Here is a 53,102-nt window from a genome sequence, read left to right as displayed (position 1 = left end):
TGCTCCAGCTCGTGCAAGAGCAGAAGACCGATCTGAAAAATCTCTCGCTGGCAATCGGGCGCAATGCCGCCTATCTGCACCAGTTCGTGTTTCGGGGAACGCCGAAGATCCTGGCCGAAGACGTCCGCCAAGCGCTGGCGGAACATTTGGCCGTCGAAGAGGACGAACTACGTCACTCGCAGATCCCGACGCGCAAGCCACGATCACCGAACCAGCGGGACGATGTGGGTCTGGCTCTCCCGGATGGGTTCCTGCCGGTTTCCGAGATTGATGTTCGTGCTTCAGCAGGGTACGGCGCCGTGCATGACGGCTTGGAAGAAACCAAGGCGACCTGGTTATTTCCCGATGCGGTGGTCCGCTATGAATTTCGCGCTCAGCCAAGTGACCTTCGCATGATCACCATCACCGGCGATTCCATGGAACCGCTCCTGTCCAGTGGGGATCGCATCCTCATTGACACTAGTCAGAAGGTGCCGGTTCCGCCGGGTATCTTTGTCATCTGGGACGGCATGGGGTTGGTGACCAAACGGATCGAGCACATCCCCCACTCAGATCCGCCGACCGTTGTCATCCGGTCAATCAACCCGGAGTACCAGACCTACGAGCGTACCGCCGACGAGGTCAACATCATTGGGCGCGTCATCTGGGCGGCGAAGCAGTTTTAAGCCAGCCAAATTTCAGGAGGGTCATGGTGCCAAGCGCAATCATCCGGGGAAGTAACAGATGCCGCCACGAGGTGGATTTTGGGGATGCCCCCGTTCGTGTCGAGATCCATTCCAGCGAGGAAACCGTCGATATCTTCGTCGAAGCCGATCATGAGACGAGACCTCAGGGCAAACGACACTTTGGGGAAATTGGATGAATAAGAACTATGGCAAGAATGCTATCACGAGCATCGTGGATAGCGTGGAGCATGCCATGGGCCGCCGTGCTGATATCGCGGTTACCGGGTTGCGGCGCGCGGGAAAAACGGTCTTTGTCGCATCTTTGATCCGTAACCTGTTGGCCAGAAGCCGAAACCCAGATGTGCTGCCAGGGTTTCGCCCGGAGATCATCGGGGTCAAAGAGGAACCGGCGGGTATCGCTGATTTGCCCCCATTTCAAACTGAAAAATACTTCCGGGATTTGCAGGCTGATCCGCCGCGCTGGCCGAAATCCACAGACTCGATCTCACGTACCGAGCTGAAAATTCGCTACAAGCGCGCGAGAAGCATTACAAACCCATTGGGCAAGGACGGCATCCTGACGCTAGGCATCATCGATTACCCAGGGGAATGGCTGAATGACGTCCAACTGCTCCACCTGAGTTTCGAGGAATGGTCGCGCCAAACGCTATCGCGGTTGCGGACCGGGGCAATTTCAATCGTCGCCACCGATTTCCTGGGCTTCCTGTCAACCGCCAACGGCAACAGTCGAGCCGACATTGACCTGATCTCCCGGCGAGGCCATGAGCTTTACAAGGACGCATTGTTCAAGATGCGCGATGAGCTCGGCTTGTCATTTCTGCAGCCGGGGCGGTTCATCATGCCCGACGGCGGAGGCGACAAGCCTCTCCTGTGGTTCTTTCCAATGGAGCCCCCGCCTGAGGCTGACAAATCCGGTAAGGACACGTTATGGGCCACCCTCGCGCAGCGCTACAAGGCTTACTGCGACAAGATTGTTACCGGCTTCCTTCGTGAAACCTTCGACCGATGCAATCAGCAGGTCGTTCTCGTCGATTTGCTGACCGCCCTCAACGGTGGCCAGGTTGTTTTTGACGATGCCTGCGAGGCCATTGGTACGGCCCTTGATGCGCTGGGGTTGGGAAGATCTCGGTGGTGGAAGTTGCTTCGCATGCAGCACCGCAAGTTCGATCGGGTGCTCTTCGCTGTCACGAAAGCGGATCATGTGCCGCAAAGTCAGCGCCATGCTCTTGAACGATTGCTTGAGAATATTATCGGTGACCGCATCTCACGCGATCTCACTGACGGTTCTCGCGTGCAATCGATGGCCTTGGCATCCGTATTGTGCACCAAGGATGACAAGGTGTTGGTGGATGTTGGTGAGGTTGATGTCGTGGTTGGAAAACCCATCGACAGCGACAAGGGCCTGAAAATCTATCCTGGCGTCATTCCCAGCGATCGTCCGCGTCCCGATTATTGGTCGCGCACTGCCATCCGTTATCCAATTTTTAGTCCACCTAGACTTGATGCAGGAGCCTTCGGCGGCATCCCCAACATTAATCTGGACCGGGCAATCGATTTCATCCTTAAGGACATCCTGAAATGACGGATCCGTTCGCCATTCCTACCGAATGCGAGCCACTTGCCCCTTCCTTGCAGCCTCGCGACGCTTTCACCGTAGAAGCGGAGGAGATGTCGCGGATTGTTATTGAAACCACACCACTCCCGGTTACGGAGGTCCTCTCGCCCTCTCAGCGTAAGGTGGGGATCGCTCTAGGCCTTTTTGCCCTCGGCTTGGTCGGATTGGCTGGCCTTTCGGTTGGCGAATGGCTGCTCGATCTCGCTGACCGGCATTGGGCGTTAGCTGCAGCCGGCGGGCTCTTCGTCGGCGCTACCGTGTTGGGCGCCTTGGTCTGGATCGGGCGTGAGATGGTTGCTCTGGGGCGCCTGCAAAATGTTGATGAACTTCGTGTTCGGGCCACAAGGATCAAGGATCCACGTGAGACGCTGAAATTGTTGAAGGACGTCACAGATGCGCTGGCGACGTCTAACGATCCAGCAAAGTGGCATGAGGCCTCAAAGAGTGGCGATGCAGTTGGCCTGATCACTCAGTTCAATCGACAGGTGCTTGAGCCGCTGGATCAGCAGGCATCCCTGCTTGTGAAGCGGGCCGCTGCCGATACAGCCATGCTGGTAGCCATGAGTCCGACCACACTCACAGATTCTGCAGTCTTTCTCGCTCGATCAGCGTCTCTGATCCGCGGAATTGCATCCGTCTACGGACATCGGCCAGGAAAGCTGACAACCATTGCCCTGATGCGCCGTCTGATGCGCGAAGTTGGCGTGGTTGCTGCCACAGATGTCTTGGGCGATGCTTTTACGACGGCGGCTGGCGAGATGGTCGGGAAGGCTCTGGGAAAGGTGACGGTCGCTGCTGGCGAGGGCATTATCGCTGGACAGCGAATGGCACGCATTGGATTCCTGGCCATGAGCGTATGCCGCCCCTTGCCATTTCCAGAAGGCCAGCGTCCTAAGCTGTCTGACCTTCTTCGCAGTTGATCCAGGGGCTCTCATGTTGAAAATATTCACTGCCCCCCTTCTTGTCCTCTTCCTAGAGCGGTTTCACGCCGAGCGGAATCGGTAGAGGATTCCCCCTGAGGTCATTTTGTGATTCAACATCTTCGGTAACAACGCTCCCGAGGATGATGCGATGACGTGGCGCTCAGGGCAGTCCTATTCTCAGGACTTGCGCGATAGAGTTTTGGCGGCTGTGGACAGCGGCATGAGCGCCTACGAGGTGGCGCCGCTGTTCCGGGTGAGCGTTTCGTACATCTACAAGGCCCAAGGCCGCCGCCGGGCCACCGGCGAGACGACGGTGAAGCCACGGCCTGGGCGGCCAGGACAGAAGCTGGCGGCTCACCTTGAGGCGTTGCAGGCGCAGATCAAGGTCGAGCCCGATGCCACGCTGGCTGAGTTGCGCGCCTGGGTTCTGGCCGAATTGGGCGTGTCGATCAGCGTCGGCGGCCTGTGGAACACGCTTGAGCGGCTCGACCTCAGTCTGAAAAAAAGAGTGCGCATGCTGCCGAGCAGGAACGTCCCGACGTAGCCGAAGGACGCATCGCCTGGCGAGCCGAGCAGCCGGCGCTGGACCCAACCCGCTTGGTCTTCCTTGATGAAACCGGGGCATCGACCAACATGACCCGGCGCTACGGACGGGCGCCGCGCGGTCAGCGGCTGCTGGCTGCGGTGCCGCACGGTCATTGGAAAATGACCACCTTCGTCGGGGCGCTCCGGCATGACGGAATCTCCGCCCCCTTCGTCATCGACAAGGCGATGAATGGCGCGATCTTCCTGGCCTATGTCGAGCAGGTCCTGGCTCCGACCTTGCGGCCCGGCGACATCGTCGTAATGGACAATCTGCCCGCCCACAAGGTGGCAGGGGTCAAGCAACTCATCGAAGCCCGAGGGGCCACCCTGCGGTATCTGCCGCCCTACTCCCCAGACCTCAATCCCATCGAGCTCGCCTTCGCCAAGCTCAAGAGCCTGCTGCGAAAGGCGCAAGCCCGCACCATCAACACCTTATGGGACGTGATCGGAAAACTCATCGACCTGTTTCCGCCCGAGGAATGCGCCAATTTCTTCGCCCACGACGGATATGGACGCTCGATGTGAAAATGCTCTAGCGTTCGGCACAGCTTATGCCAGCGATATTCGCGTATGCTTCACCCCCGGTGAGGATTGCACCGCCGTGATCGTGGATCAAATCGCCGCTGCCAAGCGGGAAGTCTTGGTTCAGGCGTACAGCTTCACCAATCCCGATATCGTCAAGGCGCTGGTTGCCGCTAAGAAGCGGGGCGTCGACGTCAGGGCCATCCTCGACAAATCGAATTTCTGCCGGGCTGAAAAGGCGGCATGTGAAAACAAGGGACAGATTGCGGCCGACACATTGGTCATTGCCAAGGTGCCTGTGACTGTCGATCGCGAACACGCCATCGCCCACAACAAGATCATGGTGATTGACCGGGAACGCGTCATCACCGGCAGTTTCAACTTCAGCCGTGCCGCCCAGGAAAAGAACGCGGAAAATCTGTTGGTGATCACTGACGCAGCCCAAGCGCAGCGGTATAGCCTGCTCGGCATGCCAAAGGTGAGGCAGCCCTGCGGACCTATGGCTCCGACACTGACGCCGATGCCGCCGAACTGTTCCGGCGGATGGTGTTCAACATCCTGGTGTCGAATGTCGATGACCATCTGCGTAATCACGGTTTTTTGTGGGCGGGCGAGAATGGCTGGCGGCTGTCACCGGCCTACGACCTGAATCCGGTTCCAGCCGACGTGAAGGCGCACATCCTGTCGACCAATATCAGCCTGGACGAAGGCACCTGCTCGATTGAGCTGGCGCGGGAGAGTGCCGGGTATTTCGGTTTGGCCCAGACCGACGCCGATGCCATCATCCGGGAAGTTGCCGCCGCGACAGCGCAGTGGAAAACGGTGGCGGCCTCCATGCACGTCAAGCCGTCGGAGATCGAGCGTATGGAGACGGCATTTGATCACGACGAACTGCGGCTGGCGCTGACTGTCGGCAGTGTTCGGCCAGCACCGTGATAGCGTGAGCTGGCCCGCCAGGAGATCCTGGTATCGGCATTTTCATTCACCAGCGGATCAATCACCCTGGCGCTGATCCAGGCGCGGCAGCGTAGGGTCTATGGCGGCAAGCCCCGTGTGGCGCCTTCTGCGCCCGGATCGATAATCCGTAGTTATCTTCCAGTTTGGACCAAAATGGATTGTACCAGCCTCGTGTCGTAGAGGAAGGAGGGTGAATCTGGGATTGGCGCTATGAACGGATCAAAGGGGCTTCCCGATTGACGGTACTGCTGCTGTCAATCCCCCGGCAGCTTTCCATCCCTCTGCTTCATGGTGGCCGCGTCCATTTCCATCCGGGCCACGGCTGCGTCGATCTGTGACCGCAAAGCGGGTTTGTCCTTGGCAGGGGCTTGCTTGAAGCGGCGCAGCAGGTCCTCGGCCTCAATCAGTGTGGCCGTCGCACCTGGGGATGGATTGGTTCCCAGGCGCAGGCGCATCACCTCCAGATCGACGGCGCGGTTGGATGCATAGACCGCATCCGGATTCGCTTCGGGCTTGTCCGCGGAAATGGCGTTCAGCGGTGACAGCAGGGTCAGGATGACCAGGGCCAAGGGCAGTTTTCTCATGACGATCTCCTCAATTCAGAAGCCCCATTCGCGGATCAGCACGGCGGCGGCGGATCGCAGGGCGCTGCCCATCAGGGATTGACGTTGTCCATCCATGTGGATTTGGCCGCGCATGGGGGCGGCGAAAGCGGTTGGGGTGTCGGTGGCCAGGCGGACGCGGTAAAGGGCGCCGTCGGGCACCAGGGTCTTGTCGGCGAAGCGGGCGGGGATGGTGCCGCCATAGGGGGCGGCCAGGGATGGTTCGGTGAGCGCCTTAACGGCGACACGGTCGATGGCGGCGATGGTGGCGTCCATAGCCGTGCCGCCGCCTTCGGGGATGAAGCGGGCCGAGTTGTTTTTTGCGATGCGGGGAAGGTCGGATTCGGCAACATAGGCTTCCAGCACGGTGCCGACGCGCAAGCCCAGGATGGGTTCGCGGCCATTGATCCACTGGCCGGGCTGTAAGTTGGGCGAAATGTCGGTGATGGTGGCGGCCATGGGGGCCACCAGGGTTAGCCTGTCGGTTTCCGCTTGGATGGCTGCGCGTTCGGCCACGGCGCCGGCCAGTTCCTGGGTGATGGATTGGGTGCGGTTGCGGAAGCTGTCCTCGAACCCTGTGGCGGAAAGCTCGTATTTCAGCACACCAATGCGCCGCTCGACCTGCTGGAGACGCAAGGCCAGATCGGGGTTGTCCAGGCGGGCCAGCACCGTTCCTACCTCCACCTTCTGACCCTCGGCCACCCGGATCTCCGCCAGGATAGAGGAGCTGGGGGCATACAGCGCCATGTGGCTTTCCGCCTTCAGAATGGCTGGGGCCGAGACGCGGCCCGACCACGGCACCAGCAGGATCAGCAACACGAACAGCAAACCGCCCAGAGGCCAGCGACTACGTCGGCTGGCGCGGATGGCAGGCAGACGTTTCCGCCACTCCGCCATCTCGGCCCAGAACGGCTTGATCACGAACCAGCCGATTTCCACCACGAACAGGACGATGCCGACTACCTTGATGAAGAAGTGGTAGACTAGAACGGCGATGCCCAGGAACAGCGCCAGCCGATAAATCCATACCGCCCAGGCGAAGACGATCATCCAGGCCCTTGTGGTGGAGGGTAGGTGTTCCGGCACCGGCTCGTTCAGACCGAACAGCACTTCTCTGAGGTGCCAGCGGGCCAGCGCGAAGCTGCGCGGGTGCAGATTGGGCTGATCCAGCGCGTCCATGGCCAGGAAATAGCCGTCGAAGCGCATGAACGGGCTGAGGTTGATGGCCAATGACGAGATCAGGGTGGTGACCGCCAGGGTGAAGGTCATGCCCTTGGCGGGGCCCTCGGGCAACAGCCCCCAGGCCAGTACTGCCCAGGCGGCGATGGTCATTTCGGCCAGAATGCCCGCCGCCCCCACCATCAGCCGCTGACGCCGGTCGGTCAGCTTCCAGGCATCGTTGACGTCGGTGTAGAGCATGGGCCACAGCACCAGGAAGGCCACGCCCATGGTGGGCACTCGGCAGCCATAGGATTTGGCGGTGAAGGCGTGGCCCAGTTCGTGGGCCATCTTGGCGAAGCCCAGCGCGATCCCGAAAGCGGCCAGCCCGCTCAGCGAGAAATGATCAACGAAGGTGGCGGCGAAGCGGTCCCATTGCCGCCCTACCATCAACAGTCCCAGCAGCAGCGCGGCCAGCGTGGCCAGCCGAAAGGGGCGTGAACCCATCCAGGCGACGAAGGGCAAAGTCCTGGTCAGCCAGGCATCGGGCCGGACCAGGGGGATGCGGAAGAACAGGTAATGGTGCAAGGCCCAGGTGAGCCAACTGGTCTTGGCCGCATCGTGGATGGCCAGCAGCCGGTCAACGTCCTTCGGGGTTTCGGCCTTCAGCAAGCCGCCACGGGCCAAGAACTCGACCACACTGGCTACATCCTGGTCATCCAGGTCCAGCGGGGTCTCGGCGCAAACGGATTTGGCCACGTCGGTTGGGCTGCCCAGATGCCAGCGTGACAGCACCTCGAAGGCCGGCCAGGACAGGCGGAAGAAGCGGTTGGACAGCGGGTCGTGCAGGGTCCAGGTGGGAGCGCCGTCATGAGCGGGCGGGCCGGGCAGCAGGGCCAGATCGTCGCGCAAGGATGGCAGGGCGACGGCGCCAAACATGGCTCAGACCCCCACGAACTGGCGGATGGTGGCCAGCGGACGGCGGAAGAACCACCACACCAGCGGCACGGTGTCGCCGTCGATGCGAGCCGTGCCTTTCAGGCCCAGGCGAGGCTTTTGGGGCGAGGTCAGGCTGGCGCGGACCCGGTGGGCGATGGTGGAATCGGGCCGGGCATTGGCTTCATAGGCGACGGAACGAACCTTGGCCTTCACCGGCGACAGCGGGTCGGTGTTGAGGAAAAAGGTCAGTGTGCCATCCACCCGCACCTCACCCACATCCACGACCGAGACCCAGGCTTCGATCTCGGTGTCCGTCTCGTCGGCCACCGCCATCACCTTTTCACCCACCACCACCGGACGGCCGATCCAGTCGGCGGCATCGTCAAACACGGCGATGCCGGGGCGCGGCGCCTTGGCCTCGATACGGGCCAACTGGTTTTCCAGCAGCCGGACCTCGGCGGCCTTTTCCTCGGCCTTGCCTGCCAGGATGGCCACCTGCGCCTTGGCCTTGGCGTCAAACACCATGGCCTGGGCGGCTTGGCGGTATTCGGCTTCCGCTGTGGCTTGGGTCTGGCGGGCCACGTCCAGCCGCCCGGAAATCGTGGTTGCATCCAGGGCGAACAGGATTTGGCCTTCGGTGACCGCATCGTTGGGACGCACCAGCACCTTGTCCACCACGCCGTCCAGGGGGGCACGCACCATTATGGGGTGGGCTGGCACGCTTTCAGCCGGAGCCAGCACCGAGCCGGTGACGGGGAAGAACAACGCGGCCAATCCAAGTGCAGCCAAGGCCCAGGCGCGGCGGCCCGTCGGCATCTTGAAGGCACGCTTGCGCGGCAACAGCGCGGCGCGGGTCATGCCAACCAGATCGGCCAGACGTTCGAGCAGGGCGACTTCACCTTCGGTAAAGGGCTCGTCACGGGCGAACAGCAGGGTGGCAGACCCACAAGGCAGGATCAGTCCATGGACGGGAAGCCACTCGCCCCATTGATCGCGCAACTCCGCAGGCAGGTCGTCGCCCCCCACCAGGGTGGCGTGGTCGGGATGCAGGTGGCGGATGGTCTTGTCCAGCCACAGCACGAAGGGCGCATTGGTCTCGACCGACGCCGCCCCCGACAGGGCGACTACCCCTGATCCCACAGCACGGCTTGACGATAGGACACCAGGGTATGGGCCAGATTAACGGCGGCGAACTCGGCCTCGACCGGGCGCTTGGCCTTCAGGATCCGGTGTTCGAGCTCAAGCCAGGCATGGATGATGTCCATCATGATTGCCCCTCAGGCGCCGGGCGCGTGCATCCGCACGCTTGGCTTGCGCTCACATTGGTTCGCGGGCGCTCAACGCGCCAGTCGCTGCGCTCCATCATGGGGGAGAGAGCAGCACTCTGCCCGACATGCCGGCCGACAATTCCGGGAAGTGGCCGCCGATGGCGCCGGTGATGCGCACCGACTGGCTGACCGGATCGATGCGGGCGCCAACGCGGGTCAGCTTCACCGGATAGGTCTTTCCGGTCTCGTCTATGGCCACCTGGAAGCCGTGGCCGGGCTTCAGCCACACCAGCCATTTGCTGGGCACGACGAAGTCCAGCTCCAATACCGAATCGTCCAGCACGTCCAGCAGGGCCTGACCGGGCTGGACATATTGCTGGGCGCGGACCTTCTGTTCCACCACCCTTCCGTCGAAGGGCGCCGGAACAGCGCATTTGGCGGTTACCGCTGCACCGGCGGCTTCACGGGCGCGGGCCTTGTCGCGTTCGGCCAGGGCGACATCGCTTTCCAGCTTGCCGATGGTCTGCAATTCCAGAAGCCTGGCATTGACCGCCACCGTCTTGTCGGCGGCCGATAGTGATGCCCTGGCCTCGGCCAGTTGCGCCCGCTGTATGGAACAATCGAAGGCGACCAGCGTGTCGCCCTTCTTGAAGCGCTCGCCTTCGCGGACGGCGATACGTTCCACCTTGGCCCCGATCTCGGCGGCCAAGGTGGTGAAATCACGGGGGCTGAGCTGGGCACGCAGTTCCTGTCCCAGCGCCGGCACACTTCCCAGCACCAAAAGGATGATGACGGGAAGGCCGGCCTTCATCGTGATGCGACCTGGTCTTCGCTTTCATCCTGGCCAAAAAAACGGCTGATGCCGTTCAACCAGCCACCTCCGTTCTGTTCAGGCAAGGCCGGTTGCGGAGGGGATGCAACCGGCTGGGACGCCAGGATCTGGGCCTCCGGCTTCGCCTTGTTCTCTACCGCACCCCAGGCCGCCAGCCGTTCGGCGATGGCCGCCGACAAGCCGGAAAGGTCGTGGCCGGCGACGCTGTCGGGCATCAGATCCTGACCCAGCGACGCCTGCATCTTGGCGTAGGATTGCTCGACCTGGGCATAGGTCTGGAAGCGCCTGAGCGCCGAGGCGATGGCCGAGGCGCGGCCGGCGACCCGTTCCAGCATGCCCTGGGCGTCGTTGGCGGTCTTGGCTTCCGACAATTGGAACAGCCGGGTATCGACCCGCCACAGCTTGTCGGATTGCTGGTACTGGCTGATGGAATTGCGGAACTGGCGCTCTGACACATGCACCTGGGCCAGCACCGCCATGCGCAGCGCCAGGCGCTTGGCCTTGGCCACATCCTCGGTGGTTTCGGCGTATTTGATGGCGTCAGGGCCGCTGACCAGATTCATCAGGTTCCACGACAGCTTGGCTCCCGCTTCGTACCAGTGGTTGGCCATCAGGAACGAGTTATGATCGTAATTGCGGCTGGCGGAAAAAGTGATGCCGGGGAACAGCCGGGCGATGGCCTTTCTGGTGTCATTGGCCGAGATGCGGGCCTGATAGCCCTGTTCGCGCAGATCGGGGTTATTGACGAAGGCCACTTCCTCCATCTTTTCCAGATCCAGATCCCAGGCGGGGACGGTCATGTCCTTGGGCACATCCAGCACCAGCTTGGTGCCGGGGGGCGCATTGATCAGCGCCGCCAGCTCGATCTCGGCGGTGCTGAGTTCCTGTTGAATGGCGGTCAGCTGGCGCAGCGTCTCCAGCAGGCTTTTCTGATAGCGCAACGCCTCGGCCGGGGCCTTCAGGTTTTCCTTTTCCACAATCTCGGCCCGATCCAGCGCCACCTTGGCTTCGGCCACCGCAGTATCCACCTCGACCTTCAGTTCCTGGTGGGCCGCCGCCCGCCAGAAGGCGAAGCGCACTTCCTGCACCAGATTGTGGACGGCCTTGCGCTTACGCTCGGTGGCGATCAGGGCACGGTCGGCGTTCTGCTTGGCGGTGAAGTAGCTAAGCCCGAAATCCAGCACGTTCCAGGAAAGCCCCAGATCGGCGGTGTAATTGTCGCGATCCGCCGAATAGGTGGGATTAGAGGTGCTGGTGGTCTGGGTATAAAGATCACGCGAGCGGGTGGCGTTGGGCTCGGAGCGCGAGGTGAAATTGCCGTTGGCCACCAGCTTGGGCAGCATGTCCCAGCGGTCGATGTCGGTCTGGCCCAGGGCGAGGGCTTCTTCCATCACCTTGGCACGGCGATCCAGATTGTGCTTCAAGGCCCGCGCAATAGCCTCGGACACCGTCAATGGGCCGGAAAGCGGTTCCCCCGACTTGAACATGTCGGCGCGGTCATCCTTTGAGCTTTGGGCAAGCTGCTCGGGGGTGAAGGGCTCGGGCGTCATGGCGCAGGCGGAAAGCAGCGCGACCAAAGACACGGATGCCAGCAGGCGCCGGGCACCAAAAGCAGAAATAACCATAACCATCCCCCTCAGTATATTTTCCCTCGCCGGGCGCTCATTCCATTCGCTTGGCCGCCGCCTCAATGGCGGCAGGGTGAAGCCAGGGCTTCACCAGACTTACGCGGCCTTACCGCCACGCTTAACGGCTTCAAACAACGCGATCTGACGGGCGACACCGCCCTTGAAACTGAATGCATGCAATTGCTCGGTCAGGCTGGGCCGCCCCACGGGCTTGGCGTTTGCCTGTTTGACTCCGTCCATGGGGCCTGAATCGCCGGTCTGGCCGGGGGCACCCTGGGGCTGGCCCTGGCCTTCGCCGCCTTGCGGCTGTCCTTGGCCTTCACCTTGTCCCTGGCCTTGCCCTTCACCACCGCGCTGGCCGGGAGCGATGTTGCCCTGGCCGGCAGTGCCGACCACGATCTTGAAGGTCTGCACCGCCTCGCGGCCATCCTGGTCGCGGGCGATGACGCGCACCACCACCTCACCCTTGAAGCCGGGCGGCGGCGTCCCCTCGAAGGTGCCGGTCTGCGGGTTGAAAGCCATCCAGGCGGGCAGCGCCGCGCCCGTGTCGCGGGTGGCGGTCAGGGTCACCGTGGCATCGGCCTTGGTATGGGCGAAGGCTTCCGACGGTACCGTCACGGCGATGCGGGTGCCCTCGGCGATCACCGAATCCCTCACCGGTGCATTGACCACCAGGGCGTCTCCGCCACCCGCCGCCCTGACGGCCACCGCCACCTGGAAGGCTTGCGCCGACGGCGCGGTCAGGGTCGCCGGAATGGTCTGCACCGTCTGAGCACCGGTGGGCGCCAAGGTCGGCGCGGCGGGGGCTTGGGTCTGGGTCACAACCGGAGCCGCTGGGGCCTGGAAGGTCGTCGGCGCGGGCGTGTTGTCGCGCACCACCGTCACCAGTGGCGCCACCGGGCCGCTATCCTTGGGCGGTGCGGGCTTGGGGGCCTCGACCACCGGCGGCGGCGGTGGCGGCGGCGGGGACGTAATGATCGGTGCGACGTCGGGATTGGCCACGGCAGCGGTGGCGCCGGAGGCCACGCTTTCCGCCGTGTTCTGGCCGTCGGTGTAGCTTGCCACCACGCGCACCTGGCGCCCCACCTGCGCCTGGGTCAGGGTGAAGGTGGATGCTGTGGCGCCGTTGATGGCGCTCCAGGTATTGCCGTCGGGCGAGGATTGCCACTGGTAGGATACAGCCCCCAGGCCATCCGCATCGGCCAGGGTATTGGACCCTGTCAGAGTCTGGCCCTGGGTGGCGGTGCCGCTGACCGACACGGCACCGGTGGGGGAATTGTTGACCACTACGAAATTGCCAGATAGGTCAAGGCGGCTGACGAACGCATTGGTGCCCGCTCCGCCGATCAGGTTGCGCGTACCCGCCCCGGGGTCGAAGTCGGCGGTTCCGGTAAAAGACCCGGTGGTGTAGACGTAACTCGAGCCCACCGCGAGGCCGGTGCCCGTGTCTGCGGCAGCCCCCCCCATCGCCCTGGCCCACACCAGGGCGCCGGTGGCGTCGAGCTTCTGGACGAAGGTGTCAGTGCCCCCCGCACTGGTCAGGTTGTAGGTTGTCCCCGCCCCGGGGTCGAAGTCGCCCGTTCCGGTGAAAGACCCGGTGGTGTAGACGTTGCCCGAGCCATCCACCGCGATGCCCTTGCCGACGTCAGCGCCCACCCCCCCCATCGCCCTGGCCCACACCAGGGCGCCGTTGGCGTCGAGTTTCTGGACGAAGGTGTCAGTGCCCCCCGCACTGGTCAGGTTGTAGGTTGTCCCCGCCCCGGGGTCGAAGTCGATTGTTCCGCTAAAATACCCGGTGGTGTAGACGTTGCCCGAGCCATCCACCGCGATACCGTTGCCTAATTCTGTACCACCGCCAGAGGTGAGCTTGCTCCACACCACGGCGCCGTTGGCGTTGCGTTTTTGGACGACATAGTCCGAGTTATTATAACCCCCCGTCCAGTAGACGTTGCCCGAGCCATCCACCGCGATGTCGGTGCCTGTGTCGGAGGTAGCCAACCCTATCCTGGCGGCCCACACCAGGGCGCCGTTGGCGTCGAGCTTCTGGACGAAGGTTTCAATGCCCCCCGCACTGGTCAGGTTGTTGGTTGTCCCCGTCGCGGGGTCGAAGTCGACTGTTCCGCTAAAATGCCCGGTGGTGTAGACGTTGCCCGAGCCATCCACCGCGATGCCCCTGCCGACGTCAGCGCCAGCCGCTCCCATTGTCACGGCCCACACCAGCGCGCCGGTGGCGTCGAGCTTCTGGACGAAGATGTCATTGCCCCCGGTACTGGTCAGGTTGTAGGTTGTCCCCCCCGCGGGGTCGAAGTCGACTGTTCCGCTAAAATACCCGGTGGTGTAGACGTTGCCCGAGCCATCCACCGCCATACTATTGCCTGTGGCTGCTCCGCCATTGCCCCAGCCGGCTGGAAAGGCCAGGGTATGGACGTACGCAGCCTGGGCCGCGTCGGAAAGCGCGGCCGTCGCTTCGATGGCACCGGTGCCATGCTCCAAAGTCCAATTCCCTGGCGTGCCGGTAGCGTCGACCGAGGATGCGATATCGGCACCGGTAATCAACCCCAGGCGGCCGACAAAGGCGCCGCCGATAGTTCCCTGTCCGACATCGCAGCCATACAGCAGGATGTCGCCATCCGCCGTCAGCGCTTGACCGATTTGGCGCAGATCCGCTCCGCGCGGATCAAGGTTCGACAGCGACAGCACGGTGGTGCCCAACTGCACCTGGCCTTCGGCACCGTGGCTGATGACGTGGATGGCATCGACATTGCTACGCCCCTGCAGCACCTCGGTCATCTGCTCCAGGCCGTCACGATCGACATCGAGCACATGAACCTCGACACCGTCACGCATCCCCTGCGCAAGAATATTCAAATCCTTCAGTCCGCCGTCGATGAACGCGATCTCATTGCGGACCGGCGGAGCCGGGGCCGCCGTCTGCGGGCTGTCAGCAACCGAGAGAGCATGGATCGCCGTATCCACCGCCGCGCCATCGAACATCAAGCGCGGCTCCAATGCCATGATCAGTGGCCGGGCCGTCCGCAAACGGCTCGGCGCCATTTTCCGTTCTTCCTTGATCCGGCCCGATCCCAACATTTTCTTCCCCCAGCCACTTTCGCGACGCCAGCATCGAGTCACCTAGCCTTGCCGTCGTGCGACACCGCATTGAACAGGGCTGTTTGCTCGGCGAGCACGCCCACCGGCCTCTTGACGCGGCCAATCAAAGACTGGCCAATTAACGGACATTTCCCATATGGGCGGTCCATCCGCCCCTGGTTGACGGCAGGGTACCCTAGTTCCGGTCCAACCGGAAGGCGAAATGGCGCGACGATAGCCGCATTGGACAGGTTGTAGGCCAGGGCATGAAGCTGGAGCCGGAGCCGGACGGCGTTGGCCTTCATGGTCCGGCACGACAGCCGGGTCCACTTCACCGCATTCTCGCCCTCCTTGATGTACTGCTCCGCCGTACCACGCTGGTTGTGGAAGGCGGCCACGCGGCCAGGGTCGCCGCCCTCATTCAGCCCAAAATTGCCGCACCTGGGCGATCAGACGTTCAAGGGCGCTTTCCTGAGGAGCGGGCTCGGCTGCGGTGGAAACCGCAAGGTCCGGGGCCGGGGCCGAGGCCGGCGCGTCCGCCAACGGCACCTGGTTCTCGCCGCGCTCCCACGCGACCAGACGCTCGGCGATGACCGCCGACAGGGACGGCAGATCGTGGCTGGCCACCGCGTCGGGCATCAGATCGTGGCCGATGCTGGCCTGCATCTTGGCATAGGCCTGTTCCACCTGAGCATAGGTCTGGAAGCGCCGCAATTGCGAGGCGATGGCCGAGGCGCGGCCCGCCACCCGTTCCAGCATGCCTTGGGCGTCGTTGGCGGCCCTGGCCTCGGACAGCTCGAACAGGCGGGCATCCACCTTCCACAGCTGGTCGGACTGGTCGAACTGGCTGGCCGCGTTGTGGAACTGGCGCTCCGAGACGTGCACCTGGGCCAGCACCGCCATGCGTTGGGCCAGCCGGCGGGCCTTGGTCACCTCCTCGTTGGTCTCGGCATAGGCGATGGCGTCGGGGCCCGAGACCAGGTTCATCAGGTTCCACGACAGCTTGGCGCCGGCCTCGTACCAGTGATTGTTCATCAGGAACGAGTTGTGGTCGTAATTGCGGCTGCCCGAGAAGGTGATGCCGGGGAACAGCCGGGCGATGGCCTTGCGGGTGTCGTTGACCGCCACCCGGGCCAGGTAGCCCTGCTCGCGCAGATCGGCGTTGCCGGCGAAGGCCAGTTCCTCCATGCGCTCGACGCCGAGATCCCAGGCCGGCACCTTCAGCTCTTTCGGCACCTCCAGCCCCAGCTTGGTCCCCGGCGGCGCGTTGATCAGCGCCGCCAGCTCGATCTCGGCGGTGGACAGCTCCTGCTGGATGGCGGTCAGCTGGCGCAGGGTCTCCAGCAGGCTCTTCTGATAGCGCAGTGCCTCGGCCGGCGCCTTAAGGTTCTCCCTTTCCACCGTCTTGGCGCGGTCCAGCGCCACCTTGGCCTCGGCCACCGCTCGATCGACTTCCTCGCGCAATTCCTGATGCGCGGCCGTGCGCCAGAAGGCGAAACGCACTTCCTGCACCAGATTGTGCACCGCCTTTCGCTTCCTTTCGGCGGCGATCAGGGCGCGGTCGGCGTTCTGCTTGGCGGTGAAATAGGACAGGCCGAAATCCAGCACGTTCCACGACAGCCCGAGATCGGCGGTGTAATTGTCGCGGTCGGTGGAATAGGTGGGGTTCGAGGTGCTGGTGGTCTGGGTATAAAGATCGCGCGAGCGGGTGGCGTTGGGCTCGGAGCGCGAGGTGAAATTACCGTTGGCTACCAGCTTGGGCAGCATGTCCCAGCGGTCGATGTCGGTCTGGCCCAGGGCGAGGGCTTCTTCCATCACCTTGGCGCGGCGATCCAGATTGTGCTTCAAGGCCCGCGCAATAGCCTCGGACACCGTCAATGGGCCGGAAAGCGGCTCGCCTGACTTGAACATGTCGGTGCGATCATCCTTCGAGCTTTGGGCAAGCTGCTCGGGGGTGAAAGGCTCGGGCGTCATGGCGCAGGCGGAAAGCAGCGCAACCAAAGACACGGATGCCAGCAGGCGCCGGGCACCAAAAGCAGAAATAACCATAACCATCCCCCTTGGACTTACGCGGCCTTACCGCCACGCTTAACGGCTTCAAACAACGCGATCTGACGAGCGACACCGCCCTTAAAACTCAATGCATGCAATTGCTCTGTCAGGCTGGGACGGCCAATCGGCTTGGCGTTTGCCTGTTTGACTCCGTCCATGGGGCCGGAATCGCCGGTCTGGCCGGGGACACCCTGTGGCTGGCCCTGGCCCTGGCCTTCGCCGCCTTGCGGCTGTCCTTGGCCTTCACCTTGTCCCTGGCCTTGCCCTTCACCACCGCGCTGGCCGGGAGCGATGTTGCCCTGGCCGGCGGTACCGACCACGATCTTGAAGGTCTGCACCGCCTCGCGGCCATCCTGGTCGCGGGCGACGACGCGCACCACCACCTCACCCTTGAAGCCGGGCGGCGGCGTCCCCTCGAAGGTGCCGGTCTGCGGGTTGAAAGCCATCCAGGCGGGCAGCGCCGCGCCCGTGTCGCGGGTGGCGGTCAGGGTCACCGTGGCGTCGGCCTTGGTGTGGGCGAAGGCTTCCGAAGGCACCGTCACGGCGATGCGGGTGCCTTCGGCGATTACGGCGTCACGCACTGGCGTGTTGATGACAAGGGCGTCGGGGGCCCCGGCAGGCTTGCTTGCCACCACCACCTGGAAGGCGTTGCCGGCTGGCCGCGTCAGCCCTTCCGCCACGCGCGGTGGCGGCGCCGGCGGGGCCTCGATCGGCGGCGGCGGTGGTGGTGGCGGCGGCGGTGGCGGCGGTGGTGGCGGAGGTGGCGGCGGAGCCGGCACCTGGTCGGTGAGGGTAAGGTTCAGGGGCATGCCAGCACTTGGCCGCCCTATATCCAGGAAAGCTTGGCCGCCGAAGAGGCGACCTTTCGCCGCCCGCCACCCTCTGCCGCCGCCATCACCCGCATGGACGAAGCCCTGCCGTGGCTACAGCAGCTTGATCAGGTCGACGCCAAGATCGTCTGGCAGCGGGCCGAGGGGAAGCCGTGGAAGGTGGTCTGCTGGAATGTCGGCCTGTCCCGCGCCGCCGCCCACCGGCACTGGATGTTCGCCCTGTGCCTGATCGCCTGGAAGCTCAACGGCAAGCGCATCCCCAAGAACATCTCCCTGCGGCAAGTGCTTGATGTTCGTAAGATGCAGTAAAGCGAAAAACGAGACACTTTCCTACGCGACCGGAGAGGGCGAATTGAGGTAATAGTTGGACATGCTCAAGAGGGGCGGCGAACACGATCACATGATGATCCGCCGCCCCGGTCGGGCGAAAGATTAGAACGAACCAGGGCGGGGTAGCGCGTATATCGCGGGTCCTCCCTGGCACATTTGCTATGCGGGGGGCAACAGCGCCGAACTTCGCTAGCGACAGCCGAAAAATCAAGGCTACCACCCCGTACCAGTTACCACCCCGAAAGGCGCGTTTGTCCAAGGACAGCGCGCCTTTCGAGCTTTCCGGCTGGGTGGTAGCCCCCCGGTAGCCGGGCTTGTGGCTACCACCCCTGTACCACCCGTACCACGGCGACAATCATGCAGCTTGCTCACACCGAGCCGGTATCCCCGGCGCTCGGCTCGATGCCGCACGCCCAGGGCTTGGTTTACGGCTCGGTGTGCAGCGGAATCGAGGCGGCGACGGCGGCGTGGGAGCCGTTGGGCTGGCGGGCGGCATTTTTCGCCGAGATCGAACCGTTCCCGTCCGCCATACTGGCCCAACGCTATCCGGCTATTCCCAACCTGGGCGACATGACCGCCATCGACGGTTCGGCATGGCGGGGGAAGATCGACGTGCTGGTGGGCGGGACGCCCTGCCAAGCCTTCTCGGTGGCGGGTCTGCGCAAGTCGCTGAACGATTCCCGCGGCAATCTTGCCCTCAAATTCGTGGAACTCGCCGATGCCATCGATCCAGCTTGGGTTGTTTGGGAAAACGTCCCAGGAGTCCTCTCCACCCGCGACAACGCCTTCGGATGCCTTCTGGGCGGACTGGCCGGAGAAGATGGTCCGGTTGTCCCGCCAGGGGGCAAATGGTCGGACGCTGGTATTGTGTTTGGACCCACGCGTACAGTCGCGTGGCGGGTGCTCGACGCCCAATATTTCGGCCTGGCCCAACGCCGCCGCCGTGTGTTCGTTATCGCAGGTGCTCGAGAGCGGGCCGATCCCGTCCAAGTACTTTTTGAGCGCGAAGGCGTGCGCCGGGATCATCCGCCGCGCCGAGAAGCGGAACAAGCAGTTGCCCCCACGCTTGATGCTCGCGCTGGCCGCAGCGGCGAAACGTCATTCGCCACCAGCGGCGGATTGATCGCCGAGGCGTTCGGCGGCAACAATACCTCCGGCCCCATCGACATCGCCACGGCGCTCAACGCCTGTGCCTCGGCCAGCGGGCGGATGGATTTCGAGACCGAGACTTTCGTCGCCACCACATTGCGGGCTCGCGACCTGTCCCGTGGCGTCGATAGCGACTGCACCGACACCCTGATCGCCCACACCCTGCGGGCCAAGGCGAACCTCGCTCACCGGCCCGACATCGACACCCTGGTCACCCATTCCCTGCGCGGCGAGGGCTTCGATGCTTCGGAAGATGGGACCGGGCGCGGCACGCCCTTGGTGCCGGTTGCGTTTCCCATTCTGGAAGCAGGTGCCCGCACGGGCATCAGCACCACGGATCCCCGTGCCGGAATCGGCATCGGTGGTGACGGCGATCCCATGTTCACGTTGCAGGCGGGCAAGCAGCACGCCGTGGCGTTCAACATGCACAAGAGCGGTAATACCCAATCGTCGCTCGGCATTGCCGTGGATCATACCGACTGCCTGCGGGCCTTTGAGAAATCGCCCTTTGCCGTCCATTCCCCCGGCATGGCGGTGCGCCGCCTGACGCCTCGGGAATGCGAGCGGCTCCAAGGTTTCCCTGACGATTACACCATGATCCCCTGGCGGCGGAAGGTGGCTGGAGACTGCCCCGACGGCCCGCGCTATCGGGCACTGGGCAATTCCATGGCCGTGCCGGTGATGACTTGGCTGGGCCGCCGCATCCAGAACGCTGGAAAACGACAATGAACCATCCGTTTCCCGACACGGTCGAGCCTTGGCCCATCGACCGGCTGATCCCCTATGGCCGCAATGCGCGGACCCATTCGGACGTCCAGGTGGCCCAGATCGCTGCCAGCATTGTCGAGTTCGGCTGGACCAATCCGGTGCTGGCCGACAGCCAGGGCAACGTCATCGCCGGGCATGGCCGACTGGCCGCCGCCAAATCCCTGGGGCTGGACACGGTGCCGGTGGTGATTCTCGATCATCTGACCGAAGCCCAACGCCGCGCCTACATCCTGGCCGACAACAAGCTGGCCCTGAATGCCGGGTGGGACGATGAAACCCTGTCGGCGGAACTGCACGCACTCAATGCCGAGGGTTATGACCTGGATCTGATCGGTTTCTCGGAAGAGGAACTGGACGCCCTGATGGCGCCCCTCGACGACGAAGGCGATGGGGATGGCGAGGCCGGTGAAGATGAAATCCCCGAGCCGCCCGCCGATCCGGTGACGCGGCCCGGCGATTTGTGGATATTGGGTCGCCACCGCCTGCTGTGCGGCGACAGCACCAGCGCCACCGACGTGGAGCGCCTGTTGGCCGGGGCAGTGCCGCATCTGATGACCACAGATCCACCTTACGGGGTGGAATACGATCCCACTTGGCGGAACGAGGCAGGGGTGTCGTCCACCACCCGCACCGGTAAGGTGGCCAACGATGACCGTGCCGACTGGAGCGAAGCCTGGGCGCTGTTCCCTGGCGAGGTCGCCTATGTCTGGCACGCGGCGATCTACGCCAAAGTGGTCGCCGACAGCCTGGAAGCCAACGACTTCAAAATCCGCGCCCAGATCATCTGGTCGAAGAACCGCTTCGTCCTGGGCCGTGGTGATTACCACTGGCAGCACGAGCCCTGCTGGTATGCCGTACGCAAGAACGGCACCGGCCATTGGCAGGGCGCTCGGGATCAGGCCACCGTTTGGGCCATCGGCAACAACGGCGACGAGGACGAAGCAACGGTTCACGGCACCCAGAAGCCGGTGGAATGCATGCGCCGCCCGATCCTCAACAACAGCGCCGAGGGCGACGGGGTGTACGAGCCGTTCGCGGGCAGCGGCACCACGGTGATCGCTGCCGAGACCACAGGGCGCATCTGCTTTGCCATGGAATTGAACCCGGCCTATGCCGACGTGATCGTCGGGCGCTGGCAGAAGCTGACCGGGCAGAAGGCCGTGCTGGACGGGGATGGCCGGAGTTTCGAGGAAGTCGCCGCCGGGAAGGCGATCAACGCCGGGTGATCCGGCGCAGCGAGGTCTGGTACTTGCAGTCGGTGGGCTTCCAGTTCACCGGCTTGCACCCCAAGCGCAGGTCGCGCTCCCAAAATTCCAGGATCTGCGGGTTGGAATAGCCCTTGCCCCGGAAGTACTCGAAGTCGGTCTGCGACCACTGTGGATGGGCCTTCAGCGCTGCGGTGGGGCGGACGGTCAGGGCCATGTTACTTGGCCTCCCGCCCGGCGGCATAGGCGGCTTCCAGGGCCTTCTTAATTTGCCAAACCGCCAGTTCGTGGAAGTCCTGGCGGTCGCTGTTGCGGGTGTCCAAGGTTTCCAGATCCAGGATGGTGGCGGCGATGTTCGCCAGGGCTTCGTCGCGGGTTTTCATCGTTCGGCTCCTTCGTTGTGGTGGAGCCAGTTACGCTCTGTCCCGCAGGCTTATCAAGTCGATTAATCAATCAGTTTCAATGGATTAGATGAATGCGCCAAAGCCCTCGCATGTCGCTGATAGAGGCTGTCGCCAATGTGGTCATTGGCTATGCCTTGGCGGTGACGACGCAGGTGGTGGTGTTCCCGCTGTTCGGCATCCGCATCACCATTTCCGACGATCTGGCCATTGGTGCGGTCTTCGCCGCTGTGTCCCTGTTGCGGGGCTTCGTCCTACGGCGGGTGTTCGAGCGGATCCGGTAGGAGCTTGGATTCGGGCGCTGACGACCCTACTGTGCAGATCCGCGCTTCGGAAAGGTTCTGTTAATCAATGCCGATTGATCCCGCCATCATCTCGCGCACAGCAACCGAGCTGCTCCAGCGGCACGGCGGTCGCGCCACAACATTGGCGAAGGAAAAGGTGGAAAGCGCGTCGAAAGCCGGGGATTACCCGGCTCTCGACCTTGCTCTCCTGGTGTTGACCGAGGTCGAGCGCCATCAGGGCAGTTCGTCCACGCCGGTGACATAGGAATCGCCCTTGTTCCAGGAGCCTTCATGGAGTTCCCACTCGATGAAGGCGCTGCCGTGCAGCTTCGCGAAGGCCGCCGTCTCGGCCTGATCCGGTGTTTCGGCTTCGACTTGAATGACGGTGCTTTCGGTGACGTCGCGGGTGATGATCACGCTATAATGGGGCATGGTCGCTCTCCTCAGTCTTGGATGCGATACACGCGACCGCGCCCATCGACCTTCTCGCTGGCGACCGTCAGGCCCAGCTTCTTTTTCAAAGCCCCGGCGATGGCCCCGCGAATCGTGTGTGCCAGCCAGCCGGTGGCCTCCATGATCTCGGCGATGCAGGCCCCCTCGGGGCGCTTCAGCATGGCGATCAGCGCTTCCTGCTTGGTTCCCTGGCGCATCTTGCGGACGGGTTCGCCCTCCGTGTCGGTGTCGGCCTCCGTCGCCAGGGGTTCCTGCTGGTCGGCCATGTCCGTCGCCGGTTCCTCTTCCGGGGCCGTTTCCGCGCCCGTGGCGCCAGACGGGGGCACCGGGTTCGGCAGGAATTTCCTCGGCCAGTTCCTTCTTGATCAAGCTGGTCAGCACCATGTTGACCGCACCGCCCTTCAGACTGGCGGTGATCGGCAGCAGGCAACCGCCCTCACGGGCGCAGGCGGCGGACAGGATGATGGCCTGGGTGTCGGAAAGCTGGATCATGGGGTGGTCCTCCAAGAACGGCGCGGGCCAATCCCGCCGCCTGTACCACCCCAAGCCCCGCCAGCCTGACGCCGGTCGGGGTGGAGGGAATAACCGCCGATCAATCGGCGTCGGCCATGATCTCGAAGTGGGCGACGAAGCCGGTCAGGTAGGGCAGCCCGCTGGGGATGCCGGTGTCGCGGGAAGTGCGGCGGGTGATCTTCCAGCCCATCCAGCGGCTCACCGCCGCCTCGGTGGCCACCTCCAGCGTTTGGCCGGCAAAAAGCCCGTTGGCGACGTCGTCGGCGAAATGACGCCCGGAGGTGCTGTCCAGAAAATCCCTGACCGCATGGGAGGGGCAGCCTGTGGCGGTCTGGATCGCGGTCATCGCCATGTTCCAGGCTTCGGCCTGATCGGCATGGTCGCGGATGGTTCCGAAGAAGCCCCATTCGCTGTTGTTGGTCGGCACGCTCATCATTCGGTCCCCCGCTGTTCGTGGGACCATCCATCGCTCTGTCGGGCGATGACATCAACTCGATAAGTCGATCGTTTCATTGCTTTCTCGGAGTTCCCGTCATGGGGCTGTCGATACGCGCCTATGCGCGGCATCGCGGGGTCAGTCACGTCTCGGTGCTGCGGGCCGCCAAGGCCGGACGCATCCCCCAGGAACCGGACGGCAGCATCGACCCGGCCAAGGCCGACGCTGCCTGGGACGCCCAGACCGATCCTGCCCGCAAGGCTCCGGCACCCGCACCGGAGAAGGCAGCACCGATTCCGCCGATCCAAGCGGCTCTTTCATCGCCACCCCAGCGCGAGGCATTGCCCGCAACGGGCGCCAACTTCAACCAGGCCCGCACCGCCCACGAAGTCGCCAAGGCGCAGAAGGCTCGCATCCAGGTCCAGCGTCTGAAGGACGAAGTGATCGACCGCGCCAATGCCCTAGCCCTGGTGTTCAAGCTGGCCCGCCAGGAGCGGGATGCCTGGGTGACCTGGCCCGCCCGTGTCGCCGGTCAGATGGCGGCGGAAGCCGGGATCGAGCCGCACACCATGCAGGTGTTGCTGGAAAACCATGTCAGGGCGCATCTGAATGAACTTGCCGATCTCAAGCCGGAGTTCCGCTGAGTTCGATGGCGCGGAGCAGATCCTGGCAGCATGGTGTGACGGGATGCGCCCCGACCCGCTGCTGACCGTGTCCCAATGGGCCGATCAGCACCGCATGCTGTCCAGCCGCGCCTCGGCAGAACCGGGCCGCTATCGCACGGCCCGCACCCCCTATATGGGCGACATCATGGACGCGCTGTCGCCCACCAGTCCGGTGCAGCGGGTGGTGTTCATGAAAGCCGCCCAGGTGGGCGCGACCGAGGCCGGGTGTTGTTTCATCGGCTTCGTCATCCACCATGCGCCGGGGCCGATGCTGTGCGTCCAGCCGACGGTGGAGATGGCCAAACGTGCGTCCCGCCAGCGCATCGATCCGCTGATTGACGAAAGCCCGGCCATCCGCGAACGGGTCAAACCGGCCCGCTCGCGCGACGCCGGCAACACCATGCTGTCGAAGGACTTTCCCGGCGGCACGCTGGTGCTAACCGGGGCCAATAGCGCTGTGGGCCTGCGCTCCATGCCCGCCCGCTATCTGTTTCTCGACGAAGTGGACGCCTATCCGGCCTCCGCTGACGAGGAAGGCGACCCGGTGGCACTGGCCGAGGCAAGGTCGCTGACCTTCGCCCATCGCCGTAAGGTGTTCCTGGCCTCGACGCCCACGATCCGCGGCATGTCGCGCATCGAGCGGGAATTCGAGGCCAGCGACCAGCGCCGCTTCTTCGTGCCGTGCCCCCATTGCGGGGCCATGCAGTGGCTGAAATTCGACCGGCTGCGCTGGGACAAGGGGCAGTACGGCACCGTCCGTTACGTCTGCGAGGTTTGCGACCAGGACATCGGCGAACATCATAAGGCGGCAATGCTGGCAGCGGGGCAATGGCGGGCCACCGCCACCACCACCGACCCGACGTTGGTGGGCTTCCACATCTCGGCGCTCTATTCGCCGCCGGGCTGGCAGTCCTGGCGCGAGATCGCCCGATTGTGGGAGGCCGCCCAGGGCAATGACGACGCTTTGCGGGTGTTCCGCAACACCGTGCTGGGCGAAACCTGGGTGGAAACCGGCGACGCCCCCGATTGGCAGCGCCTGTACGATCGCCGGGAAACCTGGGCCAACGGCACAGTGCCTGCGGGTGGGCTGTTCCTGACCGCCGGGGCCGACGTCCAGAAGGACCGCATCGAGATCGATGTCTGGGCCTGGGGCCGAGGGCTGGAAAGCTGGCTGGTCGACCACATGGTTATCGATGGCGGCCCCGAAAAGGCCGAGACCTGGGCGGCCTTGGAGGATGTTCTCGGTCGCACTTGGCCGCATGCCAGCGGCGTCGGCCTCAAGATCGCCCGTCTGGCGGTGGATACCGGCTACGAGACCTCGGCGGTCTACACCTGGGGCCGCAAGATGGGCGTCGGCCAGGTCTCGCCGGTCAAGGGCGTGGAAGGGTTCAACCGCGCCAGCCCGGTGTCCGGCCCTACCCTGGTCGACGCCACCGAAGGCGGCAAGAAGATCCGCCGGGGGGCCAAGCTGTGGACCGTGGCGGTGTCCACCTTCAAGTCGGAAACCTACAGGTTCCTGCGGCTCGACCGCCCCACCGATGAGGAACTGGCCGAGGGCCTCCGTTTCCCGGCCGGAACGGTGCATCTGCCATCGTGGGCCGACTCGGAATGGTGCAAGCAGTTCGTCGCAGAGCAGTTGGTAACGGTGAAGAACCGCCGCGGCTTCTCGAAACTGGAATGGCAGAAGCTGCGCGAGCGCAACGAGGCGCTGGATTGCCGGGTCTATGCCCGCGCCGCCTCCTGGATCGTCGGTGCCGACCGCTGGCCTGAGAGCAAATGGCGCGATCTGGAAGCGCAACTGGCCATATCCGACCTGGCTCAAACCGAAGAACCCCAGGCGGGCCAGATCCGCCGCACCCCAACCCGCCGTGCTCGGCGGGTTTTTCATTCCAGCTACATGGGCTGATCCCGATGACCTTGGACGAGATGAAGGCCGAGCGCGAGCGCGTGATGGCGCGGCGAAACTCGCTGGTCGCCCGTGTCACCGTGGGTGACCGCACCGTCCAATACGATCTGGCCCAGGCCAACCATGTGCTGGCCGATCTCGACCGCCGCATCGCTGTGCTGGAAGGCCGAAAGCCCCGCCGCCACATCCTGACGGTGGCCGCGACCAAGGGGCTGTGACCATGTTGTCGGCTCTGCGCCGCAAGGTGGGCGCCTTCATCGGTGGGTTCGAGGCAGGCCTGGGAAACCGCCGCCTGAAGGGGTTTCAGCCCAGCCGCGCCCACGTCAACACCCTGATCGCCGCCGCCGGGCCGGACATCACAGCCCGTGCGCGCCATCTGGTCCGCAACAACGGCTATGCCGCCAACGCTATCGAAAGCTGGGCCGGTAACGTGGTCGGTGCCGGCATCAAGCCGTCCTCGCTGATCGCCGATCCCGCCCTGAAGGCGGCGGTGCAGAAGCTGTGGCTGGCCTGGACCGACGAGGCCGATGCCGAGGGCCTGACCGACTTCTACGGCCTGCAACGCCGGGCGGCACGAGAGGTCTTCATCGCTGGCGAGGTGTTCTTCCGCTTCCGCCCACGGCGTCCCGAGGATGGCCTGTCGGTACCGCTGCAATTGCAGATGCTGCCGTCGGAAATGCTGCCGCTGACCAGGAACGAGACTCTGACCAACGGTAACGTCGTCCGCCAGGGCATCGAATTCGACCGCATCGGCCGCCGTGTCGCCTATCACTTCCTGCGCCGCCATCCCGGCGACCTCACCGATCCCGGTCTGGCGGGTGAAACAGTGCGGGTTCCAGCTAGCGAGATCATCCACGTCATGGACCCGGTGGATGCGGGCCAACTGCGCGGCGTATCACGCTTCGCCCCGGCCATCGTGAAGCTGTTCCTGCTCGACCAGTACGACGACGCTGAGTTGGACCGCAAGAAAGTGGCGGCCATGTACGCGCTGTTCGTCACCACCCCCAGCCCTGGCGAAACCTTCGACATCGCCGAGGATGGCGGTTCTGGGGACCGCACCATGGATGTGCAGCCCGGCCAAGTGGTGATGCTGGAACCGGGCGAGGAGATCCAGACATCGGCCCCGGCCGATGTGGGCGGCTCCTATGAGGCTTTCCAGTACCGAACCTTGCTGCAGATCGCCGCCGCCTTGGGGGTGCCCTACGCCTACCTGTCCAACGACATGCTGAAGGCCAATTACTCAAACTCCCGGCTGGCGCTGCTGGAGTTCCGCCGCCGTATCGACGCCTGGCAGCACGCAATCATGGTCTACCAGCTTTGCCGCGCCGTCTGGCAGCGCTGGATGGATACCGCCGTGATGGCAGGCACCCTGGTCCTCAAGGGCTATGAGCCCAACCGGGCCGGTTTCATCGCCTGTTCCTGGCTGCCGCCCAAATGGGACTGGGTCGATCCGCTGAAGGATGCCCGCGCCGAGATCGAGCAGATGGAGGCGGGCCTGAAAAGCCGAACCCAGGCCCTGGCCGAGCGGGGTTTTGACGCCGAACAGGTGGATGCCGAAATCGCCGCCGACCGGGAGCGGGAACAGCGGCTGGGGCTGTTGTTCGGCTCCGCCCCGCTACCGCCGGGAGACGTTCCTATTCAAACGGATCAATAAGCGCGACGCCAGTAGGTTCGAAATGCCGGATGTTGCGGGTGACCACGGTCAGCCCATGTTCCAGGGCGGTGGCGGCGATCAGCAGATCGGCCCCATCGTTGCCGATACGGGCGCTCAAACTGCCCCACCGGCGGGCGATCTGGGTATCCACCGGCAGGATGCGGTCACCGTAAATCTGGATGGTGCGATCGAGCCATGATTCTAGGGCTTCGGCGAAGGCAGGATCCTTGACCCTCTGGCGGACAATGCCCCGCTCGATCTCGCCGATGGTCACCGAACTCAGGAAGATGTCATCCGCCGCCTTGTCGGTCAGCCAGCGAACGACGTTGGGGCTCCGGTCCCGCTTGCGCAGTTCGGACAGGACCACGGTGTCGAGCAGAAACATCAGAACTCGACCTCACGCAACGTGACCGGCTGGCGTTCAAATTCGACTTCACCTTGCGGCATGGCCAGAAGGTGCTCGACGAACGACGGTGTGCCGACGTCGTGTCGCTGATGCAGTCGCTCGTATTCCTGAACCGACAAAACGACGACGGCTGGTTTGCCTCGCTTGGTGACGGTTTGCGGACGCCCATGCAGGGCCGCGTCGACCACGGCGCTGAAGCTGTTCTTGGCATCTTGAAGGGACCAACGCGGTTCCGGCATCACTGTCATCCTGGCCAGATAAACTAGCTAGATAGTGGGGCTGCGGCCCTGTCATGTCAAGGTAACGCCTACATCATGCACGATCTGCCTCATCTCGCGGCCCGTCTCTACGGGGCGCCGCTACTGCTCGCCCGCAGCAAACTGGACGTGATCCTGGGTGCCCTGGCCCCTCGTATGGACGGGCGTATGGCGCTGCCCCTGGTCGGCGACGACGATGGTCCGCTGGATGGCTCGACTATCCAGGTGACGCCCGACGGTATCGCCATCGTGCCGGTGATCGGCACCCTGGTGGCCCGGTCGGGCTATCTGGGCGCTGCCAGCGGCCTGACGGCCTATCCCGACATCGCCGATGCCATCGAGGCGGCGGCCACCGACCCCAGCATCCGCGCCATCCTGCTGGACGTGGATTCCTCCGGCGGCGAGGTCGGCGGCCTGTTCGATCTGGTCGACCACATCCAGGCCATCCGCAGCCAGTGTGGCAAGCCCATCTGGGCGGTGGCCGATGAGGCGGCGCTGTCGGCGGCCTATGCCATCGCCTGCACCGCCGACCGTCTGTACGTCACCCAGACCGGCGAGGTCGGGTCCATCGGTGTGGTGGCGGTCCACCGTGACGAATCCGGGGCCGACGCCCAGGCCGGTCTGGCCTGGAGCTTCGTCCATGCCGGTGCAGCCAAGGTCGATGGCAACCCGCATCAGCCGCTGTCCGACGGCGCCCGTGCCTGCCTCCAGGCTGACGTGGACGCGCTTTATGGCCGCTTCGTCGATCTGGTCGCCATATGCCGCAAGAAGCCGCCTGAGGCTATCCGCGCCACCGAGGCTGCTGTCTATCGCGGTGACCAGGCTGTGGCCGCCGGGCTGGCCGACAAGGTCGGCACGTTGCGGGTCGCTCTGGCCGATCTCGGCGCCGTGCTGGCGCGTTCGTCCATTTCTTCGCCCGTTCTGCCCAAACCCAAGGAGACCACCATGTCCGAGCAAACGGGGGAGATCCCCGTGATCGCTGCTGTGCCGCAGCAGCTTCCTATTCAGGGCAATGCCGATCTGGAGCAGCGCCTGCGGGCCGAATATTCCGAGATCAGTGCGATTGCCGCCCAGGCCGCCCGCTTAGGGGTGGCCATCGATCCGGCCGAGGCCATGGCCAAGGGCATCCGTCCCGAAGCCCTGCGCCGCACGGTGCTGGATCAGCTGGCCGAGCGTTCCGACGCGGCTGATGTGGTGGCCGCTGCTCCCGCGGGCGCTGCTCCCAAGACCGAAACCGAAAGCCCCATCGTCCGGCGTGCCCGCGAAGCCGCCAGCCGCAAGTAAGGAACTGCTCCCATGCCTGTGCTGAATGCTCCGCCCACCTTGGGCGATCTTCTGAAGTTCGAACTGAACGCCAGTTACACCCGCGAGACCGTCACCTTGAAGGCGGGCACGTCCTATCCCCTGGGTTCGGTGCTGGGCCGCATCACCGCCGTCGGTGAATACCGCCTGTCGCCCGCCGCCGAGGTGGTCGGGGACGAAGGCGCCGAGGTGGCCGTCGCCGTCTTGCTGGACGCGGTAGATGCCACCGATGCCGCCGTCACCTGCCTGATCGCCGCCCGTGGCCCGGTCATCTTGGCGGATTCAGCCCTGGTGTTCGACGCCTCGGTCGATCAGCCGACCGAACGCATCGCCAAGATCACCCAGCTTGCCGCCATGGGCCTCGTTGCCCGCACCACCGTCTGATTTCGAGGGCCCCATGAACGCGATCATTAATCCCTTCGATGCGGGCGGCTATTCGCTCGCCGAGATGACCCAGGCCATCAACCTGCTGCCCAACCTCTACACCCGGCTCGGCCAGATGGGGCTGTTCCGCTTCGAGGGTGTCACCCAGCGCTCGGTGATCATCGAGCAGGCCGAAGGCGTTCTCAATCTGCTACCGACCGTGCCGCTGGGCGGTCCCGCCACCGTCGCCAACCGCGACGCCCGGAGCATGCGCTCCTTCACGGTGCCGTGGATTCCCCATGACGATTCCATCACGCCGCAGGACGTCCAGGGCGTGCGCGGTTTCGGTGTCGCCGATGCCGCTGATCCCCTGGCCACCGTCATGGAGCGCAAGCTGACCCGCATGCGCTCGAAGCACGCCCAGACGCGGGAATTCATGGAGGTCAACGCTCTGAAGGGCGTGGTCCGCGACGGTGGTGGTTCCACCCTCTACGATTATTTCAGCGAATTCGGCCTGAGCCGCCAGCAGGTGGATTTCACCCTGGGCACCGCCACCACCAATGTCCAGGCCAAGATCCGTGACGTGCTGCGCAAGGTGGAGACGGAACTGAAGGGCGAGACCATGACCAGCGTGCTGGCCCTGGTCAGCCCGGAATTCTTCGACAAGTTGATCGGCCACGCCAAGGTCGAGCAGGCCTACCAGTACTATTCCTCGACCGGTGCCCAGCCGCTCAGGGAAGACGTGCGCCGTCGCTTCCCCTTCGCCGGCATGGTGTTCGAGGAATACAGCGCTACCGTCACCCTTTCCACCGGCCAGACCGAAACCCTGATCCCGGCGGGCGAAGGCATCGCCTTCCCGCTCGGCACCATGGACACCTTCGTCACCTATGGCGCCCCGGCCAATCTGATCGAGACCGTCAACACCCTGGGCGTGCCCATGTACGCCCGGCAACTGGCCCGCCAGGACGGCAGCGCCATCGACGTCAAGACCGAGGCCTCCATCCTGCCGGTCAACAAGCGCCCGCGATTGGCGGTGCGGTTGTTCTCGGGGAATTGATGCCTGCGTTTGCCGACGCCTTCGACGACCTGTTCGCCGATCCGAACATGGGCGTCACCGTCAGCTACCAAGGCCGTCCTGTGCGTGCCCTGGTACGGCGGCCCGACCGCGACATCGAGTTCTCCGACATCACCGTCCACACGGGGACGGCGGTGTTTGAGATTCGGCGGCGGGAGATTCCGGCTCCTCAGGCGGGGGATGTGATCATCCATGACGGCGACAGCTTCGTCGTCCAGGGCGAACCCCGCCTGGATGCCGAACGGCTGATCTGGACCTTGGACACGAGACCGGCATGAAACTGGCGGCTGCCATCACGGGCGATCTGCGCAAGATCATGGCCGAGGAGGTCAAGGCCGCCGAAGACGCCGTCACCGCCGGTACGCGGCAGGCCGCCGACGGGCTGAAGGCGGATCTCCGCCGCCAGATCACCGAAGCGGGCATGGGCCAGCGTCTCGCCAATACCTGGCGGGCCGAGCTTTATCCCAAGGGGCGCAAAAGCATCAAGGCCGCGGGCTTCGTCTTTACCAAGGCCCCCACCATCATCCGCGCCTTCGACCAGGGCGCGGTGATCAAGTCCAAGCACGGCTTCTGGTTGGCCATCCCCACACCCGCCGCCGGAACCGGTGCCCGAGGCAAGCGCATGACGCCCGGCCTGTGGGAGCAGATGCATGGTGCCCGGCTGCGCTTCATCTACCGCCGTGGCGCGCCCTCGCTGCTGGTGGCCGAGAACATGCGGGCCCGCACCGGCAAGCGGGGAGGCTTCGCCAAGGGCAGCGCCTCGGCGCTCCGCTCCGGGCGCGGGATGACCAGTGTGGTGATGTTCATCCTGGTGCCGCAAGTGAGCTTGAAGAAGCGCCTCGACGTGGACAGCGCCGCCGAGCGGTGGGCTTCGGCGCTGCCGGGGCTGATCGTTGAGAATTGGAGGAAATAGGCCAGGTCAGCCGAACAGATCGGAATGGGTGCCGGTGGCCGCCAGCACCAACTCATCCTCGGTTTCGTACCAGATCAATAGCCAGTCCGGCTCGATATGGCATTCCCAGCAGGGACTCCAATTGCCCGACAGACGGTGGGGACGGTGCCGGATGGCCAGCGGCTCGCTGTTCACCAGGCACTCCACCACCTGCCAGAGCTTGTCGAGAGTCTTGCCTCGTTTGGTCGCCGTCTTGAGATCGCGATCGAATTGCTTCGTGGTGCGGAGCGTCCGGCTCAACGATGGGCGGCCTTCAGCGCATCAAGGCTCGACCATTCGGTCAGGTTCTCACCTTCCATGGCATCGCGGAGAGCCGCCTGCGTGGCTTCGTTGGGAATGCGGACGGGGAACGGCAGTCCGTGGTGCAGGGTCACCTGACGATAGAACAGGGTGATCGCCTCGGTCGGGGTCAGGCCAAGCGCACCGAAAACGGCCTCGGCCTGGGCTTTGAGGTCGGGTTCGACGCGGGCGCGGATCGATTCGGTCTTCGACATGGGGGTCTCCTTGGCTGTCCCATTATGTGCCTCATTTGGGGAACATTTCAATGCCCAGCATCCGGGAGCAAATTCTGTCGGCCCTGCTGGCTCGGTTGGAGACAGTCCCTGGTGCCACAGCCAAGCGGGAAGCCCCATTGCCGGAAACGGTGCCCGCGGGTGGCCTGATCATCCTGCGCGACGGCGATCCCGGCGACCCCGAGGTGGTGCTGTCGCCGGTCACCTACCTGTGGGAACACCAGACCGAAATCGAAATCATCCTCCAGCGCGGTCAGGACAACGACAGTGCCGTATTGGACGCTCTGTTGATGGCGGTGGGGAACGCCTTGTCCACCGACCGTTCCCTCGGCGGCTTGGCCGAAGGACTGTACTGGGGCGCTCCCAAGACTTCCGGCCTCGCCATCGACGGAGCTGCCGCCCTGCGCGGCGCCATGGTGCCGGTCACCATCCACTACAGCAGTCCCGACCCGCTGGGCTGATCCACAAGGAGTTCACCGATGGGCAAGACGCGCGCTTACGGCGCCGATTGCGTGCTGCTGGCCGCCTTCGAGGCGAGCTATGGCGTGCTTCCGGCCGATGGCTACACCCGGCTGTCGTTCAAGGAATCCAGCCTGGGGGCCGAGCGCCCTCTGGGCTACGACCCGCTGCTGGGCCAGGGCCGCGATGCCCAGGATCCCTATTACGAAGCGGTCAAGGACGAAGGCGATGTCGGCGTTCCCCTCGATACTCGCGCGCTGGGTTTCTGGCTGAAGGGGTTGTTCGGCGCTCCCACCACCAGCGGCGATGCCGACACTGGCTTCACCCATGTGTTCACCTCGGGCGGCACGCTGCCCAGCCTCGCCATCGAGATCGGCCACGCCCAACTGGCGGTACCGAAGTTCTTCCGCCACGGCGGCGCCAAGCTGGATAAGCTGTCCTTCGACATGGCCCGCTCCGGCGCTGCCAATGCCAGCATCGGTGTGATCGCCCGGGGCGAGACCGAAGCCGCCACCACCATCGACGCCAGCCCGGCCAGCTTTGCCCTGAAGCGGTTCAGCCAGGGCAGCGGCACCATCCGGGTCGGCGGCGGTCAACTGGCCAACGTGGTCGGCGGCAAGCTGTCGTTTTCCAACAATCTGGAGCGGGTCGAGACCATCCGCGCCGACGGCCTGATCGACGGCGTCGATGAGACCGAGGCCACCGCCGAAGGCTCGGTGGACATCCGCTTCGGCACCGACACCACCCTGACCGCCGCCATCGCAACGGAAAGCCCGGTGGAGATGGAATACGGCTTCACCATCCCGGGTTCGGACTTTGCCTTGACCTTCCATCTGCCCCGCGTCTTCCTGCCCAAGAAGAAGCAGGAGATCAAAGGCCCCGGCGGTATCCAGGTCAGCTACGACTGGCGGGCCGCCCGCGATCCGGTGGCCGGGTATCTGCTGCGCGTCACCCTGGTCAACGACGTGGCGGGGTATTGATCATGATCCGCCTGACTATCCCCAAGGAACCCTATTGGATCGATCTGCCCCATGGGGTGCGGGTGTTCGTCCGTCCGCTGACCACGGCGGTGTACGAAGCCGCCAGGGCGCGGGGTTGGCGCATGGCCCGTGCCATCGCCGCCGAGCATGACGATCTGAAGGCGGCCGGGGCCGACATCACCGGCCTGCCGGATCTCTCCGACGAAGACGCCCTGGCCGGGCTGTCGCAGATGCTGTTCGCCCAGGGGCTGGCCCGTTCCGCCATCACCAAGTGGGAGGGCGTGCTGGACGAGGCCGATCAACCGGCGGAGGTCACCGACACCGCCATCGCCGAGCTGATGCAGCTTCCCCGCATGGCCGAATCCTTCGTCGTCCAATACACCGAAACCCATGAAGCGGTGATCGCCGAGGGAAACGTCTCCAGGCCCGCGCCGAATGGCACTTCGGCGGCGGGCCGGAATACTGCCGAGGCTGCGGCGGAAACTGCGACTGCCCCTACGACCGCAACGCCCCCCTGACCGAAGCAGGCTGGCAGGCTTGGGAATTGCTGACCGGCAATTTCGGCACCATCCGCCTCGGCCCCCGTGGCGGCATCACCGGCCTCGACCTTCCGGCCCTGCTGATCCAGGCCCAGGCGCTGGGTTACGACCAACCCTTGCTGGCGCGGCTGCTGCCCTTTGCCGAGCGGGGAATGGTGGCCGGTTCCGCTAAGGTTCAAACCGAGACCTGACCGATGGCCACCAAATCCGTCTCCATCCGCCTGTCCTTGCAGGACGGCGAAACCGTCCGCCGTGCCCTGCTGAAACTGGGCGAAGATGGCCAGAAGGCGTTGGCGCGGATCGAAGGGGCGGCGCAACCGGCTTCCCGGTCGCTGCTGGCCATCAACGCCGCCAGCCAGGACATCCAGGGCGGCATGGCGGCTTTCGCCTCGCGCCTCGGTCCCATCGGCTCGGTGATGATGGCGCTGGGACCGGCGGGGCTGGCGGCGGGCGCGGCCATCGGCCTGTTCGGCAAGGCCATGGTCGAGTCCACCATCAAGGTGGAAAGCCTGGAGGCCCGACTGAAGGGGCTGGTGGGGGCTGCTGCCCTGACCGAAACCACCTCGTATCTCTATGCCCAGGCGCAGAAGACCGGCACAGCCCTGGAAACGGTGATCGGCGCCTATTCCCAGCTGGCGGCGCTGCAGAAGGCTGGGATCATCACCACCGGCGAAAGCCGGGCGCTGCTGGAGGGCTTCCAGTCCACCGCCATCGCACTGGGCGCCTCTTCCGAGCAACTGGAGCAGTCGCTGTTCGGACTGGCCCAGGGGTTATCCTCGGGAACGCTACGCGCCGAGGAACTGAACCAGATCGTCGAGCCCATGCCGGGGCTGTTGCAGGCCCTGGACCGGGCCGCCGGTTTGCCCTCGGGCGGGTTCCGGCAGATGGTGACCCAGGGCAAGGTGACGGCAGACTTCTTCCGCGACACCCTGATCACGGCGTTGAAAGGCTTTGACGCCGCCGCTCTGGAAAGCGCCGACACCGCCGAGCGATCCTTCACCCGCATGGCCAACGCTTGGCAGGGCTTCACCAACGCGCCCTGGCTGCGCGGCATCCTGTCGGGTGGCGCCAATGCCGGTGCGGCGGCGCTGGAAAGTCTGACGCCCGGCACGTCGTCGCTTCAGTCCCGACTTGCCGCCCTGGACAAGCGCATCGCCGAACTGGGCGGCGCGCAGGCGCTGGACAAGCCGCTGCCCGCCGGCACCCATTCCGTGGTGGTGATGGCGGTCAGGGAAGAGAACGAAGAACTGCGCCGTCTGCTGGCCGAGCGCCAGGTCATTTCCGACGATCTCGATGAGATCACCCGCAAGCGGGCGGGCATGGAAGCCCAGGCCAAGATGCAGCGCGACCAGATCCGCGCCGAACAGCGCGAACCTACCTATGTGGAGAAGCTGGCCGACCTGAAGTTCGAGGTGGAATGGCAGGAGAAGCTCAACGCGGCCCGCGCCGCCGGCAATGCCGAGTTCAGCCGCACCAAGGCCCAGTACGACGCGGCCAAGGGTTTTCGCCAGCTTGAGAAGGAACTGTTCCAGCAAGGTGGCGTCTATCGCACCCCGGCCAAGGAACAGGAAATCCGCGGGCTTCTGGCCCGCGAGGCCACCGCCAAGGGAGTGGGCGAGATGTCCGCCCAGGCACAGGCCGAGGTTCTGGGCCTCGACATCCAGGCCCTTGGCCAGGAGCGCCTCGCCCAAGCTGCCCGCGAAGGTGGCCGTGCCCAGATCGACGCCGCCCGTGCCGCCAAGGTGCTGGAATTCGCCTTCAAGAACGGCGGTGTCGCCGTCGCCGCCTATGACCAGGCGCTGCGCCGCATCGATGATGCCAAGCTGCAGGAGCAGAAGAACGGCCTGATCCGCTCGCTGGAGCAGGAATCCGCCGCCAACGACCGGCTGGCCGAGGCCGCCAAGGGCTCGGTGTCCGACATCATTCTGGCAGAACGGACCAACTGGCTGGCCGAGCAGGCGGCCAAGGGGCTGACCGACGCCAATGGCGAACTGGCTCAGTCCTATGCCCGGGTGCAGAAATCCCGCGCCAGCAGCGAAGCGGCCCGCGCCATCGCCGATCTGGAGCGCGAGATCGATACCCAGGTGCGTCTGGCCGAGGCGGTGCGCAGCAGTGATCGCAATCGCGTTCGCGACGTCACCATCGACAATGACGTGGCCAAATTCGCCCGCGGCCACAAGCTGGCCGAGGACGATCCCAAGGTGGATGAGTACCGCGCAGCGCGGTCCCGCCAATATGCCGAAGCGGTCAAGGACGAGGCCCGGCAGACTACCCTGGCCTATGACGCCACTCAGCGGTTTGCCGAAGAACTGGCCAAGCTGAACGAACAGCGGGCCAGCGGCGCCTTGTCGGAGGAAGCCTACGCCCGCCGCTACAAGGAACTGGAGCAGGACAAACTGGCCGCCAGCCGCGACTGGCAGGACGGTGCCATCCGGGCGGTGCGCGCCTATGCCGACGAAGCCACCAATGCGGCGGCTTCTGCCGAGCGGGCCATGTCCGGGGCGCTGCGGGCCAGCGAGGATGCTTTCGTCAAATGGGCCACCACCGGCAAGCTGGCCGGGAAGGATCTATTCAACAGTCTGGCCGAAGAGGCTCTGCGGGCGGCCTGGCGCATGGCGGTGGTGACGCCGTTCTTCGGCGGTGCCGAAGGCGGGCTGTTCGGCAGCTTGCTCACCGGCATCGGCAGCTATTTCTCCGGCGGCTCCGGAGGGGTGCAGGTCTATGACAATGCCTCCAATGTCGGGCCGCTGATGTCCGAGGCTCCGGTCGGCGGCTTTCATTCCGGCGGCATGGTCGGTGGACGACCCACCTTCAGCCGTCGGGTCGATCCCACCTTGTGGTCTGGGGCGCCGCGTTATCATGCTGGCGGCATCCTGCGGGGCGAGCGGCCCATCATCGCGCAGGACGGCGAAGGCATCTTCACGCCCCGGCAGATGAACAATGCCGACCGTCTTCTGGGCGCGGCCCTGTCCCGTCCCGAGGCCGCCAACGTGCAGATCACCGTCCACAACAATGCCGCCAATGCCGAAGCCAAGGCGCAATGGAGCCAAGGCGGAGATGGCCGCATCCAGATCGACATCTTCGTCGAGGAAATCGAGGGACGGATCAGCCGCCGCCTCTCCCGCGGCGAGGGCATGGCCCCGGTGCTGGAACACCGCTATGGCCTCAACCCGGCCGCCGGAAGCTATCGATGAACCAAGAGGCGAGGAGCGGTGGAAATGACGACCACATGGCCCGCCACCTTGCCCCTGCCGTCCATCCAGGGCTACGGCATCCGCCCGGGCGAAGCCATCCTGCGTACCGAGATGGAGGCAGGACCGGCGCGGCAACGGCGGCGCTTCACCCAAGTACCGTCACGCCTGTCCGTGCGCTGGCGGATGAAGCCGGAACAGTTCGCCCTGTTCGAGGCCTGGTATCGCTGGCACGCCCAGGAAGGTGGCGCCTGGTTCGCGATCGACCTGCTGGGCGGCATCGGGCTCACCACCCACGAGGCACGCTTTACCCGTCAGTTCGAAGCCCGGCTGGCGAACCGTGTCCTGTGGGAAATCACCTCGGAACTGGAAATCCGCGAGCGTCCCACCCTGACCGAGGATGCGCTGGCCATCGCCCTTGATTCCGACATGACGGCGCTGTTCGCCACCATCGACCGGTTGCACGGGCTGGTCCACACCAGTCTTCCCGGCCCCCTCTCCTGGTAGGAGCCTCTTCATGACCATGCAGACCGACCTTCAGGCGGCCGTCGACAAGGCGGCGGCGGCCAGCGCCAAGCTGCACGCCGTCGTCCACGGCGACGCCGCCTCCACCGTCGAGACCGAGACCGGCCCGGTCAAGACCGTGGCCAGGACCATCGCCGACAACGAGGCTGCCATCGCCGCCAGCCGGGCGGAGTTGGACCAAAAGGTCGCCGATGCCGCCGACAGCGCCCAGGCCGCTTCGGCTTCCGCCCAGGCCGCCGCCGGCAGCGCCGCCACGGCAAGCGAACGCGCGGCCAAGATCCCCGAGGTGGCGCCCTCCCATGCCCTCAAGGGCATCCGGGTCAACGGGGCGGGCGACGCCTACGAGCTCTATGTCGGCGGCGGCGACGTCAGCGGTCCCGCCGGTGCAATGGATGGTGAATTGGCTCGCTTCGACGGGTCTACCGGCAAGCTGCTGAAAGGCGGCGGCAAGGTCCAGGCCGCCGACATCGAGACGGGCGTGCTCGGCACCGTGGCGGCCCGCAATGTCGGCACTGGCCCCGGCGCCATCCCTGACGTTCAGGCCGACGGCAAGCTTCCCGCATCCGTGCTGCCGGCCATCGATCTGTCCACCCGGGTCGCCAAGACCGGCGATTCCATGACCGGCCCGCTTGCCGGCACCGTCTTCAAGTCCAGCGGTACCGCCACCACCACCGGCTTCCAGATCGCCAGCGGCGCCGACTTGGCGACGCTGTTCAAAGCCGCCAGTTATACGGCCCTGCAATCGGCGGGAACTGCTGCCAGCGGCGATGGCGCCGGCAATTACACCTCTGTCTCCCTGGGGTCGAGTGGGACGCAGGTGGTTCTCTACACGACCAAGAACTGCAACTGCAATTGCATGGGATAGAGGCGCAATCATGCTCATCGCCTACTCCAAACGGCTTGGCTATCGGGTCGGATTCATCGTCAGCCTTTCCGAAGGCGGTTTCACCGCGTCGGTCTATCGGCAATGGGTTGAGGGCACGCATTCCGAGGAATGCAAAATCGACGGAGCCTCGGTCGCCGATGTCCTGGCAGGGCGAGACCTGATCGTCTCGCCCCCGGTCATTTTCGATTTCGCCGAGATCCAGGGCCGCCGTGAGTTCTCGGATTATGGGTTTTGGTGCTCCACCCTCGATCCGCTCGATATCCAGAAACCGCTGGGGATCTGGTTCAACCGTTTCGCCGAGACAGCCATAACCCGGCGGGACCGGGAGGAAAGTCCGCGAAACATGGAGACGGCGCCGTTGCACGTCTACGTGCCGTTTCTGTCATCGACCTTCGCAGATTGCGCCTTGCACATCATGACGCATCCCGATTGGCCGCTGGTCATCGACCAGAGCCCGGTCGAGCAGGAGGTCGAGGCGACCCGCTCGGCGGTACTGCCGCGGGTCAAGGTAGCCGGTGCCGTGCAGGTTGTCGCCGACGGCTATACCACGATCCCCATCCAGGTCGTGGATCGGCAGGGAATGCTGATTTCCTCGGCCGTCTGCGATCTCTATCTGGCCGAGACCGGGGGCTATCTGCCCATGCGGCGTGTTCGGCTGACCGATGGGATGGCCTCGTTCAAGGTCGGCGCCCTGGGCCTGGAGCCCGGCGACAGGTTCAAGATCAAGCTCGGTTTCCGGCATTTCTCCGGTCTCGCCGACGTCAATGTCGAGGTGATCTAATGTTCAAGCTGCACCTGGAACAAGCCGACGGTAGCCCGCTGGTCGTCAATTGGAACCCCCACACCACCGCGCTGACCTACGAGGACGGCCGCGCGGTCGACCTGGCGCCCATCGGCATGGCCCGAGAGCCGCAGGCGCATTGCGCCGTGCAGCGGGTCCATCCCGATCACAACCAGCTCGGCAAGGATCGGCAACTGCGCATGGTCCGCATCCTGTTCGGACTGGCCTGTAATTTCTCCTGCGGCTATTGCTCGCAGGCCGTCAGCCGGCAAAGCGACGATTCCATCGCCGACACCGCCGACACCGCCGACGTCGATACGTTCGTGCGCCGGCTGCCCGAGTGGTGCCACACCCCGCCCGAGGGCGATATCCGCTTCGAGTTCTGGGGCGGCGAGCCACTGGTCTATTGGAAGAAGATCAAGCGCATGGCCGAAGCCATCCGGGCAATGTGGCCGAACGCCCATTTCTGGATGCCCACCAACGGCAGCCTGCTCGACCGCGACAAGGTGGAGTGGCTGATGAAGCTGGGCTTCTCCCTCTCCATCAGCCATGACGGCCCCGGCCAATCGGTGCGCGGGCCTGATCCCCTCGACGACCCGAAGGTCCTGGAGGGCATCCGCTACGCGGTCGAACGGCTGGCCCCCGTCGGCAAGATCGCGTTCAACAGCGTGCTGACGCTGGCCAACCACGACCCGGTGGCCATCCGCGATTTCTTCCTGGCAAAACTCAACCTGCCGCCCGGCGCCACTGCCCCGCAATTCGTCACCGAGGGCATGGTCATGGCCCACCAGGCCCATGACATGCTGATGTCGCCGCTGACAGAGGAGGATCATCGCCGGGTGCGACGGACCATTTTCGACGGCATCGCCCGGCCCGACATGATCCCGGTCGCCCATGTCAGCTACAAGCTGAGGGGTTTCTTCGACGTCCTGCGGACAGCGAAGACTTCGGATGCCCTCGGCCAGCGATGCGGCATGGACCGGGTGGACAACATCGCGCTGCGCCTCAACGGCGATGTCATCCTCTGCCCCAACGGGGCGGCGCCCACCCAGCTTCTCGGCAGCGTCCATGCCTTCGACAACATCCGCCTCCAGCATTCGACCCACTGGAGCCACCGCGAGGAATGCCGGCATTGCCCGGTGCTACACTTATGCGGCGGCGGCTGCATGATGTTCGGGGAAGACAGCGGCTGCCACCGTGTGACCTGCGACAATTCCTTCACCTTCGAAATCGCCTATCTGGCACTCGCACTTTACCTGCTGACCAACGCCCGCCTGGTCCGCATCGAGGGCGAGCGCATCCGTTTCCCCGGCATCACCGCCTTGGATTTCTGACGGAGCATCGCCATGACCGATTCATCCCCCGACATCTGGGCTGGCGTCGCTACCCAGTATGTCGGCGCCTGGGGGCAAGCGGCTCCCGTGGTCCAGGTCGCCGCCATCGCCGCCACGGTGATCATCGTCGGCATCGTCGCCTGGGCGTGGTCGCGCAAGACGTCCAGGGCCGACACCGGCATCCCGGTCGAAGCCTTCGCCCATGTGGTCGAGGAACAGGCCCGCCAGACCGAGGCCCTGCGCTCGGCGGTCGAAGGCCTGTCCGAGATCGTCCATGAGATGCGCAAGCTGCTGGCGGCCCGGACCTTCTGTCCGTTCCCGTCGCCCATGTGCGTCCCCGGCAAGGACGACCATGCCTGATCCGTCTCTCAGCCAAGCGCTGAAGGAGGCCTTCGCCTCGGCGCCGTCGGGGACCGTCGTCCTCGACACGCTGGAAATCTGGCACCCCAGCTTTGATCAGCCGATTCGGGTGGTCCGCGACCATGTGGATCTGGCCGCAAGACTGGAGACTGGCGCTCCCCGTGATGCGGGCCAGAAGGTCACCTTCGCCAGCATGGCCTTCAACTTCGCGCCGCCACCAGTGGATACCGCGCCGGTACCCGAGATCACCTTGTCCCTCGACAATGTCGGTCGCGACCTGGCCGACGCCCTGGAGGCCGCCGCCATCAGCCAGGATGTGATCGAGGTCACCTGGCGGCCCTATCTTTCCACCGATCTGGAGGGGCCGCACATGGATCCGCCGATCACACTGACCCTGACCGAGGTCGAGGCGGACACAATGCGCGTCACCGGTCGCGCCCGCATGCTCGACATCGGCAACAAGGCGTTTCCCTCCATCACCTACACCGCTCGGCGCTTTCCCGGATTGGCGCGGTAATTGCCGCAGGGCGCTGCCCTGCACCCGCCAGGGACTCGGTCCCTGGCCCCCGTTCCCGAAGAGGCAATTCATGCATTGGGCTGCCGCCATGATCGGCCTGCCGTGGTCACCCCATGGCCGAGGGCCGGACCTGTTCAATTGCTGGGAGTTCGTCCGCATGGTGCAGGCCCAGCATTTCGGCCGGGGCCTGCCCGACATCGCCAATCCTGAAGATACCCTCGCCATGGGCCGCATCTTCCGCGATCACCCGGAACGGCGGCGCTGGGTCAAGGTCGACGTGCCGCAGGAAGGTGATTGCGTCCTGCTGCGCCGCTCCCGCCATCCCATCCATGTGGGCGTCTGGCTTGCCTTGGATGGCGGCGGCGTCCTGCACTGCGCCGAGGATTCCGGGGTGGTGTTCCAACGCCCCGACGCGCTGCGCCTCAATGGCTGGGCGATCGAGGGCTTCTACCGGTTTTCGCCATGACCGCTTCCGTCATTATCGTCACCAATCCGTTCGAGCCGGTGACCAGTCGCTCGGTCCATGCCGTCGAGGCAGGGATGACGGTAGGGGCCTTGCTGTTGGAATGCGGCATCGCCGAGGAAAACTGGGTCACCGGGCCGGAAATCCGCATCGGCACCGACATGGTGTCGGCGGACGTCTATGCCCTGCGGGTGATCGGCGCAGGCGACATCGTCACCGTGATCCGCTGGCCCATGGGTGGCGGCGGCGGTGGTGGCGGGGGCAAGAACCCCATGCGGGTGGTGTTGACCATCGCGGTGATGGTAGCGGCCTTCTATGGCGGCGCGGCCCTGGCTCCCTATGTCGGCTCCGCCTTCGCCGAGGCCGGCATCGGCCTGACCATGGAAGCCGCCACCGCCATCGGCGCGGGAGCCATCACCCTGGCCGGCACAGCGCTGATCAACACAGTGGTTCCGGCACCCAAGCCGTCCATCCCCTCCATGAGCTGGGGCGGCAGCGGCGCCATTCCGGCGGCCAGCCCCACCTATAGCTTGCAGGCTCAGGGCAATCAGGCCCGTCTCGGCCAGCCGATCCCGGTCATCTATGGCCGCCACCTGATCTATCCCGACCTGGCATGCGAGCCGTACCAGGATTACGTCGGTGGCGAGCAGTTCCTCTACCAGCTTCACGTCGTCGGCCAGGGCGAATACGAGATCGGGCAGATCCGGATCGAGGACACCCCGATCTCCTCCTTCGAGGAGGTGCAGACCGAGATCGTGCCGCCGGGCGGCGAGGTGACGCTGTTCGACCCCGACGTGATCACCGCCGCCGAGGTGGCGGGTCAGGAACTGATAGCCCCCAATCTGGTGGCCTCCGGCGACGACGGTTTCGTCGGCCCGTTCACCGCTAACCCGGTGGACACTTCTGCGGGGGCGCTGGGCATCGACGTGGTCATGCCGCGCGGCCTCTATTACGCTAACGATTCCGGCAGCCTCGATGCCCGCACGGTTCAGTGGCGCGTCGATACTCGCCCCATCGACGACAACGGCGATCCGCTGGCCGAGTGGGCGGTGCTGGGCAATGAAAGCCGAACCGCCGCCACCAACTCCCCCATCCGCCTGTCCTTCCGCTATCCGGTCAGTCCGGGCCGTTACGAGGTGCGCCTCAAGCGCCTGGATACCAAGGACACCGCCGAGCGGGCCGGGCATGAGATCCGCTGGGCGGCGCTGAGGGCCACTCTCGTCGGCCAACCCGATTTCGGCCCCGTCACCCTGCTGGCGGTGAAGATGCGGGCCACCGACAATCTGACCCAGCGCTCCAGCCGCATGATCAACGTCATCGCCACTCGCAAGCTGCCGGTGTGGTCGGAAACGGGCGGTTGGTCGGAACCTCAGCCGACCCGCTCCATCGCCTGGGCTTTTGCCGATGCCTGCAAGGCCCAGTACGGCGGCAAGCTGGCCGATGCCCGCATCGATTTGAAGGCTCTTGCCACCCTGGATGCCGTCTGGATCGCTCGCGGCGACAGCTTCGACGCGGTGTTCGACACCAGCATGACCGTGTGGGAGGCGTTGACCCGCATCGCCCGCTGCGGCCGCGCCGTGCCCATCCAGCAGGGCGGCATCGTGCGGATCATCCGCGACCAGCCCCAGACCATCCCGGTGGCGCTGTTCGGGCCGCGCAACATCGTCAAGGGCTCGTTCAAGATCAAATATGTCATGCCGGGCGACGACACCGCAGACGCCGTGACGGTGGAGTATTTCTCGTCGCGCTCTTGGAAGCCCGACGAGACCACGGCCAAGCTGGCGGACAGTGCCGGCGACAACCCGGCCAAGGTCAATTTGTTCGGCTGCACCGCCAAGGACCACGCCCAACGGGAAGGTCTATACATCGCCGCCAACAACCGCTACCGCCGCCGTCTGGTCACCTTCCGCACCGAGCTGGAGGGCATGATTCCCACCTACGGCGATCTGGTCGCCATCACCCACGACATGCCTCGATGGGGGCAAGGCGGCGAGGTGGTCGGTCACCAGGGCGACGTGCTGGCCCTGTCCGAGCCGGTGGAATGGACCGAGGGAGCCGCCCATTACCTGGCGCTACGCCGCCGGGACGGTGGGCTGGCCGGACCGTACCGGGTCCAGGCAGTGCCCGGTGATCCCACCAAAGTCCGTGTCCTCGATCCCCTGACCGTCGTCCCTTACACCGGCGGCTCCGAGGAGCGGACGTATTTCAGCTTCGGCCCCGGCCAAGCCTGGGCGCAATCCGGTCGGGTCCTGGGCATCCGTCCCCGTGGCGAGCAGGTGGAGATCTCCGCCGTCGCCGAGGATGCGCGGGTGCATGTGAATTAGCCGATTTCATTTCCCGCCCACACAGCCGCCCCACCGGGCGGCATTTTTCGTTGGAGACAGCCCATGACCAAGGACTGCGTCGTACCGCGCGGCATCCGCCTGAACAATCCCGGCAACATCAAGGAAGCGCCCGGCGACAAGACCCAGTGGCAGGGCGAACGGGCCACCGACGACGACCCGGTGTTCGAGGAATTCGTCAGTCCCGAAGCCGGTATCCGGGCGCTGGCCCGCATCCTGCTCGGCTATCAGCGCCGCCATGGCCTCAACACCGTCGCCGGCATCATCAATCGCTGGGCACCGGGCTGCGAGAACGACACCGGCTCCTACATTGCCCATGTCGCCTCCCGCCTTGGCGTGACGCCCGACCAGGCCATCGACGTCACCCGGCCGGAGACCATGGCCGCTCTGGTTGAAGCCATCATCCGCCATGAAAACGGACGGCAGCCCTATGCCCGCGAGGTGATCTTGGCCGGTGTGGACATGGGCTTGGGGAGGGCCTGACCATGAAGCTGCTCGACCTACTGGGCGATGCCGCCGCCATCGCCGCCAATCCCATCGCGGGGCTGGCCAAGGTGGCGCTGGACGTCGCCCCCGACATCGCCAGCCTGTTCGGCGACGATGCCGAAAAGGCGGTGGGCAAACTGGCCGATACCGTCCGCGCCATCACCGGCACCGACGACCCCGCCCAGGCCCGCGAAGCCCTGGCCGATCCCAACCTTGTCTTCCAGCTTCGCTCGCAGGCCCAGACCTTCGCCCACGAGGAGCGGATGCAGCAGATGGCCGGCGCCCTCACCACGCTCACCGCCACCCTGGCCGACCGCCAGAACGCCCGTGCCCGCGACACCGAATTCATCAAGGCCGGGCGCAGCAACGTCCGCGCCAATGTGTTGCTGGTTACAGCTGGACTCGGCATCGTCGGCGGGATTGGATTCATGGTGTTCGGCCATGTGGACGGCAACACTGCCGTCGGCGGCTGCATCATCTCGGTGGTGACGCTGCTGGCGGGTAAGTTCGCCACCGCCTTCGACTTCGAATTCGGCGGCTCGGCCGATTCAGAGCAGACCCGCACCCTACTGGCGCAGGCATCACCGATCGGCAAATAGAACGGATTGGATTTCAGACCATGTGGTCGGCTGGGGGAAACCCTGGTCGGCCGCTTTTCGTGTTTTGGCCCGCGTATGTGGCAGGCCGCTGATGGGCTCCGAACGGGACCGCCGCCATCCCCACCACCACCCTTGATCCGTCCCATGCGACGGCGTCTCCGGTGGTCCCCGCGCTTTCGGGTCCGGGTCCCCATTTCAACGAATCTATCGATCCAAGGTTCGAGCGTCGCTGCCGACCGCTTCCAGTATCCCCCGCATTTCCGCTGCCAATTCGGCGTGATGACGATCGATATAGTCGGCCACGGCTTCGTTGCGGAACAGTTTGGCGAAATATCCCTTGCTCACCACCAGGGTCAGCATGATGTCGCCCAGACTGTCCTCGACCGAGCGGTAGTCACGCCGAAGGCGCTCCATCTCATGTTCCATGCGGGCAATGTCGGTCGCCGACATGCCCTCGACCTTTTTGGGTTTGGCCGGATCGGTCAGATGTTCGGGCCGGGTCGCCGCCAACAAGACCTTGGCGTAGGATTGGGTGAAACGATTGGCCGAGATCATCATTTCCACCGCTTCGATCTGACGAAGCGGCTTCATCCGTCGCAGGATCGGGAATATCGCCGGAACCACCATGCGATCCTTCAGCATGCCGACGACCTCGGGAGCGATGCCGTCCAGCATGCGTCGCCGTTCCTGAATCCGCTTCACGTCCACCGCCAGTCCTTCGGCGATGGCTTCGGGCGACACGCCCTTATCAATGGCCTGAAGCAGCATCCGATGTTCCTGGATAGCGGTCATCCGGGCGATCCGACGGTTATAGGTGAAACCCTCGTCATCGGTGGAGACCAGGCAGCGCACCTCGGTCACGCCGATTTCCCGCAGGGCCGCCAAACGGAGATGGCCGTCCAGGAGAATGTACGGCCCAGAGCGTTCCCTCGCCTTTTCGGGATGGACGGCCAGGGGCTCGACCAGCCCCACCCGGCGGATGGACGCCAGAATGCTGCGGAACTTGGGCGTCTTCAGCACCTCTCGTCCCACGGCCTTGGTCGGCAGAATACGCTCCAGCGGCAGTGTGATGGTTTTCGCCTCGAATCCGAGCCGGATGCCGGTCATGGCATCTCTCCCTTCAGGCGATCCGCCAGCGGCTTGGGAAGATCGAGCAGCCCTTCCGCCCGCAGCAGGGTGCGGAAATGCTCGTCGGCGAGCAGGCGGCGCAGGGCGGAGGTCAGCAGGATCAGCCGTTGCTCGCCGATATCGGCCTTGCGGATCAACATTTGCTGACGATGGACCTCCTCCTGATAAACCTGTGCAAGCCGCCGGGAAGACGGGGGCTGGTCCTTGCCGGGCCACTTTTGGCCATAGGCTTTCCCGATCAGTTTGCGGCGCTCGATCAGGCGGCGCACCCGCAGCAATTGGGGGCCTTTCAGCGTTCCTTCCTGATAGGCGTCCATCAACATGTTCTGAAGCGTGAAATCGTCGCTGTGGGCGATCTGGCTTGCCAGATAGATGGGCATCCAGCCGCGTTCGACCGCGGCGATCAGTCTTTCCTCGCCTTCACGCAGCAAGGTCAGGATGCCCGAGATGTAAGAGGGGTCGAGACCGGTCTTGGCCCCGATCTCCGTTGAACTATATCCACGATCCTCCATGATGCGGATGGCGGTCAGAAGGTCGCGATTGGTATGCTTGCGTCGTGCCATGTTTTCGATCAGGCCGCGCAGATAGGCATCGGCCTCGTCTGTGTCCTCGATCAGGGCCGGGATGGTCGTTTCTCCCAGCGCCATCACAGCCTCCAGGCGCCCCTGGCCGCAAATCAGATCGTATTTCGGACCGTCTTCGTCGATGCTCGTCCGTCTGACCGTGATCGGTCGCTTCAACCCCACCGAGGCAATGCTGTCCACCAGGGCCGCGAACATCTCGCGGTTTCGGCTGCGGGGGTTGGCAATCCGGATCCGATCAACAGGAATCGTGTGGATGAGTGCTGTTTCCGCATCCGCCGTCATCAGACCACCTCGCGCAGCGCGATACGCCGGGTCAGGTCGAACAAGCGTTCCAGGGAAGTGAAGCGGTAAGCGTCGAGGCCGATGCCGTTGTCCTCGGCCAGACGGAGTTTCGCCACGTTCATGTCGATGGCGGGCAGCAGGTAATAGTCCAGGATATCGCGATTGCCCGGCGCCATCCGAACCGCCACCGAGATGTCGGGCAGCAGGCCGGTCTCCAGCCGGATGGTCCAACGATGGGCGCCGGCCTTGGTGGTCTCGCAGCGGGCGATGACCAGCGAGAGTGAGAATTCCTCGTTCACCACCACCAGGCCGCTCTCCAACTCACGGCGAGTCTTGCCGCCCAGGTCGCGGATGCGGCGCAGGGTATCTTCCACCACGGTGGGGAACATCCGGCGAAGGTGGCGATTGTCCTCGATATAGGCGTAATCACGGCCGGAATCGTATCCGATCAGGGCATAGGCCCGGAGCAGGCTGCCGAACCGATGACGGATGGCGCCGCTGGATGGTCCGTGATGTGTCTCGTCGATGACAATGGCCGACAGCAATCCATGCCGCGCATGTACTGCCTTCAGATGGTCCAGAATTTCCTCATCGGAAAACCGCCGCGACCGCTCGACGATGATCGCCTGCGCCGCCCGGTAGTCCTGGAGTTCGACGATGGGGGTGAAGACGCCTTCGGCCCGGATCCACTCTTCCGGCGGATTCCTGACCCGCTGGGCCTTCAGCTTGAAGGAGCGACGGTTGAAGACATTATTGCCGATATACTTCTCGTTGGTCAGCACCTGATGCACCGTCGAGGCCCGCCAGGGACGTCCGAGGTCGGTCATGATCCCCTGCGCGTTCAGCTGGGCAGCGATCTCGCCTTCGCGGCGGCCTTCCCTTACGAACAGGTGATAGATGCGCCGCACTGTTTCGATTTCGTCCTCGGGACCAGGCTTCAGGATTACCCGGTCGGTCTGCAGGCATTTGTGTTGCCCCCGTTCCAGAAGGCCAAGCTCGGCTCCAGTCTGATCGATTCTCATGCGGCGCAGGCCATAGCCCGCAGGGCCGCCTTGACGATAGCCCATCCGGATCAGCCGGCACTGACCGGCGAATACCTTGATCGACAGGTCGCGGCTGTAATCCCCCGCTTGGCTCCGGCGGATCATTTTCAGTATGGAGGAAGGCATGCTGCCGTCGTTGACGAACTGCTCGGCACAGTACTCCACCCGAATGCCGGCCTTCTTGCACAGGTATTCGTAATAGGCGCTCTCGTCGGTGTCCTGGAAGCGGCCAAAGCGGCTGACGTCGTAGACCAGCAGCATCTCGAAATCAGCGCGGCCCTGGGTTGCGTCGGCGATCAATCTTTGCAGCGCCTCGCGTCTATCTAATTGCAGCCCGCTTATTCCTTCGTCGGCATAGGTGCGGACGATTTCCAGTCCATGACGTTGGGCATAATGGGCGATGGCATCGGCCTGGTTCTCGGTGGAATATTGCTGGTGCTCGGTGGACATGCGCAGATATTGGGCAGCCCGTATCGGCCCCTTCCGGTCTCCAGATTTGCTGTTGTCTCCATTTTTTCTTACCGCCACCGACGCCCCCGGACTTCTATTGATCGTGCGAACGATCAAGCTTTCCGCTTCATTCTATGGGCGGAGCAACCTTCATGTCCCGGCTGGAAAAGGGAACTAAAGTTCCCTTCATGGGGCTTGACAAAGCCGCCGAACAAGAATTGGCTATTGCCCTGGCCGATGCATTGCGGGCCGAACTTGGCAGTCGTTCCGTCGCCAAGACGGTGGCCCGCTGGACCGGCGTCAGCGACCGGGCCGTCAAAAAATGGCTGGCGGGCAAAACGGTTCCAGGCGGCATGCATCTCGTCGCCCTGATGCGTCACTCGGATCAGGTGCTTGCTGCGGTGCTGAAAGCTGCAGGAAGATCATGAGGCCGACGCGTGGCTTACGCCAATTTACTCCCTGCTTCCATTGTATACACCCATCCCTTGTCGGCCGGTAAGAGCCGACAATAAGGTTGTCGCAGTAACCTAATGCCGGGCGGAAATGTCCTGGCAGTAAACTGCGAGACACGCCGATGCCCAACGCCCTCCATCCCGACCGCATGAGTACCGCCGAACGCCTGGACGAAGTGGCGGATATTCTGGCGGCTGGCCTGATCCGGCTGAAGGTTCGGAAGTCCAGGGCTTTATCTGCTGACACCAGAGATAGTCGCCTCGACTTCACGGCCCCCCAGAGCGGTCATGTCCTCGTCAACCGACGGAGGAATTACCCATGATCGACGAACCATTGCTGGCCCGCCTGGCCGCACTGAAGACTGCACCGATTCCCGACCTGAAAGCGCAGTGGCGCGACTTGTTCGAATCCGAACCGCCGCCCTACAACCGCACTTTCCTGGAAAGCCGTCTGGCCTATCGCATCCAGGAACTGGCCTATGGTGGGCTGGCGGCGACCACCATCGCCCGCCTGGAGAACATGGCCGAGGACTTCGACACCACCAAGGGCCGCCGCAAGAGGGAGCAAGCCCGCCCCATCGCCGGCACCCGGCTGGTGCGGGAATGGAAGGGCGTCGAGCACTGCGTCACGGTGCGCGAGGATGGCTTCGAATATCAGGGGCGCCCTTACCAATCGCTTTCGGCGGTGGCTCGCGCCATCACCGGGACCCGCTGGAATGGCCACCTCTTTTTCGGCCTGAAGAACTATAGGACAAAAGCATGAAGCCCGCCGGAACCAAGCCGATCCGCAAGCTACGCTGCGCCGTCTACACCCGCAAATCCACCGAGGAAGGGCTGGAGATGGAATTCAACTCGCTGGATGCCCAGCGGGAATCCTGCGAGGCCTATGTCGCCAGCCAGAAGGCCGAGGGGTGGGTGCTTGTCCCGACCCATTACGACGATGGCGGCTTCTCCGGCGGCACCCTGGAACGCCCCGGCCTGAGGCGCCTGTTGGCCGATATCGAGACCGGTCTGGTCGATGTGGTGGTGGTCTACAAGATCGACCGTCTGTCGCGCTCCCTGATGGATTTCTCCAAGCTGGTGGAGGTGTTCGACCGCAATGACGTCACCTTCGTCAGCATCACGCAGTCGTTCAACACCACCACGTCGATGGGGCGGTTGACGCTCAACATCCTGCTGTCCTTCGCCCAGTTCGAGCGGGAAGTGATTGGCGAACGTGTCCGCGACAAGGTGGCGGCGTCGCGCCGCAAGGGGATCTGGATGGGCGGGCCGGTGCCGTTCGGCTACCGCTGCGCCGACCGCAAGCTGCTGGTGGTCGAGGAGGAAGCCGCCACCGTGCGGATGATTTTCGAGCGGTTCATCCGCATCGGCTCCGCCACCCTGCTGGTCAAGGAATTGGCAGAAGAAGGCATCACCCGCCGGGGCAAGAAGCTGGACAAGGGCGGCCTCTACAAGCTGCTGGCCAATCCGCTTTATATCGGCAAGGCTGTCCACAAGGGCGTGGCCTATGACGGCGAACACCAGCCGATCATCGATCAGGCCCTGTGGGACAAGGTCCGCTCCATCACCGAGGTTTCCCCCCGTGTCCGCGCCAACCGCACGCGGGTGCAGACGCCGGCCCTGCTGAAGGGGCTGATCTTCGCCCCCGGCGGCCGCGCCATGACTCCCAGCCACACCCGCAAGAAGGGGCGGCTGTACCGCTATTACGTCACCACCAGCATCATCAAGGAAGGCCCCGAAGCCTGCCCGATCGGGCGCGTCCCCGCCGCCCAGGTCGAGAACGCGGTGATCGACCAGTTGCGCTCCCTGCTGCGCACCCCGGAGATGGTGGCCCGCACCTGGAAAAGCGTCCGCGCCGAGGGCCAGGACATGACCGAACGCGAGATTGCCACTAACCTGGGCCAGCTTGATCCCCTCTGGGACGAACTGTTCCCCGCCGAGCAGGCCCGCATCGTCCAGCTTCTGGTCGAGCGGGTCGATATATCGCCCCAGGGCATCAACATCAGCCTGCGCACCGATGGGCTGGCCCAGCTTGCCGGGGAACTGAAACCAGCCAAGGGGCGGAGGGCGGCAGCATGACCACGGTCTTCGTGCCCATGACCTTCCCCCGCATCGGTGGGCGCAAGCGCATCGTCCTGCCCGATGGCAGCCTCTATAACCCGGAGACACGGGTGCCGGTGGACAGCCCTATTGTCCGGTCGTTGGCACGAGCCTTTCGCTGGCGGCGGATGCTGGAATCCGGTCAGCACGCTTCCATCAACGAACTGGCCGGGGCCGAGCGCGTCGATCGCGCCTTCGCCAGCCGCGTCCTGCGCCTGACCCTTCTGGCCCCGGATATTGTCGAGGCCATTCTCGCGGGCCGTCAGCCCGAGAAGCTGACCGTGCGGGCGCTGCTGGGGCCGTTTCCGGTGAACTGGACGGAGCAGAGGCGGGAACTGGGCGATGGCGGGTGACCGCTTTGCGCCGATTCTGTTGAAAAACTCCCGGTTGCTGAGGTGCTGCTGCTCTGATTCAATCGATCTGAGCAGCGGGAGACGAGCCAATGATGGGTGAGCGCCACATCGACCAGCCGGCATTGTTCTACGAGTTCAGTCTCGAGCGCCACGTGCCTTCTGATCACCTGCTGCGCTCGATCGACCGGTTCGTCGATCTCGGCGACATCCGCGAGCAGCTGCGGCCCTATTACAGCGAGACCGGTCGGCCATCGATTGATCCCGAGTTGATGATCCGGATGCTGATCATCGGCTACTGTATGGGCATCCGCTCGGAGCGGCGGCTCTGCGACGAAGTGCGTCTCAATCTGGCTTATCGCTGGTTCTGCCGGCTTGGACTCGAGGGTACGGTTCCCGACCACTCGACCTTTTCGAAGAACCGGCACGGCCGTTTCCGTGACAGCGACCTGCTGCGGCAGCTGTTCGAGGCGACGGTGGAACGCTGCATGGCGGAAGGCATGGTCGGCGGTGAGGGCTTCGCGGTCGATGCCAGCATGATCAAGGCCGATGCCAACCGGCAGCGCTCGGTGCCAGGCGACGAAGGACTGCCGGACGAGGCTACCGGTCAAGCGGTGCGCGAATATCTGGCAGCCCTCGACGATACCGCCTTCGGTGCGGCGACGCCGGTTGTGCCGAAGTTCATCTCGCTTGCCGATCCGGCAGCCCGATGGACCGGCGCCAATGGCGGCCTCGCCTTCTTCGCCTATTGCACCAACTACCTGATCGACCTGAAGCACGCCGTGATCATGGACGTGGAAGCGACGACGGCAGTGCGCCAGGCCGAGGTCACCGCCCAGCGCATCATGATTGACCGCACACAAGAGCGCTTTGGCATTTGGCCCGAGCGGCTTGCCGCAGATACCGGCTACGGCTCGGCCGAGAACCTCGCCT

61 protein-coding genes and 1 pseudogene (2 of these 62 running past the window's edge) are annotated in these 53,102 nt (G+C 64.6%); 39 read left to right on the top strand and 23 right to left on the bottom strand.

The genetic code is table 11. The features are described from left to right. A protein-coding gene (locus tag MGMSRV2_RS03530; protein WP_024078964.1) for a S24 family peptidase crosses the window boundary here: on the top strand, window positions 1-665 show its 3' portion. Its footprint begins 28 nt before the window's first position; the window shows 665 of its 693 coding nt (coding positions 29-693); the start codon falls outside the window, past its left edge; the stop codon is at window positions 663-665. Here MGMSRV2_RS03530 and MGMSRV2_RS21355 read toward each other — a convergent pair. Next, window positions 662-817 (bottom strand): hypothetical protein, encoded by a 156-nt coding sequence (locus tag MGMSRV2_RS21355; RefSeq protein ID WP_158497727.1) that lies wholly within the window; start codon window positions 815-817, stop codon window positions 662-664. The two genes, MGMSRV2_RS03530 and MGMSRV2_RS21355, sit on opposite strands and share 4 nt — an antisense overlap. Before the next feature lie 41 nt (window positions 818-858). Here MGMSRV2_RS21355 and MGMSRV2_RS03525 point away from each other — a divergent pair, with 41 nt between their 5' ends. The 5 genes from MGMSRV2_RS03525 to MGMSRV2_RS03505 all read left to right on the top strand — a co-directional run bounded on the left by MGMSRV2_RS03525 (window position 859) and on the right by MGMSRV2_RS03505 (window position 5,267). Beyond that, a complete protein-coding gene (locus tag MGMSRV2_RS03525) occupies window positions 859-2,268 on the top strand; it encodes a YcjX family GTP-binding protein (RefSeq protein ID WP_024078962.1) in 1,410 nt (469 codons plus the stop codon). After that, entirely contained in the window at window positions 2,265-3,221 is a 957-nt protein-coding gene (locus tag MGMSRV2_RS03520) for a TIGR01620 family protein (protein WP_024078961.1), read from the top strand. Before MGMSRV2_RS03525 ends, MGMSRV2_RS03520 begins: the two co-directional genes overlap by 4 nt. A gap of 151 nt (window positions 3,222-3,372) precedes the next feature. Further along, window positions 3,373-4,334 (top strand): IS630 family transposase gene (locus MGMSRV2_RS03515; protein WP_144084247.1). Its coding sequence is split into 2 segments (ribosomal slippage): window positions 3,373-3,721 and window positions 3,721-4,334, totalling 963 coding nucleotides; the frame shifts between segments, so codons are not numbered across the junction. Further along, on the top strand, window positions 4,318-4,980 hold the full coding sequence (locus tag MGMSRV2_RS03510; RefSeq protein WP_277911491.1) for a phospholipase D family nuclease: 663 nt from the start codon (window positions 4,318-4,320) through the stop codon (window positions 4,978-4,980). Before MGMSRV2_RS03515 ends, MGMSRV2_RS03510 begins: the two co-directional genes overlap by 17 nt. Next, a complete protein-coding gene (locus tag MGMSRV2_RS03505; protein WP_024078958.1) occupies window positions 4,875-5,267 on the top strand; it encodes a HipA domain-containing protein in 393 nt (130 codons plus the stop codon). Before MGMSRV2_RS03510 ends, MGMSRV2_RS03505 begins: the two co-directional genes overlap by 106 nt. A 275-nt stretch (window positions 5,268-5,542) precedes the next feature. Here MGMSRV2_RS03505 and MGMSRV2_RS03500 read toward each other — a convergent pair whose 3' ends face one another. From MGMSRV2_RS03500 to MGMSRV2_RS21350, 10 genes and pseudogenes are all read right to left on the bottom strand, one after another. Next, on the bottom strand, window positions 5,543-5,872 hold the full coding sequence (locus MGMSRV2_RS03500; protein WP_024078957.1) for a hypothetical protein: 330 nt from the start codon (window positions 5,870-5,872) through the stop codon (window positions 5,543-5,545). A gap of 15 nt (window positions 5,873-5,887) precedes the next feature. After that, window positions 5,888-7,987, bottom strand: a complete 2,100-nt coding sequence (locus MGMSRV2_RS21830; protein ID WP_024078956.1) for a site-2 protease family protein — start codon at window positions 7,985-7,987, stop codon at window positions 5,888-5,890. Between the two features lie 3 nt (window positions 7,988-7,990). After that, on the bottom strand, window positions 7,991-9,127 hold the full coding sequence (locus MGMSRV2_RS03490; RefSeq protein ID WP_024078955.1) for an efflux RND transporter periplasmic adaptor subunit: 1,137 nt from the start codon (window positions 9,125-9,127) through the stop codon (window positions 7,991-7,993). Further along, the gene (locus MGMSRV2_RS21825) at window positions 9,112-9,255 is read right to left on the bottom strand and encodes a hypothetical protein (RefSeq protein ID WP_024078954.1); all 144 of its coding nucleotides are present in this window, start codon (window positions 9,253-9,255) and stop codon (window positions 9,112-9,114) included. Before MGMSRV2_RS21825 ends, MGMSRV2_RS03490 begins: the two co-directional genes overlap by 16 nt. A 94-nt stretch (window positions 9,256-9,349) precedes the next feature. Next, complete coding sequence (locus MGMSRV2_RS03485; RefSeq protein ID WP_024078953.1) at window positions 9,350-10,066, bottom strand: efflux RND transporter periplasmic adaptor subunit; 717 nt, start codon at window positions 10,064-10,066, stop codon at window positions 9,350-9,352. Continuing rightward, window positions 10,063-11,712, bottom strand: coding sequence for a TolC family protein (locus tag MGMSRV2_RS03480; RefSeq protein ID WP_024078952.1), 1,650 nt, complete (start codon window positions 11,710-11,712; stop codon window positions 10,063-10,065). Before MGMSRV2_RS03480 ends, MGMSRV2_RS03485 begins: the two co-directional genes overlap by 4 nt. Window positions 11,713-11,811: 99 nt before the next feature. Then, window positions 11,812-14,769 (bottom strand): DUF4347 domain-containing protein, encoded by a 2,958-nt coding sequence (locus tag MGMSRV2_RS03475; RefSeq protein ID WP_158497726.1) that lies wholly within the window; start codon window positions 14,767-14,769, stop codon window positions 11,812-11,814. Between the two features lie 281 nt (window positions 14,770-15,050). Then, window positions 15,051-15,206 (bottom strand): annotated as a pseudogene (locus MGMSRV2_RS03470) (transposase); the annotation flags it as partial. 16 nt (window positions 15,207-15,222) lie between these two features. Continuing rightward, the gene (locus tag MGMSRV2_RS03465) at window positions 15,223-16,854 is read right to left on the bottom strand and encodes a TolC family protein (RefSeq protein WP_024078949.1); all 1,632 of its coding nucleotides are present in this window, start codon (window positions 16,852-16,854) and stop codon (window positions 15,223-15,225) included. A gap of 17 nt (window positions 16,855-16,871) precedes the next feature. Next, window positions 16,872-17,666 carry a putative Ig domain-containing protein gene (locus MGMSRV2_RS21350; protein ID WP_158497725.1) on the bottom strand — a complete coding sequence of 265 codons (795 nt, stop codon included), beginning with the start codon at window positions 17,664-17,666 and terminating at the stop codon, window positions 16,872-16,874. A 33-nt stretch (window positions 17,667-17,699) separates the two neighbouring features. Between MGMSRV2_RS21350 and MGMSRV2_RS03455 the strand changes: the two genes are divergently transcribed. The 3 genes from MGMSRV2_RS03455 to MGMSRV2_RS03445 all read left to right on the top strand — a co-directional run bounded on the left by MGMSRV2_RS03455 (window position 17,700) and on the right by MGMSRV2_RS03445 (window position 21,160). Beyond that, window positions 17,700-17,996 carry a DUF6362 family protein gene (locus tag MGMSRV2_RS03455; protein WP_024078947.1) on the top strand — a complete coding sequence of 99 codons (297 nt, stop codon included), beginning with the start codon at window positions 17,700-17,702 and terminating at the stop codon, window positions 17,994-17,996. A gap of 378 nt (window positions 17,997-18,374) precedes the next feature. Continuing rightward, the gene (locus MGMSRV2_RS03450) at window positions 18,375-19,895 is read left to right on the top strand and encodes a DNA cytosine methyltransferase (protein ID WP_024078945.1); all 1,521 of its coding nucleotides are present in this window, start codon (window positions 18,375-18,377) and stop codon (window positions 19,893-19,895) included. Further along, window positions 19,892-21,160, top strand: coding sequence for a site-specific DNA-methyltransferase (locus MGMSRV2_RS03445; RefSeq protein ID WP_041633429.1), 1,269 nt, complete (start codon window positions 19,892-19,894; stop codon window positions 21,158-21,160). The genes MGMSRV2_RS03450 and MGMSRV2_RS03445 overlap by 4 nt, the downstream gene beginning before the upstream one ends. Here MGMSRV2_RS03445 and MGMSRV2_RS03440 read toward each other — a convergent pair. Then, on the bottom strand, window positions 21,147-21,356 hold the full coding sequence (locus MGMSRV2_RS03440; protein WP_024078943.1) for a hypothetical protein: 210 nt from the start codon (window positions 21,354-21,356) through the stop codon (window positions 21,147-21,149). The genes MGMSRV2_RS03445 and MGMSRV2_RS03440 overlap by 14 nt on opposite strands. A gap of 1 nt (window position 21,357) precedes the next feature. Beyond that, complete coding sequence (locus MGMSRV2_RS21580) at window positions 21,358-21,522, bottom strand: DUF6900 domain-containing protein (protein WP_024078942.1); 165 nt, start codon at window positions 21,520-21,522, stop codon at window positions 21,358-21,360. A 92-nt stretch (window positions 21,523-21,614) separates the two neighbouring features. Between MGMSRV2_RS21580 and MGMSRV2_RS03435 the strand changes: the two genes are divergently transcribed. Further along, the gene (locus MGMSRV2_RS03435) at window positions 21,615-21,824 is read left to right on the top strand and encodes a DUF7220 family protein (RefSeq protein ID WP_024078941.1); all 210 of its coding nucleotides are present in this window, start codon (window positions 21,615-21,617) and stop codon (window positions 21,822-21,824) included. A gap of 234 nt (window positions 21,825-22,058) precedes the next feature. Here the strand turns inward: MGMSRV2_RS03435 and MGMSRV2_RS03430 are convergent, their stop codons facing one another. The 3 genes from MGMSRV2_RS03430 to MGMSRV2_RS03420 all read right to left on the bottom strand — a co-directional run bounded on the left by MGMSRV2_RS03430 (window position 22,059) and on the right by MGMSRV2_RS03420 (window position 23,226). Further along, window positions 22,059-22,256: a hypothetical protein gene (locus MGMSRV2_RS03430; RefSeq protein WP_024078939.1), complete on the bottom strand. Its 198-nt coding sequence runs from the start codon at window positions 22,254-22,256 to the stop codon at window positions 22,059-22,061. Window positions 22,257-22,267: 11 nt separating this feature from the next. Next, complete coding sequence (locus tag MGMSRV2_RS21820) at window positions 22,268-22,543, bottom strand: DUF3489 domain-containing protein (protein WP_024078938.1); 276 nt, start codon at window positions 22,541-22,543, stop codon at window positions 22,268-22,270. A 326-nt stretch (window positions 22,544-22,869) separates the two neighbouring features. Then, entirely contained in the window at window positions 22,870-23,226 is a 357-nt protein-coding gene (locus MGMSRV2_RS03420) for a hypothetical protein (RefSeq protein ID WP_024078937.1), read from the bottom strand. Between the two features lie 98 nt (window positions 23,227-23,324). Between MGMSRV2_RS03420 and MGMSRV2_RS03415 the strand changes: the two genes are divergently transcribed. Genes MGMSRV2_RS03415 through MGMSRV2_RS03400 form a run of 4 tightly spaced genes read left to right on the top strand, consistent with a single transcriptional unit; the run spans window position 23,325 to window position 27,451 of the window. Continuing rightward, the gene (locus MGMSRV2_RS03415; RefSeq protein WP_024078936.1) at window positions 23,325-23,870 is read left to right on the top strand and encodes a hypothetical protein; all 546 of its coding nucleotides are present in this window, start codon (window positions 23,325-23,327) and stop codon (window positions 23,868-23,870) included. Next, the gene (locus tag MGMSRV2_RS03410) at window positions 23,836-25,797 is read left to right on the top strand and encodes a phage terminase large subunit family protein (protein ID WP_024078935.1); all 1,962 of its coding nucleotides are present in this window, start codon (window positions 23,836-23,838) and stop codon (window positions 25,795-25,797) included. Before MGMSRV2_RS03415 ends, MGMSRV2_RS03410 begins: the two co-directional genes overlap by 35 nt. A 5-nt stretch (window positions 25,798-25,802) precedes the next feature. After that, on the top strand, window positions 25,803-26,015 hold the full coding sequence (locus tag MGMSRV2_RS03405) for a phage head-tail joining protein (RefSeq protein ID WP_024078934.1): 213 nt from the start codon (window positions 25,803-25,805) through the stop codon (window positions 26,013-26,015). A gap of 2 nt (window positions 26,016-26,017) precedes the next feature. After that, window positions 26,018-27,451, top strand: coding sequence for a phage portal protein (locus MGMSRV2_RS03400; protein ID WP_024078933.1), 1,434 nt, complete (start codon window positions 26,018-26,020; stop codon window positions 27,449-27,451). Here the strand turns inward: MGMSRV2_RS03400 and MGMSRV2_RS03395 are convergent. Next, on the bottom strand, window positions 27,432-27,836 hold the full coding sequence (locus MGMSRV2_RS03395; protein WP_024078932.1) for a type II toxin-antitoxin system VapC family toxin: 405 nt from the start codon (window positions 27,834-27,836) through the stop codon (window positions 27,432-27,434). The genes MGMSRV2_RS03400 and MGMSRV2_RS03395 overlap by 20 nt on opposite strands. Then, window positions 27,836-28,096, bottom strand: a complete 261-nt coding sequence (locus MGMSRV2_RS03390) for a type II toxin-antitoxin system Phd/YefM family antitoxin (protein WP_024078931.1) — start codon at window positions 28,094-28,096, stop codon at window positions 27,836-27,838. The genes MGMSRV2_RS03395 and MGMSRV2_RS03390 overlap by 1 nt, the downstream gene beginning before the upstream one ends. A gap of 75 nt (window positions 28,097-28,171) precedes the next feature. Between MGMSRV2_RS03390 and MGMSRV2_RS03385 the strand changes: the two genes are divergently transcribed. Genes MGMSRV2_RS03385 through MGMSRV2_RS03365 form a run of 5 tightly spaced genes read left to right on the top strand, consistent with a single transcriptional unit; the run spans window position 28,172 to window position 31,767 of the window. Then, complete coding sequence (locus MGMSRV2_RS03385) at window positions 28,172-29,398, top strand: S49 family peptidase (protein WP_024078930.1); 1,227 nt, start codon at window positions 28,172-28,174, stop codon at window positions 29,396-29,398. A 12-nt stretch (window positions 29,399-29,410) separates the two neighbouring features. After that, window positions 29,411-29,800 carry a head decoration protein gene (locus MGMSRV2_RS03380; protein ID WP_024078929.1) on the top strand — a complete coding sequence of 130 codons (390 nt, stop codon included), beginning with the start codon at window positions 29,411-29,413 and terminating at the stop codon, window positions 29,798-29,800. 13 nt (window positions 29,801-29,813) lie between these two features. Continuing rightward, entirely contained in the window at window positions 29,814-30,836 is a 1,023-nt protein-coding gene (locus MGMSRV2_RS03375; protein WP_024078928.1) for a major capsid protein, read from the top strand. Continuing rightward, window positions 30,836-31,132 (top strand): head-tail joining protein, encoded by a 297-nt coding sequence (locus tag MGMSRV2_RS03370; RefSeq protein WP_024078927.1) that lies wholly within the window; start codon window positions 30,836-30,838, stop codon window positions 31,130-31,132. Before MGMSRV2_RS03375 ends, MGMSRV2_RS03370 begins: the two co-directional genes overlap by 1 nt. Continuing rightward, complete coding sequence (locus MGMSRV2_RS03365; RefSeq protein WP_024078926.1) at window positions 31,129-31,767, top strand: DUF6441 family protein; 639 nt, start codon at window positions 31,129-31,131, stop codon at window positions 31,765-31,767. Before MGMSRV2_RS03370 ends, MGMSRV2_RS03365 begins: the two co-directional genes overlap by 4 nt. A 6-nt stretch (window positions 31,768-31,773) precedes the next feature. Here the strand turns inward: MGMSRV2_RS03365 and MGMSRV2_RS03360 are convergent, their stop codons facing one another. After that, entirely contained in the window at window positions 31,774-32,046 is a 273-nt protein-coding gene (locus MGMSRV2_RS03360; protein WP_024078925.1) for a type II toxin-antitoxin system YafQ family toxin, read from the bottom strand. Next, window positions 32,043-32,300, bottom strand: coding sequence for a type II toxin-antitoxin system RelB/DinJ family antitoxin (locus tag MGMSRV2_RS03355; RefSeq protein ID WP_024078924.1), 258 nt, complete (start codon window positions 32,298-32,300; stop codon window positions 32,043-32,045). Before MGMSRV2_RS03355 ends, MGMSRV2_RS03360 begins: the two co-directional genes overlap by 4 nt. Window positions 32,301-32,350: 50 nt before the next feature. Here MGMSRV2_RS03355 and MGMSRV2_RS03350 point away from each other — a divergent pair, with 50 nt between their 5' ends. From MGMSRV2_RS03350 to MGMSRV2_RS03280, 15 genes are all read left to right on the top strand, one after another. Further along, complete coding sequence (locus MGMSRV2_RS03350) at window positions 32,351-32,779, top strand: hypothetical protein (protein WP_024078923.1); 429 nt, start codon at window positions 32,351-32,353, stop codon at window positions 32,777-32,779. 18 nt (window positions 32,780-32,797) lie between these two features. Further along, window positions 32,798-33,757 (top strand): phage tail tube protein, encoded by a 960-nt coding sequence (locus MGMSRV2_RS03345; RefSeq protein ID WP_024078922.1) that lies wholly within the window; start codon window positions 32,798-32,800, stop codon window positions 33,755-33,757. Window positions 33,758-33,759: 2 nt separating this feature from the next. Further along, on the top strand, window positions 33,760-34,275 hold the full coding sequence (locus tag MGMSRV2_RS03340) for a hypothetical protein (RefSeq protein WP_024078921.1): 516 nt from the start codon (window positions 33,760-33,762) through the stop codon (window positions 34,273-34,275). 26 nt (window positions 34,276-34,301) lie between these two features. Beyond that, window positions 34,302-34,487, top strand: coding sequence for a DUF7697 family protein (locus MGMSRV2_RS03335; protein ID WP_024078920.1), 186 nt, complete (start codon window positions 34,302-34,304; stop codon window positions 34,485-34,487). Between the two features lie 3 nt (window positions 34,488-34,490). Then, complete coding sequence (locus tag MGMSRV2_RS03330; protein ID WP_024078919.1) at window positions 34,491-37,490, top strand: tape measure protein; 3,000 nt, start codon at window positions 34,491-34,493, stop codon at window positions 37,488-37,490. A gap of 24 nt (window positions 37,491-37,514) precedes the next feature. Continuing rightward, the gene (locus MGMSRV2_RS03325; RefSeq protein ID WP_041633428.1) at window positions 37,515-37,994 is read left to right on the top strand and encodes a hypothetical protein; all 480 of its coding nucleotides are present in this window, start codon (window positions 37,515-37,517) and stop codon (window positions 37,992-37,994) included. 10 nt (window positions 37,995-38,004) lie between these two features. Then, window positions 38,005-38,877, top strand: a complete 873-nt coding sequence (locus MGMSRV2_RS03320) for a hypothetical protein (protein WP_024078917.1) — start codon at window positions 38,005-38,007, stop codon at window positions 38,875-38,877. Window positions 38,878-38,887: 10 nt separating this feature from the next. Beyond that, a complete protein-coding gene (locus MGMSRV2_RS03315) occupies window positions 38,888-39,679 on the top strand; it encodes a hypothetical protein (protein WP_024078916.1) in 792 nt (263 codons plus the stop codon). Next, window positions 39,679-41,013 (top strand): radical SAM/SPASM domain-containing protein, encoded by a 1,335-nt coding sequence (locus tag MGMSRV2_RS03310; protein ID WP_024078915.1) that lies wholly within the window; start codon window positions 39,679-39,681, stop codon window positions 41,011-41,013. The genes MGMSRV2_RS03315 and MGMSRV2_RS03310 overlap by 1 nt, the downstream gene beginning before the upstream one ends. A gap of 12 nt (window positions 41,014-41,025) precedes the next feature. Next, window positions 41,026-41,373, top strand: a complete 348-nt coding sequence (locus MGMSRV2_RS03305; protein ID WP_024078914.1) for a hypothetical protein — start codon at window positions 41,026-41,028, stop codon at window positions 41,371-41,373. Further along, window positions 41,366-41,890 carry a DUF1833 family protein gene (locus MGMSRV2_RS03300; protein WP_024078913.1) on the top strand — a complete coding sequence of 175 codons (525 nt, stop codon included), beginning with the start codon at window positions 41,366-41,368 and terminating at the stop codon, window positions 41,888-41,890. Before MGMSRV2_RS03305 ends, MGMSRV2_RS03300 begins: the two co-directional genes overlap by 8 nt. A 70-nt stretch (window positions 41,891-41,960) precedes the next feature. Beyond that, window positions 41,961-42,356, top strand: a complete 396-nt coding sequence (locus MGMSRV2_RS03295; protein ID WP_024078912.1) for an NlpC/P60 family protein — start codon at window positions 41,961-41,963, stop codon at window positions 42,354-42,356. Continuing rightward, complete coding sequence (locus MGMSRV2_RS03290; RefSeq protein WP_024078911.1) at window positions 42,353-44,677, top strand: host specificity factor TipJ family phage tail protein; 2,325 nt, start codon at window positions 42,353-42,355, stop codon at window positions 44,675-44,677. Before MGMSRV2_RS03295 ends, MGMSRV2_RS03290 begins: the two co-directional genes overlap by 4 nt. A 63-nt stretch (window positions 44,678-44,740) precedes the next feature. Next, window positions 44,741-45,178, top strand: a complete 438-nt coding sequence (locus MGMSRV2_RS03285; protein WP_024078910.1) for a hypothetical protein — start codon at window positions 44,741-44,743, stop codon at window positions 45,176-45,178. A 2-nt stretch (window positions 45,179-45,180) separates the two neighbouring features. Further along, window positions 45,181-45,780: a hypothetical protein gene (locus tag MGMSRV2_RS03280; protein ID WP_024078909.1), complete on the top strand. Its 600-nt coding sequence runs from the start codon at window positions 45,181-45,183 to the stop codon at window positions 45,778-45,780. 204 nt (window positions 45,781-45,984) lie between these two features. Here MGMSRV2_RS03280 and MGMSRV2_RS03275 read toward each other — a convergent pair whose 3' ends face one another. From MGMSRV2_RS03275 to MGMSRV2_RS03265, 3 genes are read right to left on the bottom strand one after another with little or no spacing between them, the layout of a single operon-like run. Continuing rightward, complete coding sequence (locus MGMSRV2_RS03275; protein ID WP_024078908.1) at window positions 45,985-46,887, bottom strand: plasmid partitioning protein RepB C-terminal domain-containing protein; 903 nt, start codon at window positions 46,885-46,887, stop codon at window positions 45,985-45,987. Next, window positions 46,884-47,774, bottom strand: a complete 891-nt coding sequence (locus MGMSRV2_RS03270) for a ParB/RepB/Spo0J family partition protein (RefSeq protein ID WP_024078907.1) — start codon at window positions 47,772-47,774, stop codon at window positions 46,884-46,886. The genes MGMSRV2_RS03275 and MGMSRV2_RS03270 overlap by 4 nt, the downstream gene beginning before the upstream one ends. Next, window positions 47,774-49,345, bottom strand: coding sequence for a recombinase family protein (locus MGMSRV2_RS03265; protein ID WP_422612275.1), 1,572 nt, complete (start codon window positions 49,343-49,345; stop codon window positions 47,774-47,776). The genes MGMSRV2_RS03270 and MGMSRV2_RS03265 overlap by 1 nt, the downstream gene beginning before the upstream one ends. Before the next feature lie 74 nt (window positions 49,346-49,419). On the opposite strand from MGMSRV2_RS03265, the gene MGMSRV2_RS03260 reads away from it, so the two are divergent. The 5 genes from MGMSRV2_RS03260 to MGMSRV2_RS03235 all read left to right on the top strand — a co-directional run. Beyond that, entirely contained in the window at window positions 49,420-49,695 is a 276-nt protein-coding gene (locus MGMSRV2_RS03260) for a hypothetical protein (protein ID WP_024078905.1), read from the top strand. Between the two features lie 343 nt (window positions 49,696-50,038). Next, window positions 50,039-50,482, top strand: coding sequence for a DUF2924 domain-containing protein (locus MGMSRV2_RS03250; RefSeq protein WP_024078903.1), 444 nt, complete (start codon window positions 50,039-50,041; stop codon window positions 50,480-50,482). Continuing rightward, window positions 50,479-51,798, top strand: a complete 1,320-nt coding sequence (locus MGMSRV2_RS03245) for a recombinase family protein (protein ID WP_024078902.1) — start codon at window positions 50,479-50,481, stop codon at window positions 51,796-51,798. Before MGMSRV2_RS03250 ends, MGMSRV2_RS03245 begins: the two co-directional genes overlap by 4 nt. Further along, window positions 51,795-52,172, top strand: coding sequence for a hypothetical protein (locus MGMSRV2_RS03240; protein WP_024078901.1), 378 nt, complete (start codon window positions 51,795-51,797; stop codon window positions 52,170-52,172). The genes MGMSRV2_RS03245 and MGMSRV2_RS03240 overlap by 4 nt, the downstream gene beginning before the upstream one ends. A gap of 89 nt (window positions 52,173-52,261) precedes the next feature. Then, window positions 52,262-53,102, top strand: partial view of an IS1182 family transposase gene (locus tag MGMSRV2_RS03235; protein WP_024078900.1) — the 5' portion only. 536 nt of this gene lie beyond the right edge of the window; the window shows 841 of its 1,377 coding nt (coding positions 1-841); the start codon lies at window positions 52,262-52,264; the stop codon falls past the right edge of the window.

Origin of the sequence: Magnetospirillum gryphiswaldense MSR-1 v2 (assembly GCF_000513295.1) — a bacterium.
In the GTDB taxonomy this organism is placed as follows: domain Bacteria; phylum Pseudomonadota; class Alphaproteobacteria; order Rhodospirillales; family Magnetospirillaceae; genus Magnetospirillum; species Magnetospirillum gryphiswaldense.
Note: the sequence above shows the minus strand (reverse complement) of the source record. Positions and strands in the feature narration are given on the sequence as shown.

Bases quoted from the DNA above. Each gene is read 5' to 3' on its own strand.
- MGMSRV2_RS21355 (WP_158497727.1), bottom strand. From the start codon at position 817: ATGATCGGCTTCGACGAAGATATCGACGGTTTCCTCGCTGGAATGGAT.
- MGMSRV2_RS03525 (WP_024078962.1), top strand. From the start codon at position 859: ATGAATAAGAACTATGGCAAGAATGCTATCACGAGCATCGTGGATAGC.
- MGMSRV2_RS03520 (WP_024078961.1), top strand. From the start codon at position 2,265: ATGACGGATCCGTTCGCCATTCCTACCGAATGCGAGCCACTTGCCCCT.
- MGMSRV2_RS03510 (WP_277911491.1), top strand. From the start codon at position 4,318: ATGGACGCTCGATGTGAAAATGCTCTAGCGTTCGGCACAGCTTATGCC.
- MGMSRV2_RS03505 (WP_024078958.1), top strand. From the start codon at position 4,875: ATGGTGTTCAACATCCTGGTGTCGAATGTCGATGACCATCTGCGTAAT.
- MGMSRV2_RS03500 (WP_024078957.1), bottom strand. From the start codon at position 5,872: ATGAGAAAACTGCCCTTGGCCCTGGTCATCCTGACCCTGCTGTCACCG.
- MGMSRV2_RS21830 (WP_024078956.1), bottom strand. From the start codon at position 7,987: ATGTTTGGCGCCGTCGCCCTGCCATCCTTGCGCGACGATCTGGCCCTG.
- MGMSRV2_RS21825 (WP_024078954.1), bottom strand. From the start codon at position 9,255: ATGATGGACATCATCCATGCCTGGCTTGAGCTCGAACACCGGATCCTG.
- MGMSRV2_RS03485 (WP_024078953.1), bottom strand. From the start codon at position 10,066: ATGAAGGCCGGCCTTCCCGTCATCATCCTTTTGGTGCTGGGAAGTGTG.
- MGMSRV2_RS03480 (WP_024078952.1), bottom strand. From the start codon at position 11,712: ATGGTTATTTCTGCTTTTGGTGCCCGGCGCCTGCTGGCATCCGTGTCT.
- MGMSRV2_RS03475 (WP_158497726.1), bottom strand. From the start codon at position 14,769: ATGGCGCCGAGCCGTTTGCGGACGGCCCGGCCACTGATCATGGCATTG.
- MGMSRV2_RS03465 (WP_024078949.1), bottom strand. From the start codon at position 16,854: ATGGTTATTTCTGCTTTTGGTGCCCGGCGCCTGCTGGCATCCGTGTCT.
- MGMSRV2_RS21350 (WP_158497725.1), bottom strand. From the start codon at position 17,666: ATGCCCCTGAACCTTACCCTCACCGACCAGGTGCCGGCTCCGCCGCCA.
- MGMSRV2_RS03450 (WP_024078945.1), top strand. From the start codon at position 18,375: ATGCAGCTTGCTCACACCGAGCCGGTATCCCCGGCGCTCGGCTCGATG.
- MGMSRV2_RS03445 (WP_041633429.1), top strand. From the start codon at position 19,892: ATGAACCATCCGTTTCCCGACACGGTCGAGCCTTGGCCCATCGACCGG.
- MGMSRV2_RS03440 (WP_024078943.1), bottom strand. From the start codon at position 21,356: ATGGCCCTGACCGTCCGCCCCACCGCAGCGCTGAAGGCCCATCCACAG.
- MGMSRV2_RS21580 (WP_024078942.1), bottom strand. From the start codon at position 21,522: ATGAAAACCCGCGACGAAGCCCTGGCGAACATCGCCGCCACCATCCTG.
- MGMSRV2_RS03435 (WP_024078941.1), top strand. From the start codon at position 21,615: ATGCGCCAAAGCCCTCGCATGTCGCTGATAGAGGCTGTCGCCAATGTG.
- MGMSRV2_RS03430 (WP_024078939.1), bottom strand. From the start codon at position 22,256: ATGCCCCATTATAGCGTGATCATCACCCGCGACGTCACCGAAAGCACC.
- MGMSRV2_RS21820 (WP_024078938.1), bottom strand. From the start codon at position 22,543: ATGGCCGACCAGCAGGAACCCCTGGCGACGGAGGCCGACACCGACACG.
- MGMSRV2_RS03420 (WP_024078937.1), bottom strand. From the start codon at position 23,226: ATGATGAGCGTGCCGACCAACAACAGCGAATGGGGCTTCTTCGGAACC.
- MGMSRV2_RS03415 (WP_024078936.1), top strand. From the start codon at position 23,325: ATGGGGCTGTCGATACGCGCCTATGCGCGGCATCGCGGGGTCAGTCAC.
- MGMSRV2_RS03410 (WP_024078935.1), top strand. From the start codon at position 23,836: ATGAACTTGCCGATCTCAAGCCGGAGTTCCGCTGAGTTCGATGGCGCG.
- MGMSRV2_RS03405 (WP_024078934.1), top strand. From the start codon at position 25,803: ATGACCTTGGACGAGATGAAGGCCGAGCGCGAGCGCGTGATGGCGCGG.
- MGMSRV2_RS03400 (WP_024078933.1), top strand. From the start codon at position 26,018: ATGTTGTCGGCTCTGCGCCGCAAGGTGGGCGCCTTCATCGGTGGGTTC.
- MGMSRV2_RS03395 (WP_024078932.1), bottom strand. From the start codon at position 27,836: ATGTTTCTGCTCGACACCGTGGTCCTGTCCGAACTGCGCAAGCGGGAC.
- MGMSRV2_RS03390 (WP_024078931.1), bottom strand. From the start codon at position 28,096: ATGCCGGAACCGCGTTGGTCCCTTCAAGATGCCAAGAACAGCTTCAGC.
- MGMSRV2_RS03385 (WP_024078930.1), top strand. From the start codon at position 28,172: ATGCACGATCTGCCTCATCTCGCGGCCCGTCTCTACGGGGCGCCGCTA.
- MGMSRV2_RS03380 (WP_024078929.1), top strand. From the start codon at position 29,411: ATGCCTGTGCTGAATGCTCCGCCCACCTTGGGCGATCTTCTGAAGTTC.
- MGMSRV2_RS03375 (WP_024078928.1), top strand. From the start codon at position 29,814: ATGAACGCGATCATTAATCCCTTCGATGCGGGCGGCTATTCGCTCGCC.
- MGMSRV2_RS03370 (WP_024078927.1), top strand. From the start codon at position 30,836: ATGCCTGCGTTTGCCGACGCCTTCGACGACCTGTTCGCCGATCCGAAC.
- MGMSRV2_RS03365 (WP_024078926.1), top strand. From the start codon at position 31,129: ATGAAACTGGCGGCTGCCATCACGGGCGATCTGCGCAAGATCATGGCC.
- MGMSRV2_RS03355 (WP_024078924.1), bottom strand. From the start codon at position 32,300: ATGTCGAAGACCGAATCGATCCGCGCCCGCGTCGAACCCGACCTCAAA.
- MGMSRV2_RS03350 (WP_024078923.1), top strand. From the start codon at position 32,351: ATGCCCAGCATCCGGGAGCAAATTCTGTCGGCCCTGCTGGCTCGGTTG.
- MGMSRV2_RS03345 (WP_024078922.1), top strand. From the start codon at position 32,798: ATGGGCAAGACGCGCGCTTACGGCGCCGATTGCGTGCTGCTGGCCGCC.
- MGMSRV2_RS03340 (WP_024078921.1), top strand. From the start codon at position 33,760: ATGATCCGCCTGACTATCCCCAAGGAACCCTATTGGATCGATCTGCCC.
- MGMSRV2_RS03330 (WP_024078919.1), top strand. From the start codon at position 34,491: ATGGCCACCAAATCCGTCTCCATCCGCCTGTCCTTGCAGGACGGCGAA.
- MGMSRV2_RS03325 (WP_041633428.1), top strand. From the start codon at position 37,515: ATGACGACCACATGGCCCGCCACCTTGCCCCTGCCGTCCATCCAGGGC.
- MGMSRV2_RS03320 (WP_024078917.1), top strand. From the start codon at position 38,005: ATGACCATGCAGACCGACCTTCAGGCGGCCGTCGACAAGGCGGCGGCG.
- MGMSRV2_RS03315 (WP_024078916.1), top strand. From the start codon at position 38,888: ATGCTCATCGCCTACTCCAAACGGCTTGGCTATCGGGTCGGATTCATC.
- MGMSRV2_RS03310 (WP_024078915.1), top strand. From the start codon at position 39,679: ATGTTCAAGCTGCACCTGGAACAAGCCGACGGTAGCCCGCTGGTCGTC.
- MGMSRV2_RS03305 (WP_024078914.1), top strand. From the start codon at position 41,026: ATGACCGATTCATCCCCCGACATCTGGGCTGGCGTCGCTACCCAGTAT.
- MGMSRV2_RS03300 (WP_024078913.1), top strand. From the start codon at position 41,366: ATGCCTGATCCGTCTCTCAGCCAAGCGCTGAAGGAGGCCTTCGCCTCG.
- MGMSRV2_RS03295 (WP_024078912.1), top strand. From the start codon at position 41,961: ATGCATTGGGCTGCCGCCATGATCGGCCTGCCGTGGTCACCCCATGGC.
- MGMSRV2_RS03290 (WP_024078911.1), top strand. From the start codon at position 42,353: ATGACCGCTTCCGTCATTATCGTCACCAATCCGTTCGAGCCGGTGACC.
- MGMSRV2_RS03285 (WP_024078910.1), top strand. From the start codon at position 44,741: ATGACCAAGGACTGCGTCGTACCGCGCGGCATCCGCCTGAACAATCCC.
- MGMSRV2_RS03280 (WP_024078909.1), top strand. From the start codon at position 45,181: ATGAAGCTGCTCGACCTACTGGGCGATGCCGCCGCCATCGCCGCCAAT.
- MGMSRV2_RS03275 (WP_024078908.1), bottom strand. From the start codon at position 46,887: ATGACCGGCATCCGGCTCGGATTCGAGGCGAAAACCATCACACTGCCG.
- MGMSRV2_RS03270 (WP_024078907.1), bottom strand. From the start codon at position 47,774: ATGACGGCGGATGCGGAAACAGCACTCATCCACACGATTCCTGTTGAT.
- MGMSRV2_RS03260 (WP_024078905.1), top strand. From the start codon at position 49,420: ATGTCCCGGCTGGAAAAGGGAACTAAAGTTCCCTTCATGGGGCTTGAC.
- MGMSRV2_RS03250 (WP_024078903.1), top strand. From the start codon at position 50,039: ATGATCGACGAACCATTGCTGGCCCGCCTGGCCGCACTGAAGACTGCA.
- MGMSRV2_RS03245 (WP_024078902.1), top strand. From the start codon at position 50,479: ATGAAGCCCGCCGGAACCAAGCCGATCCGCAAGCTACGCTGCGCCGTC.
- MGMSRV2_RS03240 (WP_024078901.1), top strand. From the start codon at position 51,795: ATGACCACGGTCTTCGTGCCCATGACCTTCCCCCGCATCGGTGGGCGC.